At 57.0% G+C, this 56,304-nt stretch carries 55 protein-coding genes (2 of these 55 cut by a window edge); 26 read left to right on the top strand and 29 right to left on the bottom strand.

Annotated features, from left to right (window positions below; translation table 11 throughout):
- On the bottom strand, window positions 1–346 hold the 5' end (the start) of the coding sequence (gene fkpA, locus AC1VYI_RS03355) for an FKBP-type peptidyl-prolyl cis-trans isomerase (RefSeq protein ID WP_023309460.1). Its footprint begins 473 nt before the window's first position; only the first 346 of its 819 coding nucleotides appear in the window; the start codon lies at window positions 344–346; the stop codon falls past the left edge of the window.
- Between the two features lie 238 nt (window positions 347–584).
- On the opposite strand from fkpA, the gene AC1VYI_RS03350 reads away from it, so the two are divergent.
- The gene (locus AC1VYI_RS03350; RefSeq protein ID WP_023309461.1) at window positions 585–803 is read left to right on the top strand and encodes a protein SlyX; all 219 of its coding nucleotides are present in this window, start codon (window positions 585–587) and stop codon (window positions 801–803) included.
- A gap of 197 nt (window positions 804–1,000) precedes the next feature.
- Here AC1VYI_RS03350 and slyD read toward each other — a convergent pair whose 3' ends face one another.
- The 4 genes from slyD to kefG form a co-directional block, all read right to left on the bottom strand.
- Complete coding sequence (slyD, locus tag AC1VYI_RS03345) at window positions 1,001–1,591, bottom strand: peptidylprolyl isomerase (RefSeq protein WP_014833521.1); 591 nt, start codon at window positions 1,589–1,591, stop codon at window positions 1,001–1,003.
- Window positions 1,592–1,685: 94 nt separating this feature from the next.
- Entirely contained in the window at window positions 1,686–1,886 is a 201-nt protein-coding gene (locus AC1VYI_RS03340) for a YheV family putative zinc ribbon protein (RefSeq protein ID WP_033146793.1), read from the bottom strand.
- Between the two features lie 13 nt (window positions 1,887–1,899).
- Window positions 1,900–3,705, bottom strand: coding sequence for a glutathione-regulated potassium-efflux system protein KefB (kefB, locus tag AC1VYI_RS03335; RefSeq protein ID WP_047646847.1), 1,806 nt, complete (start codon window positions 3,703–3,705; stop codon window positions 1,900–1,902).
- Window positions 3,705–4,256: a glutathione-regulated potassium-efflux system ancillary protein KefG gene (kefG, locus tag AC1VYI_RS03330; RefSeq protein WP_014885493.1), complete on the bottom strand. Its 552-nt coding sequence runs from the start codon at window positions 4,254–4,256 to the stop codon at window positions 3,705–3,707. Before kefG ends, kefB begins: the two co-directional genes overlap by 1 nt.
- A 138-nt stretch (window positions 4,257–4,394) precedes the next feature.
- Between kefG and AC1VYI_RS03325 the strand changes: the two genes are divergently transcribed.
- The 4 genes from AC1VYI_RS03325 (at window position 4,395) to AC1VYI_RS03310 (ending at window position 8,549) form a co-directional block, all read left to right on the top strand.
- Window positions 4,395–6,299: an ABC transporter ATP-binding protein gene (locus AC1VYI_RS03325; protein WP_134867074.1), complete on the top strand. Its 1,905-nt coding sequence runs from the start codon at window positions 4,395–4,397 to the stop codon at window positions 6,297–6,299.
- Window positions 6,300–6,411: 112 nt separating this feature from the next.
- Window positions 6,412–7,434 carry a hydrolase gene (locus tag AC1VYI_RS03320; protein ID WP_134867073.1) on the top strand — a complete coding sequence of 341 codons (1,023 nt, stop codon included), beginning with the start codon at window positions 6,412–6,414 and terminating at the stop codon, window positions 7,432–7,434.
- A complete protein-coding gene (locus AC1VYI_RS03315) occupies window positions 7,431–7,649 on the top strand; it encodes a YheU family protein (RefSeq protein ID WP_008503016.1) in 219 nt (72 codons plus the stop codon). The genes AC1VYI_RS03320 and AC1VYI_RS03315 overlap by 4 nt, the downstream gene beginning before the upstream one ends.
- Window positions 7,650–7,679: 30 nt before the next feature.
- Window positions 7,680–8,549 carry a phosphoribulokinase gene (locus AC1VYI_RS03310; RefSeq protein WP_023309465.1) on the top strand — a complete coding sequence of 290 codons (870 nt, stop codon included), beginning with the start codon at window positions 7,680–7,682 and terminating at the stop codon, window positions 8,547–8,549.
- A 66-nt stretch (window positions 8,550–8,615) separates the two neighbouring features.
- Here the strand turns inward: AC1VYI_RS03310 and AC1VYI_RS03305 are convergent, their stop codons facing one another.
- Window positions 8,616–9,020: an OsmC family protein gene (locus tag AC1VYI_RS03305; RefSeq protein ID WP_023309466.1), complete on the bottom strand. Its 405-nt coding sequence runs from the start codon at window positions 9,018–9,020 to the stop codon at window positions 8,616–8,618.
- A gap of 311 nt (window positions 9,021–9,331) precedes the next feature.
- On the opposite strand from AC1VYI_RS03305, the gene crp reads away from it, so the two are divergent.
- Both crp and AC1VYI_RS03295 read left to right on the top strand, forming a co-directional pair.
- A complete protein-coding gene (gene crp, locus AC1VYI_RS03300; protein ID WP_000242758.1) occupies window positions 9,332–9,964 on the top strand; it encodes a cAMP-activated global transcriptional regulator CRP in 633 nt (210 codons plus the stop codon).
- A gap of 57 nt (window positions 9,965–10,021) precedes the next feature.
- Window positions 10,022–12,109: a YccS/YhfK family putative transporter gene (locus AC1VYI_RS03295; protein ID WP_039263093.1), complete on the top strand. Its 2,088-nt coding sequence runs from the start codon at window positions 10,022–10,024 to the stop codon at window positions 12,107–12,109.
- Here AC1VYI_RS03295 and argD read toward each other — a convergent pair.
- The 4 genes from argD to ppiA form a co-directional block, all read right to left on the bottom strand.
- A complete protein-coding gene (gene argD, locus AC1VYI_RS03290; RefSeq protein ID WP_213751857.1) occupies window positions 12,106–13,326 on the bottom strand; it encodes a bifunctional acetylornithine/succinyldiaminopimelate transaminase in 1,221 nt (406 codons plus the stop codon). The genes AC1VYI_RS03295 and argD overlap by 4 nt on opposite strands.
- 87 nt (window positions 13,327–13,413) lie before the next feature.
- Window positions 13,414–13,977 (bottom strand): aminodeoxychorismate synthase component 2, encoded by a 564-nt coding sequence (pabA, locus tag AC1VYI_RS03285; RefSeq protein WP_134867072.1) that lies wholly within the window; start codon window positions 13,975–13,977, stop codon window positions 13,414–13,416.
- Between the two features lie 30 nt (window positions 13,978–14,007).
- On the bottom strand, window positions 14,008–14,592 hold the full coding sequence (locus tag AC1VYI_RS03280) for a putative adenosine monophosphate-protein transferase Fic (RefSeq protein WP_023309470.1): 585 nt from the start codon (window positions 14,590–14,592) through the stop codon (window positions 14,008–14,010).
- Between the two features lie 106 nt (window positions 14,593–14,698).
- Entirely contained in the window at window positions 14,699–15,271 is a 573-nt protein-coding gene (ppiA, locus tag AC1VYI_RS03275) for a peptidylprolyl isomerase A (protein WP_023309471.1), read from the bottom strand.
- 279 nt (window positions 15,272–15,550) lie between these two features.
- Here ppiA and tsgA point away from each other — a divergent pair, with 279 nt between their 5' ends.
- Window positions 15,551–16,735, top strand: a complete 1,185-nt coding sequence (gene tsgA / locus AC1VYI_RS03270; RefSeq protein WP_045357612.1) for an MFS transporter TsgA — start codon at window positions 15,551–15,553, stop codon at window positions 16,733–16,735.
- Between the two features lie 3 nt (window positions 16,736–16,738).
- Here the strand turns inward: tsgA and AC1VYI_RS03265 are convergent, their stop codons facing one another.
- Window positions 16,739–18,055, bottom strand: a complete 1,317-nt coding sequence (locus tag AC1VYI_RS03265) for a cytosine deaminase (protein WP_134867071.1) — start codon at window positions 18,053–18,055, stop codon at window positions 16,739–16,741.
- A gap of 239 nt (window positions 18,056–18,294) precedes the next feature.
- Between AC1VYI_RS03265 and nirB the strand changes: the two genes are divergently transcribed.
- The 4 genes from nirB (at window position 18,295) to AC1VYI_RS03245 (ending at window position 22,984) form a co-directional block, all read left to right on the top strand.
- Entirely contained in the window at window positions 18,295–20,838 is a 2,544-nt protein-coding gene (gene nirB / locus AC1VYI_RS03260) for a nitrite reductase large subunit NirB (RefSeq protein ID WP_134867070.1), read from the top strand.
- A complete protein-coding gene (gene nirD, locus AC1VYI_RS03255; protein WP_023309475.1) occupies window positions 20,835–21,161 on the top strand; it encodes a nitrite reductase small subunit NirD in 327 nt (108 codons plus the stop codon). The genes nirB and nirD overlap by 4 nt, the downstream gene beginning before the upstream one ends.
- 135 nt (window positions 21,162–21,296) lie before the next feature.
- A complete protein-coding gene (gene cysG / locus AC1VYI_RS03250) occupies window positions 21,297–22,670 on the top strand; it encodes a siroheme synthase CysG (RefSeq protein ID WP_045357620.1) in 1,374 nt (457 codons plus the stop codon).
- Window positions 22,671–22,813: 143 nt separating this feature from the next.
- The gene (locus tag AC1VYI_RS03245; protein WP_008503029.1) at window positions 22,814–22,984 is read left to right on the top strand and encodes a YhfL family protein; all 171 of its coding nucleotides are present in this window, start codon (window positions 22,814–22,816) and stop codon (window positions 22,982–22,984) included.
- Between the two features lie 143 nt (window positions 22,985–23,127).
- Here the strand turns inward: AC1VYI_RS03245 and trpS are convergent, their stop codons facing one another.
- The 12 genes from trpS to AC1VYI_RS03185 form a co-directional block, all read right to left on the bottom strand.
- A complete protein-coding gene (gene trpS / locus AC1VYI_RS03240; protein ID WP_023309477.1) occupies window positions 23,128–24,132 on the bottom strand; it encodes a tryptophan--tRNA ligase in 1,005 nt (334 codons plus the stop codon).
- A complete protein-coding gene (gene gph / locus AC1VYI_RS03235; RefSeq protein WP_033146807.1) occupies window positions 24,125–24,886 on the bottom strand; it encodes a phosphoglycolate phosphatase in 762 nt (253 codons plus the stop codon). Before gph ends, trpS begins: the two co-directional genes overlap by 8 nt.
- The gene (gene rpe / locus AC1VYI_RS03230) at window positions 24,879–25,556 is read right to left on the bottom strand and encodes a ribulose-phosphate 3-epimerase (RefSeq protein ID WP_024907923.1); all 678 of its coding nucleotides are present in this window, start codon (window positions 25,554–25,556) and stop codon (window positions 24,879–24,881) included. Before rpe ends, gph begins: the two co-directional genes overlap by 8 nt.
- A 41-nt stretch (window positions 25,557–25,597) precedes the next feature.
- The gene (gene dam, locus AC1VYI_RS03225) at window positions 25,598–26,410 is read right to left on the bottom strand and encodes an adenine-specific DNA-methyltransferase (protein ID WP_023309480.1); all 813 of its coding nucleotides are present in this window, start codon (window positions 26,408–26,410) and stop codon (window positions 25,598–25,600) included.
- 67 nt (window positions 26,411–26,477) lie between these two features.
- On the bottom strand, window positions 26,478–27,776 hold the full coding sequence (gene damX / locus AC1VYI_RS03220) for a cell division protein DamX (RefSeq protein WP_134867069.1): 1,299 nt from the start codon (window positions 27,774–27,776) through the stop codon (window positions 26,478–26,480).
- A 92-nt stretch (window positions 27,777–27,868) separates the two neighbouring features.
- Window positions 27,869–28,957: a 3-dehydroquinate synthase gene (gene aroB, locus AC1VYI_RS03215; RefSeq protein ID WP_023309482.1), complete on the bottom strand. Its 1,089-nt coding sequence runs from the start codon at window positions 28,955–28,957 to the stop codon at window positions 27,869–27,871.
- Window positions 28,958–29,014: 57 nt separating this feature from the next.
- Window positions 29,015–29,536, bottom strand: a complete 522-nt coding sequence (gene aroK / locus AC1VYI_RS03210) for a shikimate kinase AroK (protein ID WP_003861630.1) — start codon at window positions 29,534–29,536, stop codon at window positions 29,015–29,017.
- A gap of 286 nt (window positions 29,537–29,822) precedes the next feature.
- On the bottom strand, window positions 29,823–31,046 hold the full coding sequence (gene hofQ, locus AC1VYI_RS03205; RefSeq protein ID WP_223825985.1) for a DNA uptake porin HofQ: 1,224 nt from the start codon (window positions 31,044–31,046) through the stop codon (window positions 29,823–29,825).
- Window positions 30,973–31,377 carry a HofP DNA utilization family protein gene (locus AC1VYI_RS03200; protein WP_032667964.1) on the bottom strand — a complete coding sequence of 135 codons (405 nt, stop codon included), beginning with the start codon at window positions 31,375–31,377 and terminating at the stop codon, window positions 30,973–30,975. Before AC1VYI_RS03200 ends, hofQ begins: the two co-directional genes overlap by 74 nt.
- Window positions 31,367–31,822, bottom strand: coding sequence for a HofO family protein (locus AC1VYI_RS03195; protein ID WP_134867068.1), 456 nt, complete (start codon window positions 31,820–31,822; stop codon window positions 31,367–31,369). Before AC1VYI_RS03195 ends, AC1VYI_RS03200 begins: the two co-directional genes overlap by 11 nt.
- Window positions 31,823–31,825: 3 nt before the next feature.
- Window positions 31,826–32,320, bottom strand: coding sequence for a PilN domain-containing protein (locus tag AC1VYI_RS03190; RefSeq protein WP_023309485.1), 495 nt, complete (start codon window positions 32,318–32,320; stop codon window positions 31,826–31,828).
- Entirely contained in the window at window positions 32,317–33,093 is a 777-nt protein-coding gene (locus AC1VYI_RS03185) for a type IV pilus biogenesis protein PilM (protein ID WP_023309486.1), read from the bottom strand. Before AC1VYI_RS03185 ends, AC1VYI_RS03190 begins: the two co-directional genes overlap by 4 nt.
- A gap of 120 nt (window positions 33,094–33,213) precedes the next feature.
- Here AC1VYI_RS03185 and mrcA point away from each other — a divergent pair, with 120 nt between their 5' ends.
- The gene (gene mrcA / locus AC1VYI_RS03180; protein WP_226484397.1) at window positions 33,214–35,766 is read left to right on the top strand and encodes a peptidoglycan glycosyltransferase/peptidoglycan DD-transpeptidase MrcA; all 2,553 of its coding nucleotides are present in this window, start codon (window positions 33,214–33,216) and stop codon (window positions 35,764–35,766) included.
- An 88-nt stretch (window positions 35,767–35,854) separates the two neighbouring features.
- Here the strand turns inward: mrcA and nudE are convergent, their stop codons facing one another.
- Window positions 35,855–36,415 carry an ADP compounds hydrolase NudE gene (nudE, locus tag AC1VYI_RS03175; protein ID WP_008503041.1) on the bottom strand — a complete coding sequence of 187 codons (561 nt, stop codon included), beginning with the start codon at window positions 36,413–36,415 and terminating at the stop codon, window positions 35,855–35,857.
- 324 nt (window positions 36,416–36,739) lie between these two features.
- Here nudE and AC1VYI_RS03170 point away from each other — a divergent pair, with 324 nt between their 5' ends.
- The 5 genes from AC1VYI_RS03170 (at window position 36,740) to pckA (ending at window position 42,903) form a co-directional block, all read left to right on the top strand.
- Complete coding sequence (locus AC1VYI_RS03170) at window positions 36,740–38,875, top strand: intracellular growth attenuator family protein (protein ID WP_047173946.1); 2,136 nt, start codon at window positions 36,740–36,742, stop codon at window positions 38,873–38,875.
- A gap of 67 nt (window positions 38,876–38,942) precedes the next feature.
- A complete protein-coding gene (gene yrfG, locus AC1VYI_RS03165; RefSeq protein ID WP_134867066.1) occupies window positions 38,943–39,626 on the top strand; it encodes a GMP/IMP nucleotidase in 684 nt (227 codons plus the stop codon).
- Window positions 39,623–40,024: a ribosome-associated heat shock protein Hsp15 gene (hslR, locus tag AC1VYI_RS03160; protein WP_029740483.1), complete on the top strand. Its 402-nt coding sequence runs from the start codon at window positions 39,623–39,625 to the stop codon at window positions 40,022–40,024. The genes yrfG and hslR overlap by 4 nt, the downstream gene beginning before the upstream one ends.
- A gap of 17 nt (window positions 40,025–40,041) precedes the next feature.
- Window positions 40,042–40,926, top strand: coding sequence for an Hsp33 family molecular chaperone HslO (gene hslO, locus AC1VYI_RS03155; protein ID WP_161495995.1), 885 nt, complete (start codon window positions 40,042–40,044; stop codon window positions 40,924–40,926).
- Window positions 40,927–41,283: 357 nt separating this feature from the next.
- The gene (gene pckA, locus AC1VYI_RS03150) at window positions 41,284–42,903 is read left to right on the top strand and encodes a phosphoenolpyruvate carboxykinase (ATP) (protein ID WP_023309493.1); all 1,620 of its coding nucleotides are present in this window, start codon (window positions 41,284–41,286) and stop codon (window positions 42,901–42,903) included.
- Between the two features lie 164 nt (window positions 42,904–43,067).
- Here the strand turns inward: pckA and envZ are convergent, their stop codons facing one another.
- Both envZ and ompR read right to left on the bottom strand, forming a co-directional pair.
- Window positions 43,068–44,414, bottom strand: a complete 1,347-nt coding sequence (envZ, locus tag AC1VYI_RS03145; protein ID WP_023309494.1) for a two-component system sensor histidine kinase EnvZ — start codon at window positions 44,412–44,414, stop codon at window positions 43,068–43,070.
- On the bottom strand, window positions 44,411–45,130 hold the full coding sequence (gene ompR / locus AC1VYI_RS03140) for an osmolarity response regulator transcription factor OmpR (protein ID WP_001157751.1): 720 nt from the start codon (window positions 45,128–45,130) through the stop codon (window positions 44,411–44,413). Before ompR ends, envZ begins: the two co-directional genes overlap by 4 nt.
- Before the next feature lie 232 nt (window positions 45,131–45,362).
- Between ompR and greB the strand changes: the two genes are divergently transcribed.
- From greB to feoC, 5 genes are all read left to right on the top strand, one after another.
- On the top strand, window positions 45,363–45,836 hold the full coding sequence (greB, locus tag AC1VYI_RS03135) for a transcription elongation factor GreB (RefSeq protein WP_047743476.1): 474 nt from the start codon (window positions 45,363–45,365) through the stop codon (window positions 45,834–45,836).
- Between the two features lie 87 nt (window positions 45,837–45,923).
- On the top strand, window positions 45,924–48,254 hold the full coding sequence (locus AC1VYI_RS03130; RefSeq protein ID WP_045403361.1) for a Tex family protein: 2,331 nt from the start codon (window positions 45,924–45,926) through the stop codon (window positions 48,252–48,254).
- Window positions 48,255–48,590: 336 nt separating this feature from the next.
- Complete coding sequence (feoA, locus tag AC1VYI_RS03125) at window positions 48,591–48,818, top strand: ferrous iron transporter A (protein ID WP_008503050.1); 228 nt, start codon at window positions 48,591–48,593, stop codon at window positions 48,816–48,818.
- Window positions 48,819–48,848: 30 nt separating this feature from the next.
- Window positions 48,849–51,167, top strand: coding sequence for a Fe(2+) transporter permease subunit FeoB (feoB, locus tag AC1VYI_RS03120; RefSeq protein ID WP_023309497.1), 2,319 nt, complete (start codon window positions 48,849–48,851; stop codon window positions 51,165–51,167).
- A 10-nt stretch (window positions 51,168–51,177) separates the two neighbouring features.
- A complete protein-coding gene (gene feoC, locus AC1VYI_RS03115) occupies window positions 51,178–51,414 on the top strand; it encodes a [Fe-S]-dependent transcriptional repressor FeoC (RefSeq protein ID WP_134867065.1) in 237 nt (78 codons plus the stop codon).
- 33 nt (window positions 51,415–51,447) lie between these two features.
- Here the strand turns inward: feoC and AC1VYI_RS03110 are convergent, their stop codons facing one another.
- Together AC1VYI_RS03110 and bioH are read right to left on the bottom strand one after the other, a co-directional pair.
- Entirely contained in the window at window positions 51,448–51,717 is a 270-nt protein-coding gene (locus AC1VYI_RS03110; RefSeq protein WP_023309499.1) for a YdgH/BhsA/McbA-like domain containing protein, read from the bottom strand.
- Window positions 51,718–51,828: 111 nt separating this feature from the next.
- On the bottom strand, window positions 51,829–52,602 hold the full coding sequence (gene bioH, locus AC1VYI_RS03105) for a pimeloyl-ACP methyl ester esterase BioH (RefSeq protein ID WP_134867064.1): 774 nt from the start codon (window positions 52,600–52,602) through the stop codon (window positions 51,829–51,831).
- Between the two features lie 36 nt (window positions 52,603–52,638).
- Here bioH and gntX point away from each other — a divergent pair, with 36 nt between their 5' ends.
- From gntX to gntT, 3 genes are all read left to right on the top strand, one after another.
- Window positions 52,639–53,322, top strand: a complete 684-nt coding sequence (gntX, locus tag AC1VYI_RS03100) for a DNA utilization protein GntX (RefSeq protein WP_047743471.1) — start codon at window positions 52,639–52,641, stop codon at window positions 53,320–53,322.
- Window positions 53,323–53,383: 61 nt separating this feature from the next.
- On the top strand, window positions 53,384–53,959 hold the full coding sequence (gene nfuA, locus AC1VYI_RS03095; protein ID WP_008503055.1) for a Fe-S biogenesis protein NfuA: 576 nt from the start codon (window positions 53,384–53,386) through the stop codon (window positions 53,957–53,959).
- 381 nt (window positions 53,960–54,340) lie between these two features.
- On the top strand, window positions 54,341–55,657 hold the full coding sequence (gene gntT / locus AC1VYI_RS03090; RefSeq protein WP_033146827.1) for a gluconate transporter: 1,317 nt from the start codon (window positions 54,341–54,343) through the stop codon (window positions 55,655–55,657).
- Window positions 55,658–55,767: 110 nt separating this feature from the next.
- Here gntT and malQ read toward each other — a convergent pair whose 3' ends face one another.
- Window positions 55,768–56,304 carry the end of a 4-alpha-glucanotransferase gene (malQ, locus tag AC1VYI_RS03085; RefSeq protein WP_045355955.1) on the bottom strand. 1,542 nt of this gene lie beyond the right edge of the window, so 537 of the gene's 2,079 nt are visible here — the last part of the coding sequence; its start codon lies beyond the right edge, outside the window — the gene reads right to left on this strand; the stop codon is at window positions 55,768–55,770.

Raw genomic sequence — 56,304 nt, 5'->3', positions numbered from 1 at the left:
TCTGCGCGGCACCCTTCACGCGCGCTTCGAACGCCTGCAGAGTCTGTTCAATTTCCTGGTCAGACAGCTTGCTCTTATCTGCAAATGCGTCCTGAACGCCCGCGATCAGCTGAGCTTTATCCAGTTTGATGCCCAGTTTCTCTTGTTCTTTCAGAGAGTTTTCCATGTAGCGACCCAGAGATGCGCCCAGTGCATAGGCGGATTTCTGGTCGTCATTTTTGAACGCCGCTTTGCTGTCTGCAGTGGCAGCAGGCTTCGCAGCAGTATCAGCAGCGAATGACAGCGGCGCGTTCAGCGCAACAGCCATCGTCGTCGCCAGCAGCGTTACTTTAAACAGTGATTTCATCCATATCTCCAGGGCCTGGGGACTCTCACCCCAGCGTTAAACGTAAATGAGTTACGTACTATAAAACGTTGCGGAAGAAATCTACAGACAGACACTTCCAATTCTCGCCACTTTTCAGACTATTTTTGTTTAAATAAGTTTCCTGCCAAAGGGATGCAGACTGTACTTAAGGATAAACTCAGTTAAACTGCGCCGCCGCAGGGCCATTATGGCGAATCTGAAACAAACGAGGTGAATGATGAAGGATACAGCAATAGAAGCGAGAATGGCTGAGCTGGAAAGCCGCCTGGCTTTTCAGGACATCACCATCGAAGAGCTAAACCAGACCGTGACCGCACATGAGCTCGAAATGGCAAAACTGCGGGATCATATGCGCCTGCTGACGGAAAAGCTGAAGGCCACGCAGCCGTCAAACATTGCCTCTCAGTCAGAAGAGACGCCACCTCCTCATTATTGAGGCGTAAAAAAAGCGGGATAATCCCGCTTTTTTTGTGCCCGGTGGCGCGAAGCTTACCGGGCCTACATACCAAATACCCTATGGATTTCGAGTCGCAGGAAGGCGGCAAGCTTGAAAATCCCCGGGAGCATAGATAACTATGTGACAGGGGTTTGAAAGCGCAGCCAACGCACCTGCGGCTTGAAAGACGACGGGTATTAGTGGCAGCCGCAGCCGCCGTTACCGCAACCACCTTTACCGTGGTCGTGACCATGGTCGTGATCGTGGCCGTGACCACCGCAGCAGCCGTCGTGGCCGTGATCGTGGTCATGGTCGTGACCGTGTGCACCGTGAACGTGGCCATGAGCCAGCTCTTCTTCGGTCGCTTCACGGATCGCAACAACTTCTACGTTGAACTTCAGGTTCTGGCCAGCCAGCATGTGGTTACCGTCAACCACGACGTGGTCATCTTCCACTTCGGTGATTTCAACAGGAACCGGACCCTGGTCAGTTTCAGCCAGGAAGCGCATGCCAACCTGCAGTTCGTCAACGCCCATGAACACGTCTTTAGGAACGCGCTGAACCAGATTATCGTCATACTGACCGTAAGCGTCGTTCGCGCCTACAGCAACGTCAAATTTGTCGCCAACTTCATGACCTTCCAGCGCGTTTTCCAGGCCAGAAATCAGGGAACCGTGACCATGCAGGTAGTCAAGCGGCGCACTCACCGGAGACTCATCAACCAACACACCGTCTTCTGTACGTACCTGATAGGCCAGGCTGACCACCAGGTCTTTTGCTACTTTCATGATATCTCCTGAGCGTGGGAAAATTGCTGGCGCAGATTGTAGCGGAAATCTGCACCCGTGTACCCTTTAGCTTAAAAAAACTCAGGGCATATCGCTAGTCCGGATGAAAAATCCCGATAACTTGCTCTTCTTTGCGAACGTGATCGCGGGCCTCTTTATCGGCTTCACGCATCTGGTGACCGCACTTAACACACTCAACAACATCAACATTATTTTCCCGCCACATCGCCAGGGTATCTTGCGCCTGGCAGGTCGGGCATTTTGCACCCGCGATAAAGCGTTTACGTACAGCCATCTTTCGTTACCCTTTATTCAAATTCATCCCAGCCATCAAGCTGGCGTCGTTCCTGTTGCATCTCTCGCTGGAAGATCTCCTCCAGCTCGCGACGCGCTTCCCGCACGCGGGAGATCTGCGCCGTATCGGTATGTACCGGCATCAGCTCGCGCAACATCCGCATATCCAGCCGGCGGAAGTGCATCTGGGCGCGCTGCGCCTGATGCGGATGCATGCCGAGCGAGATCAGCGCCTTACGGCCCAGCTCCAGCGCACTGGAGAACGTCTCACGGGAGAAGTGTTTCACACCCGCCTGCAACAATTCGTGAGCTTCAACACGTCCCCGCGCACGCGCCAGAATATGCAGATGCGGGAAATGCTGCTGGCACAGATCCACCAGCTTCATCGTGTCTTCCGGATCGTTACAGGTAATCACGATGGACTCTGCCGCTTCCGCCCCCGCCGAGCGCAGCAGCTCGAGCTGGGTCGCATCGCCGTAGTAAACCTTATAGCCATATTTGCGCATCAGGTTGACCGCGCTGATATCCCGCTCCAGTACCGTAATGCGCATTTTGTTCGCCATCAGCAAACGCCCGATAACCTGTCCGAATCGGCCAAAGCCCACCACAATCACCTGTGGCTTGTCGTCTTCCACCCACGGCGCTTCGTCTTCATCGTCTGCCGGGTTCAGGCGGCGCGACAGCAGTTTATCCACCAGCTTCATCAGCAGCGGCGTGGTCATCATAGACAGCGTGACCGTCACCAGCAAAAGCGCCATCTGATCGTCTTTAAACAGCTTCTGGGAAGATGCGGTGGAGAACAGCACAAACGCGAACTCGCCTCCCTGGCTCAACACGCTGGCAAACTGCATGCGTTCCGAACTGCGCAGCCCGTAGATACGTGACATCACGTACAGCACCAGCATCTTCACCGCCACCAGGATGGCGACGCTCACGACCACCCACAGCAGATGGGTATAGAGCACACCGAGGTTAAGCGCCATCCCCACCGAAATAAAGAACAGGCCTAACAGCAGCCCTTTGAAGGGATCGATGGCAATTTCCAGCTCGTGACGATACTCGCTCTCCGCCAGCAGCACCCCGGCGATAAAGGTCCCGAGCGCCATCGACAGCCCCAGCGCGTCCATAAACAACGCCGATCCCAGCACCAGCAGCAGCGTCGCGGCGGTAAACACCTCGCGAACGCCCGACGCGGCAATAAAGCGGAACACGGGACGTAACAGGAAACGACCGCCAATCAGCATGCCCGCGAAGGCCAGCACCTTCATGGCGATTTTAGCCCAGTCGAAGTGATCGTCCCCGGACCCCGCCAGCAGCGGCACAAGCGCCAGCGCCGGGATCACCGCCAAATCCTGGAACAGCAGCACCGAAAAGCCCAGCTGACCGGCTTCGTTGCGATTCATCCCCTTATCGCGCATCAGCTGCAGCGCCATCGCCGTCGACGACATCGCAAGGCCTATCCCGCCAATCACCGCCGCCTGCCATGAAAAGTTGGTCAGCATTAACAGGCCACCCAGGATCGCGGCGCTGAACAACACCTGCGCGGCGCCCACGCCAAAGATAGAGCGTCTAAGCTGCCACAATTTCGAAGGATTCAGCTCAAGGCCGATGATGAACATCAGGAACACCACGCCCAGCTCGGAGAAATGGAGAATCTCATCGACATCGCTGATGAATCCCAGCCCCCAGGGGCCAATCGCGATCCCCGCCAGCAGATACCCCAGCACCGCGCCGATACCAATACGGGCTGCAAGCGGCACCGCAACGACGGCCGCAAATAAAAACAGCACCCCGGCGAGGAGTAAATTCGATCCTTCCATTAACGACCTCCTGCCGGAATGGGTGACGCCAGCCATTCACCGTAGGCTCTGGCGTGGCTTGCCAGCTCTTTCGGATCCTGACGCCGCGCCCAGTAGACAATAATCGGGCTCATCCAGTGCATACGGCACATGGCCGCCGTCAGCTCGAATGGCCGCAGGATGTCGCTCATCGGATAACGGTTCAGCCCGTCGTGACGGTAAGCGCTTTCGGGTTCACCGGTCGTAATCACACTACGCCAGTACTTTCCCGCCAGCTGGTTGCCCCCCACCCCGCTGGAGAAGCCCCGGCTCAGCACGCGGTCCAGCCACTCTTTCAGCAGCGCCGGACAGCTATAGGTATAAAGCGGATGCTGGAACACAATCACGTCATGCTGACGCAGCAGTTCCTGCTCGTAAGGGATATCAATAAAGAAATCAGGATAGTGCGCGTAGAGATCGTGCACCGTTACGTTACTAAGCTGTGTGGCCGGCTTAAGCAGCACCCGGTTTGCCACCGAGTCCTGAGATTCCGGATGGGCATACAGCAGCAGCACTTTTGCTGTCTGAGACATCATTCCCCTCCCGGTCTTGTTTCTGTTTTTGTGTATCGTCGCTGTTTTGGGCTACCATGGCGGCCCGGTGCGGAAAATGGCCCACACCTTACATTATCATAATGACAAATTAACATAGTCGGAACATACGGCGCTTCTATGATTGTTTTCTCCTCGTTACAAATTCGTCGCGGCGTGCGCGTCCTGCTGGATAACGCCACTGCTACCATCAACCCGGGCCAAAAAGTGGGTCTGGTCGGCAAAAACGGCTGCGGTAAATCCACCCTGCTGGCGCTGCTGAAAAACGAGATTAGCGCGGATGGCGGTAACTTTACCTTCCCGGGGAACTGGCAGCTCGCCTGGGTAAACCAGGAGACGCCGGCGCTGAGCGAACCGGCACTCGACTATGTTATCGACGGCGACCGTGAATACCGCAAGCTCGAAGCGGAACTTCATGCTGCTAACGAGCGCAACGACGGCCACGCCATCGCCACCGTTCACGGCAAGCTGGACGCCATCGACGCGTGGACCATTCGCTCCCGCGCCTCCAGCCTGCTGCACGGCCTGGGCTTCAGCAACGAACAGCTGGAACGCCCGGTCAGCGACTTCTCCGGCGGCTGGCGTATGCGCCTCAACCTGGCGCAGGCGCTGATCTGCCGCTCTGACCTGCTGTTGCTTGACGAACCGACCAACCACCTCGATCTCGATGCGGTTATTTGGCTGGAGAAGTGGCTCAAGAGCTATCAGGGCACTCTGATTCTGATCTCCCACGACCGCGACTTCCTTGACCCGGTAGTGGATAAAATCATTCATATCGAACAGCAAACGATGTTCGAGTACACCGGCAACTACAGCTCCTTCGAGCGCCAGCGCGCGACGCGTCTCGCCCAGCAGCAGTCCATGTACGAAAGCCAGCAGCAGCGCGTGGCGCACCTGCAGAGCTTCGTGGATCGCTTCAAGGCCAAAGCCTCAAAAGCCAAGCAGGCCCAGAGCCGCATCAAGATGCTGGAACGTATGGAGATGATCGCCCCGGCGCACGTGGATAACCCGTTCCACTTCAGCTTCCGCGAGCCGGAAAGCCTGCCTAACCCACTGCTGAAGATGGAGAAAGTCAGCGCGGGCTATGCCGACCGCATTATTCTCGATTCCATCAAGCTCAACCTGGTGCCGGGTTCACGCATTGGCCTGCTGGGGCGTAACGGCGCCGGTAAATCGACGCTGATCAAACTGCTGGCGGGCGAGCTTAACCCGGTCAGCGGCGAAATCGGCCTCGCGAAGGGCATCAAGCTGGGTTACTTCGCCCAGCATCAGCTGGAATTTTTACGCGCGGATGAATCGCCGATTCAGCACCTCGCGCGTCTGGCGCCGCAGGAGATGGAGCAGAAGCTGCGCGACTATCTCGGCGGCTTTGGCTTCAAGGGCGATAAGGTAACTGAAAACACCGAGCGCTTCTCCGGCGGCGAAAAGGCCCGCCTGGTGCTGGCGCTGATCGTCTGGCAGCGCCCGAACCTGCTGCTGCTCGATGAACCGACCAACCACCTGGATCTCGACATGCGCCAGGCGCTGACCGAAGCGCTGATTGAGTTCGAAGGCGCGCTGGTGGTGGTTTCGCACGATCGTCACCTGATCCGCTCCACCACGGACGATCTCTATTTAGTGCACGGCGGCAAAGTTGAACCGTTCGACGGCGATCTGGAAGACTACCAGCAGTGGCTGACGGACGTGCAGAAGCAGGAAAACCAGCCGGAAGAGTCAGCGAAAGACAACGCCAACAGCGCGCAGGCGCGTAAAGACCAGAAGCGTCGTGAAGCGGAGCTTCGCACCCAGACGCAGCCGCTGCGTAAAGAGATTACCCGTCTCGAAAAAGAGATGGAAAAACTCAACGCCACGCTGGCTATCGTTGAAGAGAAGCTCGGCGATAGCGGCCTGTATGACCAGAGCCGCAAGGCTGAGCTGACCGACTGCCTGCAAACCCAGGCGAAGACCAAATCCAGTCTCGAAGAGTGCGAGATGGCGTGGCTCGACGCGCAGGAACAGCTGGAAGCGATGCTGCAGGCTGACTGACCTGTTTACCCCGTTTGAAGAACAGAATCCGTACCGGGTTCGGAAATCCAGCTTAAACGGGGTACAATTCGGAAAGTATCGTAAATTTCCGACAAGAATCAGCATCGCGCTTATGACCCAAATCATTCCATCAGACTTCGACATTGCGGCCGAAGACAGCACTGAGTTCGTGCCTATGCGCGGCGTGGCCAATCCCCATTTGCAGACCATGCTGCCGCGACTGATCCGCCGCAAGGTTCAGTTCACCCCGCACTGGCAACGGCTTGACCTGCCAGACGGTGACTTTCTGGATCTCGCCTGGAGCGAAGCGCCGGAACAGGCTCGCCATAAGCCGCGTCTGGTGGTTTTCCACGGTCTGGAAGGCAGCCTGCACAGCCCGTATGCGCATGGGCTAATTGAGGCGGCAAAAGCGCGCGGCTGGCTCGGCGTGGTGATGCATTTTCGCGGCTGCAGCGGCGAACCGAATCGTCAGAAACGCATTTATCACTCGGGTGAAACCGAAGACGGGACGTGGTTTTTACACTGGCTGCGGGAAAATTATGGCACCGAGCCAACGGCCGCCGTGGGCTACTCGCTGGGCGGCAACATGCTGGCCTGTCTGCTGGCCAAAGAGGGTGAAAGCGTCCCGCTGGATGCCGCCGTCATTGTCTCCGCGCCGTTTATGCTCGAGCAGTGCAGCTACCACATGGATAAGGGCTTTTCCCGCGTCTATCAGCGCTACCTGCTCAACCTTTTGAAGGCCAACGCGGCGCGTAAGCTGAAGGCCTACCCGGATACCCTGCCGGTCAGCCTGCGCCAGCTGAAAAAGGTGCGCCGCATTCGCGAATTCGACGACCTGATCACCGCGAAAATCCACGGCTTCGCCGATGCGATTGACTATTATCGTCAGTGCAGCGCCATGCCGCTGCTCAGCAAGATCACGCAGCCAACGTTGATTATTCATGCCAAAGATGACCCGTTTATGGATCATCACTCGATCCCCGCTCAGGAATTCCTGCCCGACAACGTTCACTATCAGTTGACCGAGCATGGCGGCCACGTCGGGTTTATCGGCGGCACGCTGCGCCGCCCGAAAATGTGGCTTGAGGCGCGTATTCCTGACTGGCTGACCCCTTATCTGGACGGTGCAAAATGATTATTCCCTGGCAGGATCTGGCTCCCGAAACGCTCGATAATCTGATTGAAAGCTTTGTATTACGCGAAGGCACCGATTATGGTGAACAGGAACGCTCGCTTGAGCAAAAGGTCAACGATGTTAAGCGCCAGCTGAAAAGCGGCGACGTGGTGCTGGTGTGGTCAGAACTGCATGAGACGGTCAATATCATGCCCCGCAACGCGTTTCACGGCTGATCTTCCACCCTTTTCAGTCAGGGAGTTGCTATGTCTGCCAGACATCCGGTTATTGCCGTTACGGGGTCGAGTGGTGCGGGAACCACCACCACCAGCCTCGCATTTCGCAAGATTTTCGCCCAGCTGAATCTCCGTGCGGCGGAGGTCGAAGGCGACAGCTTTCACCGCTACACGCGTCCGGAGATGGACATGGCCATTCGTAAGGCGCGCGATTCGGGTAAACACATCAGCTACTTCGGCCCGGAAGCCAATGACTTCGGCCTGCTGGAACAAACCTTTATAGAGTACGGCAAGAGCGGCAAAGGGCAGTCCCGCAAGTATCTGCACACCTATGATGAAGCCGTACCCTGGAATCAGGTGCCGGGCACCTTTACCCCCTGGCAGCCGCTGCCGGAACCCACCGACGTCCTGTTTTACGAAGGATTGCACGGCGGCGTGGTCACCCCTCAACACGACGTGGCGCGCCACGTGGATCTGCTGGTCGGCGTGGTTCCTATCGTAAACCTGGAGTGGATCCAGAAGCTGACGCGTGACATGAGCGAGCGTGGCCATTCTCGCGAAGCGGTGATGGACTCGGTGGTGCGCTCCATGGAGGATTACATTAACTTCCTGACGCCGCAGTTCTCCCGCACCCATATCAACTTCCAGCGCGTGCCGACGGTGGACACCTCCAACCCGTTCGCGGCCAAAAGCATCCCGTCGCTGGATGAGAGTTTTGTGGTGATCCATTTCCGCAATCTCGAAGGCATTGATTACCCGTGGCTGCTGGCAATGCTGCAGGGCTCGTTTATTTCGCACATGAATACGTTAGTGGTGCCGGGCGGGAAAATGGGGCTGGCGATGGAGCTCATCATGACGCCGCTGGTGGAGCGACTGATGGAAGGGAAGCAGATCGCGTGAGCATGTTCCCTCTCCCAGTGGGAGAGGGTTAGGGTGAGGGCATCAACACGCACGATGCCCCATCAATCACGCCTCGATCACTTCATACGAATGCGTGATTTTTACCGCTTTCTCCAGCATTAACGCCACAGAGCAGTACTTCTCCGCAGACAGGTCCACCGCACGTGAGACCGCCGCGTCTTTCAGTTCTTTACCGGTGACCACAAAGTGCAGGTTAATATGGGTGAACAGGCGTGGCGCCTCATCGCGACGCTCTGATGTGAGTTTAACCTCACAATCCGTCACGTCATGACGACCTTTTTGCAGAATCGACACCACGTCAATGGCGCTGCAACCCCCTGCCGCCATCAGCACCATTTCCATTGGGCTTGGCGCTTTATCGCCGGAGTTACCGTCCATCAAAATCTGGTGTCCTGACGCGGACTCGCCCAGGAACGTTAAACCTTCAACCCATTTCACGCGCGCTTGCATATTCATTAACTCCAACGTTGCATTTTTGGTGACAGATTACGCGTGCGTTACATTTCTCGCAATGGAAGGCGACCTGCATCATGCTGAAGCGAGACACCAGGAGACACGCGGCGAAAGCTATGCTAAAACACTCAGGATGCTACAGTAATACATTGACGTTACACGTGTATGCAGAGGACATCAAACTTTACTGGCTGCGAAACGTTACGGTAGCCGACTTCCCAGGGTATGGGTAAGAATTCGATTGCAACCCCAGAGTCCGGATGCATCTGATGACTCTGGTGACAGCTTATAACAGAGGATAACAGCGCATGGTGCTTGGCAAACCGCAAACAGACCCGACTCTCGAATGGTTCTTGTCTCATTGCCACATTCATAAGTACCCATCGAAGAGCACGCTGATTCACCAGGGTGAAAAAGCGGAAACGTTGTATTACATCGTTAAAGGCTCGGTGGCAGTGCTGATCAAAGATGAAGAAGGGAAAGAGATGATCCTTTCTTATCTGAACCAGGGCGATTTCATCGGTGAACTGGGCCTGTTTGAAGAGGGCCAGGAACGTAGCGCCTGGGTTCGTGCAAAGACAGCATGTGAAGTGGCTGAAATTTCTTACAAGAAGTTCCGTCAGCTGATTCAGGTTAACCCTGACATCCTGATGCGTCTTTCTTCCCAGATGGCGCGCCGTCTGCAGGTCACGTCAGAGAAAGTGGGTAACCTCGCCTTCCTGGACGTTACCGGCCGTATCGCACAAACCCTGTTGAACCTGGCGAAACAGCCAGACGCTATGACCCACCCGGACGGCATGCAAATTAAAATTACCCGTCAGGAAATTGGTCAGATCGTCGGTTGCTCCCGTGAAACAGTGGGCCGTATCCTGAAAATGCTGGAAGATCAAAACCTGATCTCCGCCCACGGTAAAACCATCGTGGTCTACGGAACGCGTTAATTCCGCTCAAACGGCGTGTCACCGCAGGGTGTCACGCCGTTTTTGTCTCTACTCCCCATGTGGCGCAGGCTGATCTATCACCCGGAAGTTAACTACGCACTGCGGCAAACGCTGGTGTTGTGTCTTCCTGTGGCCATAGGCCTGATCCTCGGACATCTTCAGCAAGGCCTGCTGTTTTCCCTCGTGCCCGCCTGCTGCAACATCGCCGGTCTGGACACGCCGCATAAGCGCTTTTTCAAACGCCTGATTATCGGTGGCTGCCTGTTTGCCGGCTGTAGCCTCGCCGTGCAGCTTCTGCTTGCCCGGGATATCCCGCTGCCGCTGATCCTGACCGTGCTGGCGATGACGCTCGGCGTCACGGCGGAAATCAGTTCGCTGCACGCCCGCCTGCTTCCCGCCTCGCTGATTGCGGCCATTTTCACGCTGAGCCTCGCCGGGAACATGCCGGTGTGGGAGCCGCTGCTGATCTACGCCCTGGGGACATTGTGGTACGGGCTGTTTAACTGGTTTTGGTTCTGGCTGTGGCGCGAACAGCCGCTGCGTGAATCCCTGAGCCTGCTCTATGTGCAGCTTGCGGATTACTGCGAAGCCAAATATACCCTGCTCACCCAGCATACCGACCCGGAAAAATCCTTACCGCCGCTGCTGACGCGCCAGCAGAAGGTGGTGGACCTGATAAGCCAGTGCTATCAGCAGCTGCATATGCTCGCCGCCAACAAGAACCACGAATACAAACGGCTGCTGCGCACCTTCCAGGTCGGGCTGGATCTGCAGGAGCACATCTCCGTAAGCCTTCATCACCCGCAGGAGGTGCAAAAGCTGGTCGAGCGCAGCCACGCCGAAGCGGTGATCCGCTGGAACGCACAAACCGTGTCCGCACGTCTGCGCGTGCTGGCCGATGATATTCTCTACCACCGCTACCCGACGCGCTTTAACATGGAAAAACAGCTGGGCGCGCTGGAGAAAATCGCCCGCCAGCATCCCGATAACCCGGTCGGCCAGTTTGCCGCCTGGCACTTCAGCCGCATCGCCCGCGTGTTGCGCACGCAGCGCCCGCTTTATCCCCGCGACCTGATGGCGGATAAGCAAAAACGGCTTCCGTTATTGCCCGCGCTCAAAAGCTATCTTTCTCTTAAATCGTCCGCCCTGCGCAACGCCGCCAGGATTAGCGTGATGCTCAGTACCGCCAGCCTGATGGGCATGGCGCTGCACCTGCCGAAACCGTACTGGATCTTAATGACCGTGCTGTTTGTCACCCAGAACGGCTACGGCGCCACGCGTGTGCGTATTCTGCACCGGGCTGGCGGAACGATGGCCGGGCTGATCATTGCGGGCGTGACGCTGCACTTCCACGTGCCGGAAGGCTATACCCTGGCAGGCATGCTGGCGATCACGCTGGTGAGCTACCTGATTATCCGAAAAAATTACGGCTGGGCGATGGTGGGCTTTACGGTGACGGCGGTATATACCCTGCAGCTGCTCACGCTCAATGGCGAACAGTTTATTGTCGCCAGGCTGATTGATACCCTGATCGGCTGCCTGATTGCCTTTGGCGGAATGGTCTGGCTGTGGCCGCAGTGGCAGAGCGGGCTGCTGAGGCAGAACGCCCACGACGCGCTGGAAGCCGACCAGCAGGCTATTCGCCTGATCCTGAGCGACGACCCGCAGCCCTCCCCGCTGGCCTATCAGCGGATGAAGGTCAACCAGGCGCACAACGCCCTGTTTAACTCGCTCAACCAGGCGATGCAGGAGCCGGGCTTTAACTCGCACTATCTGGCAGACATGAAGCTCTGGGTGACGCACAGCCAGTTTATCGTCGAGCACATTAACGCCATGACCACGCTGGCGCGCGAGCACACGATGCTGACGCCGGATCTGGCGCAGCGCTATTTGCAGTCGTGTGAAATTGCGTTGCAGAGGTGTCAGCAACGTCTGGAGTATGACGCGCCGGGCGAGTCGGGCGACTCAAACATTCTGGAAGCGCCGGAGACGTTAACCCACGGGCCAATGAGCACGCTGGAGCAGCATTTGCAGCGCGTTCTGGGACATCTGAACACCATGCACACCATTTCGTCGGTGGCATGGCGTCAGCGTCCGCATCACGGCATTTGGTTAACGCGTCGGTTAAAGCGAACCGAGTATTAGCCTTTAACGATCTTCGCGACCGCCGAGGCAAAGCGGGTTAACCCCTCTTCGATGTCTTTGTCTTCTACCACCAGCGACGGCGCAAAGCGCATCACGTCCGGCCCGGCATTGAGCACCATCACTCCTTCGTGCGCGGCGGCGTGCAGGAAGTCGCGCGCGCGACCTTTGTACTGCGGCTTCAGCTCGGCGCCAATCAACAGCCCCATCCCGCGGATTTCGCTGAACACATCGTACTGCTCATCAATCTTTTGCAGGTGTTTTACGAACAGCTCGCGCTTCGCGCTCACGGCGTTCAACACCTCCGGCGTGTTGATAATGTCGAATGCAGCGCCCGCCACGGCGGTCGCCAGCGGGTTACCGCCGTAGGTAGAGCCGTGAGAGCCGACGTGGAACGCGGAGGCGATCTCCTGCGTCGTCAGTACCGCACTCACCGGGAAACCACCGCCGAGCGCTTTGGCGCTGGTCAGGATGTCCGGCGTAACGCCGTAGTGCATATACGCGAACAGATCGCCGGTACGCCCCATCCCGCACTGCACTTCATCAAAGACCAGCAGCGCCTTATGTTCGTCGCACAGCTCGCGCAGCCCTTTCAGGAATTCCGGAGTTGCCGCCGTCACGCCGCCTTCACCCTGGATCGGCTCAACGACTACCGCGCAGGTGTGATCGTCCATGACCGCTTTCACGGCATGCAGATCGTTAAACGGCACGTGGACAATATCGGCCGGCTTCGGGCCAAACCCGTCAGAATACTTTGGCTGGCCGCCAACGGAGACGGTAAAGAAGGAGCGTCCATGGAAGGCATTGTGGAAGGCGATGATTTTGGTTTTGTACGGGCTGTGGCGCGTTGTTGCGTAGTAGCGCGCCAGCTTAAAAGCGGTTTCGTTGGCTTCGGTGCCGGAGTTCATAAACAGCACGCGCTCGGCAAAGGTCGCATCAATGATCTTGCGGCCCAGGCGCAGCGCCGGTTCGTTGGTGAACACGTTGCTGGTGTGCCACAGGGTTTCGCCCTGGGTTTTCAGCGCCTCAACCAGCGCGGGATGGCAATGACCCAGCGCCGTGACCGCAATACCGCCCGCGAAATCCACATACTCTTTACCCTGCTGATCCCATATGCGGCTGCCCTTTCCCTTCACCGGGATAAACTCAGCCGGTGCATAAATCGGCAGGATCACTTCATCAAATGTCGCGCGGGTAATTGCTGGTTGTTCAGTTGCCATGTCATGACCATCCATTTTTATGTCACAGTTATTGTGAAAATATAATCACAAAATATGCATAAAAAATCACAGCAAGGCAACAGATATTCAGCGATTGAGGAAATTTGCCAGCAGCGCGTGCCCCTGCTCGCTGAGGATGCTTTCCGGGTGGAACTGCACGCCTTCGAGGTCCCATTCGCGGTGGCGAATCCCCATGATCTCCTGCGTATCGCTCCAGGCGGTCACCTCAAAGCAGTCGGGCAGGGTCGACGGGTCAATCACCAGGGAATGGTAGCGCGTCACGGTTAGCGGATTATTGAGCCCCGTGAATACCCCGGTGCCGGCGTGGGTGACCGGAGAGGTTTTACCGTGCATCACTTTCTCGGCGCGCACGATGGTGGCACCAAACGCCTGGGCAATCGCCTGATGGCCCAGACAGACGCCCAGGATCGGCAGCTTGCCGGCATAGTACTGGATAGCATCCAGAGAAATACCCGATTCCGACGGCGTACACGGCCCAGGAGAAATCACGATTTTCTGCGGAGCCAGCGTCCCGATATCGGCCAGTCCGACCTCGTCGTTACGGCGGACAACCACCTCTGCACCCAGTTCACAAAAATACTGGTAAAGGTTCCAGGTGAAGGAATCGTAGTTATCAATCAGCAGAATCATGGCGGCTCCCGAAAAAAATGCCGCCCTATTCTACTCAGATTCCCGCGCTTCGCTCACTACTTTGGCAAAGATAGCGTTTAGCGCGGTTAAATCTCCCGTTGCGCCGCTTCGGTTAGCCGCCACCCACTGGTCGGGATCGATATCGCGCCAGTCCAGCGAGTAGCCCGCGTGGAGCGCCAGCTGCTCGAAGAAAACGCGTTGGGCAATACCGTTGCCGCGCATAAACGGATGCAGCATGTTGATTTCGCAGTAATAGTGGCTAACCCGGTCAACAAACGCCGCTTTCTCAAGACCCACGAGATACTTTTCGCTTTCCAGCGCCGCCATCAGCTCGTTACCCATCTTCTCGATGTATTCGAAATGGCAGAAAGGAATGTCACCCTTAAAAATATCGTCAGTGCGGAACTCACCTGCCCGCTTCATCTCGCTGCGGTACAAATGACGATGAATAAGGCACAGATGGGGCAACCCGGGCGCGGAAGGCCCAAGCTCCAGCGTCTCAATATGGGGCTCTGAGGGACCATTACCTTTTTCAAGGAGACAACTGGCCTGTAAATTGACGTTACGCTGCTGTTCCCAGAGACGGGATTTTTGCTTGTCGGTGAGCTTTTTCACTTAACGCCTCCCTGAATAGTCCGTTTGCCACAAGTATAAGCAGCAAAACGCGCTTTCGCAGGGAGGGTTACAGAATGCGGGCAGGAGAAGCCCGCGTTCAGAAGAATTACGGCAGAACTTTTGCGGAGAGGATAACCACCGGTTTTGACGGCACATTCTGATACGGACCGACGTCGTGAGTAGGCACCTGAGAAATCTTGTCGGCCACGTCCATTCCTTTCACAATTTTACCGAACACCGCATAGCCGAAGTCGCGCTGGCCGTGGTCGAGGAAGGCGTTATCCGCCACGTTGAGGAAGAACTGGCTGGTCGCGCTGTCTTTGTCTGCGGTACGCGCCATGGAGATGGTACCGCGTTTGTTCAGCAGGCCGTTGTCCGCTTCGTTTTTGATTGGCGGGTTAGGCTGTTTCTGCTGCATCTGCTCGTTGAAGCCGCCGCCCTGCACCATAAAGCCTGGGATCACGCGGTGGAAGGTGGTGTTGTTATAGAAACCACTGTTCACGTAGTCGAGGAAGTTTTTCACAGAAACCGGAGCTTTCTGGCTATTCAGTTCCAGCTCAATGTTCCCGGCGGAGGTGGTCAGCAGAACGTGAGGGTCCCCTTTGGCTGCCAGCGCAGCAGGGGAAACGGCAGAAAGAGCAAACACAGCTGCGACAGCCGCCAGTGTTGATTTGAGCATGAGAATTCCTTAACAAAGCGCAGTATAAAAAGCGAATGGCTTGATTCTAAAGAGCAGTATGAACGGAGACCAGCCTTTTACCTAATTTTACGAAATTGAAACAGTTGTAACCGCGCAAACGGTTGGCTTTGGCGCCATTTTGTGTGATCGAGATCACACAAAAACATGCAATGAAGTTCTAATTTCTCTTAAAAGATATGAATAGATCACTTTAATGTCTAAAATCTGCCCGCTCTCAGCGCCCTCCTGGGCGCTTTTCTTTTTCTGAACAGGCCAGACATGACTAACAGCAATCGCATCAAGCTCACATGGATCAGCTTCTTCTCCTACGCTCTGACCGGCGCGTTGGTGATCGTCACCGGGATGGTGATGGGGAATATCGCAGACTACTTCCAGCTGCCCGTTTCCAGCATGAGTAACACCTTCACCTTCCTCAACGCGGGGATCCTGATCTCTATCTTCCTGAATGCCTGGCTGATGGAAATCGTCCCGCTGAAAACCCAGCTGCGCTTTGGCTTTGTGCTGATGGTCGCCGCCGTGGCGGGCCTGATGCTGAGCCACAGCATCGCCCTGTTCTCCGCCGCCATGTTCGTGCTCGGTCTGGTGAGCGGGATCACCATGTCGATCGGTACGTTCCTCATTACCCACATGTATGAAGGCCGCCAGCGCGGCGCGCGTCTGCTGTTTACCGACTCCTTCTTCAGCATGGCCGGAATGATTTTCCCGATGGTCGCGGCCGTTCTGCTGGCGCGCAGCATCGAGTGGTACTGGGTCTATGCCTGCATCGGCCTGGTCTACGTGGCGATCTTTATTCTGACCTTCGGCTGCGAGTTCCCGGTGCTGGGCAAGAAAGCGCAAACCACCGCCGAGCCCGTTGCGAAAGAAAAATGGGGCATCGGCGTGCTGTTCCTCTCCGTTGCCGCCCTGTGCTACATCCTGGGCCAGCTGGGCTTTATCTCCTGGGTACCGGAGTACGCCAAAGGTCTGGGCATGAGCCTGAACGACGCGGGTAAACTGGTGAGCGATTTCTGGATGTCTTACATGTTCGGCATGTGGGCGTTTAGCTTCATCCTGCGCTTCTTCGACCTGCAGCGCATTCTGACCGTGCTGGCCGGGCTGGCGACCGTGCTGATGTACCTGTTCATCAACGGTTCACCGGAGCATATGCCGTGGTTCATTCTGACCCTGGGCTTCTTCTCCAGCGCCATTTATACCTCGATCATCACCCTGGGCTCTCTGCAGACCAAAGTGGCCTCGCCGAAGCTGGTTAACTTCGTCCTGACCTGCGGCACCATCGGCACCATGCTGACCTTCGTGGTCACTGGCCCGATCGTGGCCCACAGCGGCCCGCTGGCGGCGCTGCACACCGCCAACGGTCTGTATGCCGTGGTGTTCATCATGTGCTTCATCCTGGGCTTCGTGACCCGCCACCGCCAGCACAACGCGGCAGCAGCGTCTCACTAACCCCTACGCCCCTTTGCGCTCGGCAGAGGGGCTGTTTCTGGCAAAGCTTACCTCTTCTCCCCCGACGTCCGTCTGGATCCACGTCTGCGCCAGCTGCGTCGTGGCGATCACCCGTCCCTGACGAATCGACCAGCGCACCGGCACCTGACAGCGCACAGCTTCAAACCCGCTCTCGGCAGGCAGAATAATCAGGTTCGCCGGGTTACCTGTCTTAATGCCGTAATCGCTCAGGCCGAAGGTCCGGGCGCTGTTATGGGTGATGAGATTCAGGCCGCTGTCGATTTGCGGATAGCCCATCATCTGACAGACGTGCAGCCCCATATGCAGCACCTGCAGCATGTTGCCGATGCCGAGCGGGTACCACGGGTCGAAGACGTCGTCATGACCGAAGCAGACGTTAATGCCCGCTTCCTGTAGCTCTTTCACCCGGGTGATGCCGCGGCGCTTCGGATAGTCATCAAAGCGCCCCTGCAGGTGAATATTGACCAGCGGGTTAGCGACGAAGTTAATTCCCGACATTTTCAGCAGACGGAACAGCCGCGAGGTGTAAGCGCCGTTGTAGGAGTGCATGGCGGTGGTGTGGCTGGCCGTCACGCGCGGGCCGATACCGGCCTCATAGGCCAGCGCTGCCACCGTCTCGACAAACCGCGACTGCTCGTCGTCGATTTCATCGCAGTGGATATCCAGCGGACGGTCATACTTCTTCGCCAGTTCAAAAGCGATATGCAGCGACTGCACGCCATACTCGCGGGTGAACTCGAAGTGTGGGATCGCCCCCACCACGTCGGCGCCCAGCTTTAACGCCTCTTCCAGCAGCGCCGCGCCGTTCGGGTAAGAGAGGATACCTTCCTGCGGGAACGCGACGATTTGCAGCGTTACCCACGGGGCAACCTCCTGCTTCACCTCCAGCATCGCCTTCAGGGCGGTGAGCGTCGGGTCAGAGACATCCACATGGGTGCGGACAAACTGGATGCCGTTGGCAATTTGCCACTTCAGCGTTTTCCAGGCGCGCGCTTTAACATCCTCATGGCTGAGTAACGCCTTGCGCTCCGCCCAGCGCTCAATGCCCTCAAACAGCGTGCCGGACTGGTTCCAGTTCGGCTCACCCGCGGTCTGGGTCGTATCAAGATGGATATGCGGCTCAATGAACGGCGGGATCGCAAGCCCGCCGCGCGCGTTCAATACTTCATAACTTTCGGCGTGGGTGTCGTCCATCGGGGTGATGTCACCAAATCGCCCGTTCTCAATGGCGAGCTGCCACAGCCCTTCCTGACCCGGTAAACGAACATTCTGAACAAGCCATAACGGTGCTGTAGACATACCCTTCCCCTAAAAAATGCCGCTGATATTCAGGCGTATCGATTTTGGCAAAACTGCCCCTGATTTGTACACAAATTCAACGAGCGCGAAAAGCCTGCGATTTCCGCTACTTATAAAAATCCTGACAAATCAGTCATATACCACCTAAGGAGTAGGCGAAGACGTATTTGATTTGCATCAATAAGCGCCCCTGCTGAATCGTTAAGGTAGGCAATAATAGAAAAGAAATCGAGGCAATAATGAGCAAAGTCAGACTCGCTATCATCGGTAACGGCATGGTCGGCCACCGCTTTATTGAGGATCTTCTCGATAAGGCCGATGCTGAGCAGTTCGATATTACCGTGTTCTGTGAAGAACCCCGCAAGGCGTACGACCGTGTGCACCTGTCTTCCTACTTCTCCCATCATACCGCCGAAGAGCTCTCTCTGGTGCGCGAAGGTTTCTACGAGAAGCATGGCGTAAAAGTGCTGGTGGGCGAACGCGCTATCACCATCAATCGTCAGGAAAAAGTGATCCACTCCAGCGCCGGGCGTACGGTTTTTTACGACAAGCTGATCATGGCGACGGGCTCCTATCCGTGGATCCCGCCGATCAAAGGCTCGGAAACTCAGGATTGCTTCGTCTACCGTACCATTGAAGACCTCAACGCCATCGAATCCTGCGCCCGTCGCAGCCGTCGCGGCGCAGTAGTCGGCGGCGGTCTGCTGGGTCTGGAAGCGGCAGGCGCGCTGAAGAACCTCGGCGTTGAAACCCACGTCATCGAATTTGCCCCGATGCTGATGGCCGAACAGCTCGACCACATGGGCGGTGACCAGCTGCGTCGTAAAATCGAAAGCATGGGCGTGAAGGTTCACACCAGCAAGAACACCAAAGAGATCGTTCAGGAAGGGACTGAAGCGCGTAAAACCATGCGCTTTGCCGACGGCAGCGAGCTGGAAGTGGACTTCATCGTCTTCTCCACCGGTATTCGTCCGCGCGACAAGCTGGCGACCCAGTGCGGTCTGGCCGTGGCGCAGCGCGGCGGGATCATGATCAACGACACCTGCCAGACCTCCGATCCGGATATCTACGCGATTGGCGAATGCGCCAGCTGGAATAACCGCGTCTACGGTCTGGTGGCGCCGGGCTACAAAATGGCGCAGGTCGCCGTGGACCATATCCTCGGCAGCGAAAACGCGTTTACCGGTGCAGACATGAGCGCCAAGCTGAAGCTGCTGGGCGTGGACGTGGGAGGCATTGGCGATGCGCATGGCCGCACCCCGAATTCCCGCAGCTATGTCTATCTCGACGAAAGCAAAGAAGTCTACAAACGCCTCATCGTTAGCCAGGACAACAAAACTCTGCTCGGTGCAGTGCTGGTGGGCGACACCAGCGACTTCGGCAACCTGCTGCAGCTGGTGCTGAACGCCATAGAGCTGCCGGAAAACCCGGACGCGCTGATCCTCCCGGCGCACGCGTCCAGCGGCAAGCCGTCTATCGGCGTGGATAAACTGCCGGACAGCGCGCAAATTTGCTCCTGCTTCGACGTCACCAAAGGCATGCTGATCTCCGCCATCAACAAAGGTTGCCACACCGTGGCGGCGCTGAAAGCGGAAACCAAAGCCGGTACCGGCTGCGGCGGCTGTATTCCGCTGGTCACTCAGGTGCTGAACGCCGAGCTGGCAAAACAGGGCATCGAAGTGAACAACAACCTGTGCGAGCACTTCGCATATTCTCGCCAGGAGCTGTACCACCTGATCCGCGTGGAGGGCATTAAGTCCTTTGACGAGCTGCTGGCGAAGCACGGTCAGGGCTACGGCTGCGAAGTGTGTAAACCGACCGTCGGCTCCCTGCTGGCCTCCTGCTGGAACGAGTACGTGCTCAAGCCCGAGCATACGCCGCTGCAGGACACCAACGATAACTTCCTGGCGAACATCCAGAAAGACGGTACCTACTCCGTGATCCCGCGTTCCGCTGGGGGCGAAATCACGCCGGAAGGGCTGGTGGCCGTGGGCCGTATTGCGCGTGAATTTAACCTGTACACAAAAATCACCGGCTCCCAGCGTATCGGCCTGTTTGGCGCGCAGAAAGACGATCTGCCGGAAATCTGGCGTCAGCTGATTGAAGCCGGCTTCGAAACCGGTCACGCGTATGCCAAAGCGCTGCGCATGGCGAAAACCTGCGTGGGCAGCACCTGGTGCCGCTACGGCGTGGGCGACAGCGTGGGCTTCGGCGTGGAGCTGGAAAACCGCTACAAAGGCATCCGCACCCCGCACAAAATGAAGTTTGGCGTCTCCGGCTGTACCCGCGAATGTGCGGAAGCGCAGGGTAAAGACGTGGGTATCATCGCCACCGAGAAAGGCTGGAACCTGTACGTCTGCGGCAACGGCGGGATGAAGCCACGCCATGCGGACCTGCTGGCGGCGGATCTCGATCGCGACACGCTGATTCAGTATCTCGACCGCTTCATGATGTTCTATATCCGCACCGCCGATAAGCTGACCCGTACCGCTTCCTGGCTCGATAATCTGGAAGGCGGCATCGATTACCTGAAATCGGTGATCATCGACGACAAGCTGGGTCTGAACGAACATCTGGAAGCGGAGATGGCGCGCCTGCGCGAGGCGGTGATCTGCGAGTGGACTGAAACCGTCAACACCCCGGCGGCGCAGACGCGCTTCAAACACTTCATCAACAGCGCCCAGCGCGACCCGAACGTACAGGTTGTGCCGGAGCGTGAACAGCATCGTCCGGCGACACCGTATGAACGAATTCCGGTCACGCTGGTGGAGGAAAACGCATGAGCCAGTGGATAAACATTTGCGATATTAACGACATCATCCCGGCCACCGGCGTATGCGCGCTGCTGGGAAGCGAGCAGGTTGCGATTTTCCGCCCTCGCCACGATGAACAGGTTTTTGCCATCAGCAATATCGACCCGTTCTTCGAGGCCAGCGTGCTCTCCCGCGGACTGATTGCCGAGCATCAGGGCGAACTGTGGGTCGCCAGCCCGCTGAAAAAGCAGCGTTTCCGCTTAAGCGACGGATACTGCATGGAAGATGAGAGTCATTCAGTGAAGCACTATGATGTCCGCGTGAAGGACGGCAAGGTGCAGCTGAAAGGCTAATCCTCCGCCTTTTCAATACGAAAAGCTTATGACCCCTTATGGGTAACGGCAGGAAAAACCGTATGTTTTGTACGATTCCTGCTGTTATCCTGACGTCAATTCTTACCCCCTCCATGAAAGCTGCGAGGTAACGTCGTGGATCACCTGCCGATTTTCTGTCAATTACGCAACCGCGACTGCCTGCTCGTGGGCGGCGGCGACGTGGCTGAACGCAAAGCGCGCCTGCTGTTAGAGGCTGGCGCCCGGCTCACCGTCAACGCCCTCACCTTCGCCCCACAGTTTGAGGTCTGGGCCCAGGAAGGGATGCTCACGCTGGAACAGGGTGAGTTTAATGAATCTCTGCTCGATACCTGCTGGCTGACGATTGCCGCGACGGATGATGATGAAGTGAACCAGCGCGTCAGCGACGCCTGCGAAGTGCGCCGAATCTTCTGCAACGTGGTGGATGCGCCGAAAGAGGCCAGCTTTATCATGCCGTCGATTATCGACCGCTCGCCGCTGATGATTGCGGTATCGTCCGGCGGACGCTCGCCGGTTCTCGCCCGCCTGCTGCGGGAAAAGCTGGAGGCCGTGCTGCCGCAGCACCTTGGTCAGATTGCCCATTACGCCGGGCAGCTCCGCTCCCGCGTGAAGCAAACCTTCTCGACCGTTGGCGAGCGCCGTCGCTTCTGGGAAAAATTCTTTGTGAACGACAGGCTGGCGCAGTCGCTGGCGAATCAGGACACCAAAGCCGTTGAAGAGACGACCGAACAGCTGCTGAGCGAGCCGCTGGACCATCGCGGCGAAGTGGTGCTGGTGGGCGCAGGCCCCGGCGATGCAGGCTTGCTGACGCTGAAAGGGCTACAGCAGATCCAGCAGGCCGATACCGTGGTTTACGATCGCCTGGTCTCCGATGACATCATGAACCTGGTACGCCGCGATGCCGACCGCGTCTTCGTGGGCAAACGGGCGGGCTATCACTGCGTGCCGCAGGAGGAGATTAACCAGATCCTGCTGCGCGAGGCGCAGAAAGGTAAGCGCGTGGTGCGCCTTAAGGGTGGCGATCCTTTTATCTTTGGTCGCGGCGGCGAGGAGCTGGAAACCCTGTGTGACGCGGGCATTCCGTTCTCCGTGGTGCCGGGCATTACGGCGGCATCCGGCTGCTCAGCTTACTCTGGCATTCCGCTGACCCACCGCGACTATGCCCAGAGCGTGCGTCTGGTAACGGGCCATCTGAAAACCGGCTGCGAGCTGGACTGGCATAACCTGGCCGCGGAAAAGCAGACGCTGGTCTTCTACATGGGGCTAAACCAGGCCGCTACGATTCAGGCGAAGCTGCTGGAGCACGGCATGGAGGCTGATATGCCGGTTGCGCTGGTGGAAAACGGTACGTCCATCAAGCAACGCGTGGTGGATGGCGTACTGACGCAGCTCGGTGAACTGGCGCAGCAGGTCGAAAGCCCGGCGCTGATTGTGGTGGGTCGCGTGGTTGAGCTGCGCGAGAAGCTGAACTGGTTCTCAAATCACTAACGCATATTCTTCCTTTGCGGAGTAGTCCTTATGCGGACTACTCCCCTCTTACCGCTGTCGATAACATACCGCCCTGAAGTGGAATTTCTCCTTTTATTCCCTTGAGTTACATCCAACTTTCGTTTTTAAGACAAGGAATGCGTATGTTCAAACTGGCAAAAGCCGCCGTTCTGGTTGGCCTGTTATCGACTCTGACTGCCTGCACCGGTCATGTACAGAACACCAAAAATAACTGCAGCTACGATTACCTGCTGCACCCGGCGATCTCCATTTCGAAGATCATCGGCGGTTGCGGCCCGGCGGCGCAGCAGTAAGCGATTTTCAGGCGTAAAAAAACCGGGATTTCCCGGTTTTTTAGTTTAGGGAAGTGCGGTCTGATGCCTTCACCCTGACCCTCTCCCACAGGCAGAGGGAACAAACCCTAAAAACGGTAACGTGGTTACCGTTTTGCTTTTACCTACGGTTTACCCACAAACCCAATCGCTTCGTACACCGCTTTCAGGGTTTCGGACGCACGCGCGCTGGCTTTTTCCGCGCCGTCTTTCATCACCTTCTGCAGGAAAGCTTCGTCGTTACGGTAGCGGTGATAACGCTCCTGCAGCTCGGTCAGCATACCGGAAACGGCGTCTGCCACTTCACCTTTCAGGTGGCCGTACATCTTGCCTTCGAAGTGTTTTTCCAGTTCAGGAATGCTCTGGCCAGTCACGCCGGAGAGGATATCCAGCAGGTTGGAAACACCCGCTTTGTTCTGCACGTCGTAGCGCACCACAGGCGGCTCGTCAGAGTCGGTGACCGCGCGCTTGAGCTTTTTGACGACGGATTTCGGATCTTCCAGCAGGCCGATAACGTTGTTGCGGTTATCGTCAGACTTGGACATCTTCTTGGTCGGCTCCAGCAGCGACATCACGCGCGCGCCGGACTTCGGAATAAACGGCTCTGGCACTTTGAACACATCGCCGTAAATCGCGTTAAAGCGCTGGGCGATATCGCGGCTCAGCTCCAGATGCTGCTTCTGGTCTTCACCCACCGGTACCTGGTTGGTTTGATACAGCAGGATGTCTGCCGCCATCAGCACCGGATAGTCGAACAGACCGGCGTTGATGTTTTCAGAGTAGCGTGCGGATTTATCCTTGAACTGCGTCATGCGGCTCAGCTCGCCGAAATAGGTGTAGCAGTTCAGCGCCCAGCCCAGCTGCGCGTGCTCCGGCACGTGAGACTGAACGAAAATGGTGCTCTTCTCAGGATCGATGCCGCAGGCCAGGTACAGCGCCAGCGTATCCAGGGTGGCTTTACGCAGCTTCTCAGGATCCTGACGCGCGGTAATCGCGTGGAGATCGACGATGCAGTAAATGCAATGGTACTCATCCTGCATGCTGACCCACTGACGTAACGCACCCATGTAGTTACCAATGGTCAATTCACCTGAAGGCTGTGCGCCACTAAAAACGATGGGCTTAGTCATTATTCAATTCCTGATGTTCACTGTGCGAAAGCCCGAGTGCGGGCAACAAATCTTTGAAGTGGTCGAAGACCACATCCGGCTCACTTAGCGTGATGGCTTCACCGTAGTTGTAGCCATAGGTTAATCCGACGGAAGGACACCCTGCCGCTCGGGCAGCCAGAATATCATTGCGCGAATCCCCAACAAAGAGCAGCTCCGCAGGGGTTAAGGATAATTTTCCTGCCACCAGCAACAGCGGTTCCGGATGCGGCTTTTTGTTCTGCACGTCGTCGCCGCCCACAATCACGGAGAAATACTTAGCGATATCCAGCGCTTCCAGCAGAGGCGCAACAAACGGCGTCGGTTTGTTGGTCACCAGCCCCAGCGGAATGCCCTTCGCGTGCAGCGCGCTCAGCGTTTCCTGAACGTCCGGGAACAGGAAGCTGCCCTCCTCGACGGTCTCTTCGTAGAAACGATCGAACAGTTTGCGCAGAATCCGCAGCTGCTCATCCTTAGGGATGTCAGCGTGGTCAACGCTCGGTTTACCCTGCGCGGAACGCTGCGACGCGCGCTCCTGACGCGCCCACGTCAACGCGCGCTCCATCAGAACATCGGCACCGTTGCCAATCCACGTTACCACGCGCTCTTCCCCCGCAACGGGGAGTTCAAGGGCGTACAGCGCCTGGTCTACGGCGCTCGTTAAGCCCGGCGCGCTGTCGACCAGCGTGCCGTCGAGGTCAAATGCGATACCCCGAATTGCCTGCAATTTATCCATGACTTACCTTCGCCAGCTCGCGGCGCATTTCATCAATGACTTTTTTGTAATCCGGTTGGTCGAAAATGGCTGAACCGGCAACAAACATATCCGCACCGGCTGCCGCAATTTCACCAATGTTATTCACTTTCACACCGCCGTCCACTTCCAGACGAATATCGTAGCCTGACTCGTCAATACGACGGCGCACCTCACGCAGCTTATCCAGCGTGTGGGGGATAAACGACTGACCGCCAAAGCCCGGGTTAACGGACATCAGCAGAATCACATCCAGCTTGTCCATGACATAGTCGAGATAGCTCAGCGGCGTGGCCGGATTAAACACCAGGCCCGCCTTGCAGCCGTTCTCTTTGATCAGCTGCAGCGTGCGGTCCACGTGTTCAGAGGCTTCCGGATGGAAAGTGATGATGCTGGCACCCGCTGCGGCGAAATCAGGCACGATGCGATCGACAGGCTTCACCATCAGGTGGACGTCGATCGGGGCGGTAATGCCGTAGTTACGCAGCGCCTTGAGCACCATTGGGCCAATGGTCAGGTTAGGGACATAGTGGTTATCCATCACGTCGAAATGGACCACATCTGCGCCAGCCGCGAGAGCTTTGGCGGTGTCTTCACCCAGGCGGGCAAAATCGGCCGACAGAATTGAGGGAGCAATCAAAAACTGTTTCATCCGCTTCTCCTTGAAATGTGTTTACCGGCGGGCAAAACGGCTCAGGGGCGATAAAGAGCCAGAAGTTCGTCCACCTTTTTACGTGTGCCGCCGTTGCTGCTAATGCTACGCCGCACTTTGACCTGAAAATGCTTCGCGGCTTTGTACCATTCGCGCGTATCAGGCGTGTCGTGATTCGAAATTAACACCGGAATTCTTTTGCTGACCAGCTTTTCCGCCATCTCCGCCAGACGGGCCTGTTCGGCCGGGCTGAAGCTGTTGGTGTGATAAGCGGTGAAATTCGCCGTTGCAGACAGTGGTGCGTAAGGCGGGTCACAGTAAACCACCGAGTTTACGCCTGCCAGTTCCATACACTCTTCATATGAGAGGCAATGAAACTCTGCGTTCTGCGCTTTTTCGGCAAAGTGATACAGCTCGTCCTGCGGGAAATACGGACGCTTATAGCGACCAAACGGCACGTTAAATTCCCCGCGCAGGTTATAGCGGCACAGGCCGTTGTAACCATGACGGTTGAGATAGAGGAACAGCAACGCTCTGCGGAACGGATCCTGGCTCTGATTAAACTCGGTGCGGAACTGGTAGTAAACGTCCGGGTGATTATTCTCCGGCGTAAACAGTTTGCGCGCCTCTGCGACATACTCTTCGGTACGCAGCTTAACAATGTTATAGAGGCTGATAAGGTCGTTGTTGATATCCGCCAGGATATAACGAGAAAAATCGGTGTTGAGGAACACCGATCCCGCACCTACGAAAGGCTCGATTAGACACTCGCCTTTTGGCAGGTGCTTTTTAATATCATCGAGCAGGGGGTATTTCCCCCCTGCCCATTTCAGAAAAGCGCGATTTTTTTTCATGCTGACTAACTGATTACACCTTCTCCGGCTGTGGAGAAAGCTCCGACAGCATCCTGCGCTTTAAACATTACTTCAGATCGGCCTGAACCTGATGAATCGGCTTCGCCCATGGGTTTTTCGCCTGAACATCAGCTGGCAGTGCCGCTACGGCACGTTTCGCTTCATCTTTGGACGAATAAACGCCGCTGACCAGCACATACCACGGCTGACCGTTGCGGGTCGTCTGATAAACAACGTAGTTTTTCAGATTTGATTTCTTCGCCCAACCGTTGAGGTTGTCATAGTTAGACGAACTGCTCAGCTGCAGCGTGTAGTTGCTGGATGGCGCAGACTTCAGCGAGCCAACGTTACCTGCCGTTTTGCCTGCTGCGGCGCTGGAGGCTGCTGCCGTGGCTGCCGGAGCTGTTGCTGCAGGTGCAGCTGTGGTCGCCGTTGCTTTCGGCGCGGTCTGCGTGACTGGCGCTTTAGCAGGCTCGCTCACCGCAGCCGTTTCGGTGTGTTTCGGCTGTGCCGGTGCAGCTTTCACTTCAGGCGCTTTCACGACTGCCTGAGGTTTGGTTTCACGCTTAGGCTCAATCACCGCCTGCTTACGTTCAGGACGCGTCGCAGCTTGCGTCTGGCGCGGTTTGGTTTCCGTCGCAGCCGTTTGTGGCTGAGCGTTACCACCGCGAATCGGGGCAACGGTTGCCGGCTCAGTTGGCAGCGTAGAGTTAACCACGACGTTATCAACCTGCTGCTGGTTCTGCGGCTGCGTCAGCGCATTGTTCAGATCTCCCTGAACTTCTACGCGCTGCTGGCCTTCAGGCGTAGCAGGTGCCTGACCCTGAGCAGGGGTTGAAGAAACGGGCGGTAGAGAGACATCCTGCGGCGCGGTGGTGTTACCTGCGGTCTGCTCGGCGGAAGTGGCACCCGGCGCTGGCTGTGCACCATTCGCCTGGTTGGACGCATCGTTACCGGAAAGGTTGATGCTCTTCTCAGCGGAAGCAGTTTGCTCGGTTGAGTTCGTTGACGGTGCTTTAAGCGCGGAGCCAATGCCGACAATCAGCAGCACAAGCACCAGAATGCCAAGGCCCATCATAATGTACTGGCGGGAAGCCGGTTTCGGCGCAGCGGCTTTTTTACGTTTACGCGGGCGACGCTCTACAGGCTGTTCGTCCATTGAATCTTCTTCGGACTCATAATCCTCTTCTGCTCGCTCTTCGTGCGCGTTGCGGCTGCGCGAAGGGCGACGATCGTCTGCATCCAGATCAACATCGTCAAAGTTGATCTGCGGCTCGTTATCACGTTCTGAAGATTGACGAGAACGACCAGTACGACGATCGCTGGGATCGGGTTTCAGCTCGTCTTCTGGTTTGAATTCATCCATTTAACACCCCACTCAAAGGCTTATGCTAACGACTTTGCATTTCACCTGAAGCTAAACGACCACCTGCGACAGTGGCCTGACCTTTCTAGTTGTTACGCCTGCTGACAATCAGCGATAGCGCCAAGAACGACATCGTGCGGCACTCCGCCGCGCACTTCACTCTTCCCTATTGCAAGCGGGAGTACAAGACGCATCTCACCTGCCAATACTTTTTTATCGCGCATCATGTGGGGTAAATACGCTTGCGCCGACATCTCCTGCGGCCCGGTTACCGGCAAACCTGCACGTTCAAGCAGCGCAATGATGCGCGCCGTCTCTTCAGGTTTAAACTGCCCCAGACGTTCAGAGGTGCGGGCTGCCATGACCATACCGGCCGCGACGGCTTCACCGTGCAGCCAGTTGCCATAACCCATCTCGGCTTCAATGGCATGGCCAAACGTATGCCCAAGATTCAGTAAAGCACGTAAGCCCGTTTCACGCTCGTCTGCTGCAACAACTTCTGCTTTCAGTTCACAACAACGACGAATGCAGTATGCCAGTTTAGCCTCATCCAGGCACAGCAGCGCATCCATATTCTCTTCAAGCCAGCTAAAGAACTCGCCATCAAGAATAATGCCGTATTTGATCACTTCCGCCAGACCCGAAGCCAGCTCGCGCTTCGGCAGCGTTTTCAGACAGTCGAGATCGACCACCACCGATGCGGGCTGGTAGAACGCGCCAATCATGTTTTTGCCGAGCGGATGGTTGACTGCCGTTTTGCCACCCACAGAGGAGTCGACCTGGGACAGCAACGTGGTCGGGATTTGAATAAAACGGACGCCACGTTGATAGCTTGCGGCCGCAAAGCCGGTCAGATCGCCCACAACACCGCCACCCAGAGCAAGCAGTGTTGTATCGCGACCGTGCGGTTTTTGCAGCAATGCGGTAAAGACGGTATCCAGCACCGTCAGGCTTTTATACTGCTCGCCATCGGGGAGAATCACACTGTCGACTTTTACGCCCGCCTGCTCAAGCAGGTGGCGTACGCGGTCGAGATAAAGCGGAGCCAGCGTCTCATTGGTGACCAGCATCGCCTGATCACCCGCTTTCAGTGGTAAAAAGGAAGCTGGGTCGTTAAACAAACCAGCCGCGATGGTGATAGGGTAACTACGTTCCCCGAGAGTAACTGTAATCCTCTCCATGACGCGACATCCACCTTTAATGCTTTTACCCGCAGGCGAGTGTATATAAAGCCAGAATCAGTTGCTTTCCAGCATATGAATAATCTGGTTTGCAACCACTTTAGCGCTCTGGTCGTCAGTACGAATGGTCACGTCGGCAATCTCTTCATACAGCGGATTGCGTTCATCGGCCAACGCTTCCAGAACTTCGCGTGGTGGCGTTTCAACCTGCAGCAGCGGGCGCTTTTTATCGCGCTGCGTACGTGCCAGCTGTTTCTCGATGGTCGTCTCAAGATAGACCACTACGCCACGGGCGGAGAGACGGTTACGGGTTTCGCGAGATTTCACAGAACCGCCGCCTGTTGCCAGAACGATGCCCTGTTTTTCCGTGAGTTCGTTGATCACTTTTTCTTCTCGGTCACGGAAACCTTCTTCGCCTTCTACATCGAAAACCCAGCCCACATCAGCTCCGGTTCGTTTCTCAATCTCTTGATCAGAATCGTAAAATTCCATATTGAGTTGTTGAGCTAACTGACGCCCAATAGTGCTTTTGCCGGCACCCATAGGCCCAACCAGAAAGATATTGCGTTTCTCTGCCATTTTATCGGTACTACTAAGACTATTCGTTAATGGTAATCCCCGCTTCGCAGACACCCAGCGTAGCAGGACATGAACTGAAACCTCATATGCAATAGAGCGAGAGTCAGACTAAAAATTATCTCAATACTCCGGCTTGTTTGGCAACTGATTAAATCACCGCGTCGGGCGCATAAGGTAATAAGACGTAAGTCCAACTCAAATCGGTACTCCTTGTATGCTAATTCATGCCCCACGTCAAACATCTGCAACAAACTGAATGCAAAATCATTGCGGGGATCGTTACCCGTCAGCGAATACCGACCAGACGTGGTGTAATAAACACCACTAGCTCGCGCCGTTCATTATCCTTACCATCGTGGCGAAAAAGCTGTCCAAGCCAGGGGATTTTCCCCAGCCCAGGCACGCTGTCGCTGCCGGTTTTGTTCTTCTGCGAAAAAATGCCTCCCAACGCCAGCGTTTCTCCACTTTTTACCTCCACCTGGGTTTCTATCTCCTGTTTGTCGATCGCCAGCGTTTCGCCGTCAGCCTGCTGCAGAACCTGTCCCGGCATATTTTCGCTGATGTGCAATTTCAGGCGCACGCGCCCACCCGGTAAGACCACCGGTGTGACCTCCATTCCTAATACCGCCTCTTTAAACTCAACGGAGGTTGCCCCGCTTTCACCGCTTGAGACCTGATACGGGATTTCACTCCCCTGCTTGATGCTGGCCGGCTGCATATGCGAGGCCAGCAGCCGCGGGCTGGCGATGATATCGACCTGCTGTTTTTGCTCCAGCGCAGAGAGCTCCAGATCCAGCAGCCGACCATTGATCCGTCCGATGTTAAAACCCACGTGGCTGGTGGCGCTGGCGACGGATAGATCGCTGCCAAGCGTGGTGAGCTGGCCAACCTTGCCCGCGTCGGCGGCGTCGGCGAGATTCCACTTCACCCCCAGCTCACGCAGGCTTTTTTCATTAATGGTCACAATATGCGCCGCCAGCTCGACCTGTTCGACGGGAATATCCATCTGAGCGGCCCAGCGCTGCAGCGTCTCCACCACCGTCTGGTTATCCCGAATCAGCAGCCGGTTGGTGCGTTTGTCGAGAGACAAACTTCCCTTTGGGCTCAGGAGCTTTTCCGCGTCTTTTTGCAGCTCTCCGGCATCGGCATAGGACAAAGCGATGCTGTGAGACACCAGCGGCGCATCAAGCTGTCGACGCGTTCGCTCCTGTTCTGAACGTTCCTGCTGCTCACGCTGCCAGGCCGCGGTATGCACATAAAAAATGCCGCCCTCCTCTCGCAAAACAAGGCCAGCGCTGGTGGCAACCGTCTGTAACGCTTGACGCCAGGGGACGCGCGTCAGGTTGAGCGAAAGCGTGCCGCCGACGTCAGGCGATATCACCAGATTTCGGTTCTCCTGTGCAACCAGGCTCTGCAGCACCTGGACTACAGGCACGTCATCCACCACCAGCGTGACCGGTTTTGGCGCGGCGGCCCACAGCGGATGGCTGAACGCCAGCAGCCACAGCATTATCCGTAAATTCATTCTTATTCGTTCCTTCTCGTTGCCACGTCCATGTTCCTGGTTCACATGTGTCACCCACATCAACAACCAGTTCCGTTTCATTGATGGCTGTTATCGTCCAGCCTGCCGGGAAGCGCTCATGCATTTTCAGGCGGTACCAGCGCTTTTGCCCATCCTGTAAAATGCCGATAGCCTGCTGTCCTCCCACCATGCCGCGGTAGCGCCACTGCGCCAGCTCGCCTATGGCGCAGGGATCGTCCGGCGGGCGAAACGGATCGCGCATGCCGGTCAATAGCAGCGCTGAGCAAACCAGCAAATATCGCGCGCTATTTCGCATGTTCCAGCTCCAGCCGCAGGCGCAACGCTGTACCTTGTGGTGCAATCGCGAAAGCGGCGATCTGCACATCCCGCTGCGCCAGCCGGGAAAAAAGCGCCGGGAGAGCCTGCCACTTCACCTCCAGCATCAGTTCCCCTCCGTTCTGCAGCGGCTTCCAGTGAACCAGCGTCGCGTTATCGCCCTGAAAATCGAGCGAGGAAAACGCCGTCAGCGCCAGTGTGTCCGTTGTTTCCGGACGAAACGGCACCTTTCTGACGGCAGGCCATAACGCCGCGTTCGTCCTTGCGTCCTGAATCATCTGTCGCTGTCGTTCAGCACACTGTCTGTCTAGCGGTCTGAGCAAGGTGCCCCACGCGGCCAGTCCTGCCAGGAGACTCCCCAGACACCAAAAAAGCACCCGATACCAGGGACGGCTTTCGCACCAGCGTTCTAACAGGGTATCCATGCATTACCCCTCGCTTTTAAGATGGAGGGTGAACATCCACCGCCCCTGGCTGTCCTGCCGAAGCTCACCCGCCGTTCCGGGCGTAAAACCCGCTATTTGGCCCAGCGCATCGCGCAGAACAGACAGGGCTGGCAGGGTTATGGCATACCCGCTCAGCGTCAGAGCAGGAGGCTGATAGCGAAGCTCTGTCAGCCAGACCTGTGAAGGAGTGGCGCGGGAAAGGGACTCCAGCACCGGTTGCCATGCGCGTTGTTGAAGGGTCTGCGCTGGCTTCTGCGCCTGTGAGGCGAGTTTCTGCCGGGAGGCAAGCGCGTGCTGCACGGTCTGCGTTCCCGTCAGCTCCGTTTGCAGCGCGTGCAGCCTCATAAGAGGGTTTATCCGCAGGCAGAAAATGATCGCGAACATTAACAGCATGGTGCCGACACACATTCCGCCCCATAAGCGCAGGCATCGCGCGCGCCGCTGTTGTCGCCAGGGCAGAAAGTTCATGATGCTCATCCGGGCACCTCGCTCATTGCCAACGCCAGCGCAACGGTATAATCAGCGCCGCAGTCCGGTAGCGGGGCATGGCAGCGTTCCAGGATTTCCCACGGATCACGTCGGCTATCAAACAGCGCGATGTCATCCGAACCAAGCCCCAGCAGCGCTGAAAGCTCAGACACGTTTTCGGCTTCTGTGGTAATGCGGCGTCCCCACTGGTGGCGCATCGCCCACAGCCACTGCCGATCGTCCCGCCAGGCGACGCACGTCGCTGGCGCCACCGCGGGAAGAAGATTCGCCAGCGCGCTGGCATCCGGCGTAATGGCCACCAGCCGCAAACGCAGCGTTTTCGCCAGCGCCAGTAGGGTGTCGATCTCGTTGTTTTGCGCGGCGGTCACGTGAAAGGTATTGCTGAAGGTATCCTGCGCGTAATCGAAACAGAGCGTATCAGCAGACATCTCCAGTTCGCGCGCGAGCGCCGCACCAAGCCATGAGAGCTGCTCGCTGTCGCGCAGCGCAACGGTCGGGCGGGGGAGCGCCCGTTGCAGAGTGCGTGCTGCCGGGAAAGAGAGGAATGCCCGATGGTAGTGCGGCAGCGTTTTGCGCCAGTCGCGTAACGCATCAACCAGCTGTTCTGGCTGACAAATTTTGCCGTCACGAATGATGCCCTCGTCCAGAGGAATCGCCCACCAGCGGCGCATGCACCAGCCCAACTTCTCCCGGGCCAGGGCGACGATCAGCACCCTATCCTGTTGAATATGAACGCCCGTTTGCCATATTTTGAAAGCCATGCTTCACGATCTCCTTATCGCCCGTCGGGTTGACGGCTATATCAATGAATCAGGCTTGCCTTTATACTACCGCGCGATTGTTTAGAAACTGCCCAAGTGAAACCAAATGGGAAATCTCCGGTGAAGTTCGTAAAGTATTTATTCATCCTTGCAGTCTGTTGCATTCTGCTGGGAGCAGGCTCGATTTACGGTTTGTACAAATATATTGAGCCACAGCTACCTGATGTCGCCACGCTTCGCGATGTGCGCCTCCAGATCCCGATGCAAGTCTATAGCGCCGATGGCGAGCTGATGGCGCAGTATGGCGAGAAGCGTCGTATTCCGCTGACCTTAAACCAAATTCCACCCGTGATGGTGAAAGCCTTTATCGCCACGGAGGACAGCCGTTTTTACGAGCACCACGGTGTCGATCCGGTGGGGATTTTCCGTGCCGCGAGCATTGCGTTATTCTCTGGTCACGCCTCTCAGGGGGCGAGTACCATTACGCAGCAGCTGGCGCGTAACTTCTTCCTCAGCCCTGAAAAGACGCTGATACGTAAGATCAAAGAGGTGTTCCTCGCGATCCGTATTGAGCAGCTGCTGAGCAAAGACGAAATCCTTGAGCTGTACCTCAACAAAATCTACCTGGGTTACCGAGCCTATGGCGTGGGGGCTGCCGCACAGGTGTACTTCGGTAAGCCCGTTGAGCAACTCACCTTAAGCGAAATGGCAACCATTGCTGGTCTGCCGAAAGCGCCGTCCACGTTTAACCCGCTCTACTCGCTCGATCGCGCCACCGCGCGCCGTAACGTCGTTCTGTCACGTATGCTGAGCGAAGGCTACATCAGCCAGAGCGAGTACGACCAGGCGCGTAACGATGTGATTGACGCTAACTACCACGCCCCTGAAATCGCCTTCGCATCCCCTTACCTGACCGAAATGGTTCGTCAGGAGATGGTGAATCGCTATGGTGACAAGGCCTATGAAGATGGCTATCGCGTGTACACCACCGTCACCCGTAAGGTCCAGCAGGCGGCTCAGGAAGCGGTGCGGAACAACGTGATGGACTACGATATGCGTCACGGCTATCGCGGCCCGTCAAACGTGCTCTGGAAAGTGGGCGAAAGCGCGTGGGACAGTAAAAAAATCACCAGTACGCTGAAGGCGCTGCCAACCTATGGTCCGCTCCTTCCTGCCGTGGTGACGCAGGCCGATCCTCAGGAAGCCGTTGCGACGCTCGCGGACGGTACTTCCGTCTCGCTGCGTATGGACGGTATCCGCTGGGCGCGTCCTTACCGCTCGGATACCCTGCAGGGCGCAACGCCGCGTAAAGTGACCGATGCCGTGCAGACCGGGCAGCAAATCTGGGTGCGTAAGGTAGGCGAATCCTGGTGGCTGGCACAGGTGCCGGACGTTAACTCGGCCCTGGTCTCTATCAATCCACAGAACGGTGCCATCCTGGCCCTGGTCGGCGGGTTTGATTTCAACCAGAGCAAATTTAACCGCGCCACCCAGGCGCTGCGTCAGGTCGGTTCCAATATCAAACCGTTCCTCTACACGGCAGCGATGGATAAAGGCTTGACCCTCGCCAGCATCCTTAACGACGTGCCAATCTCCCGCTGGGATGCCGGTGCCGGTTCCGACTGGCAGCCGAAGAACTCCCCTGCGGAGTATGCCGGCCCAATTCGTCTCCGTCAGGGCCTGGGACAGTCGAAAAACGTGGTGATGGTGCGCGCCATGCGCGCGATGGGCGTCGACTATGCCGCAGAGTATCTGCAGCGCTTCGGTTTCCCGGCGCAGAACATCGTTCGCACCGAGTCGCTGGCGTTAGGCTCCGCCTCGTTTACGCCGCTTCAGGTCGCACGCGGGTACTCGGTGATGGCCAACGGCGGCTTCCTGATTGATCCGTACTTCATCAGCAAGATTGAAAACGATCAGGGCGGCGTACTGTTCGAAGCGAAGCCGAAGATTGCCTGCCCTGACTGCGATATTCCGGTCATTTATGGCAATACGCCGAAATCCGACGTGCTTGAAAACAAGGACATGGAAGACCCTGCCGTGTCTCAGGAGCAGCAGAACGGCGTCGTGCCGCAGCCGCAGCTCGAGCAGGCTAACCAGTCTCTGGTGGCACAGACCGGCGCGCCGGAGTATGCCCCGCATGTGATCAACACGCCGCTGTCCTTCCTGATCAAAAGCGCGCTGAACACCAACATCTTCGGTGAACCGGGCTGGCAGGGCACAGGCTGGCGCGCAGGGCGTGATTTGCAGCGCCATGATATCGGCGGTAAAACGGGGACAACCAACAGCTCGAAAGACGCGTGGTTCTCCGGCTACGGCCCGGGCGTGGTGACATCGGTTTGGATCGGTTTCGACGATCACCGCCGTGACTTAGGTCGTACAACGGCCTCCGGCGCGATTAAGGATCAGATCTCCGGCTACGAAGGCGGTGCGAAGAGCGCGCAGCCGGCCTGGGACGCCTACATGAAGTCCGTTCTTGAAGGCGTGCCGGAGCAGCCGTTAACGCCACCGCCAGGCGTGGTGACGTTTAATATCGACCGCAGCACCGGTCAGCTCGCCAACGGCGGTAATAGTCGCGAAGAGTATTTCATCGAGGGCACGCAGCCAACCACGCAGGCGGTGCACGAGGTGGGGACAGAGATTATTGATAACGGCGAGACGCACGAGCTGTTCTGACAACAAAGCAAAACGGCAACCTCTGGTTGCCGTTTTTGTGTTTGCTCCCTCTCCCGTGGGAGAGGGTTGGGGTGAGGGCATCAGGCCACTACAGTCGCCCCTGCCCCTTCAACCATTCCCGTACCAGGAACAGCGCGCTCACGTTGCGAGCCTCATTAAAGTCAGGGTCTTCCAGCAGATCCATCAGGTGCGCTAGGGGCCAGCGAACCTGCGGCAGCGGCTCCGGCTCATCCCCTTCCAGCGATTCAGGATAGAGGTCTTCAGCCACCACAATATTCATTTTGCTGGAAAAATAGGACGGCGCCATGCTCAGCTTTTTCAGGAATGAAAGCTCATTCGCACCAAAGCCCACCTCTTCTTTTAGCTCGCGGTTTGCCGCTTCAAAGACAGTTTCACCCGGGTCGATAAGCCCTTTCGAGAACCCAAGCTCGTAAGATTCCGTTCCCACAGCGTATTCGCGGATCAAAATCAGATGATCGTCGACAATGGGAACAATCATCACCGCTTCGCGCGAAGAGGGGCGCATACGTTCATAAACGCGACGCACACCGTTGCTGAACTCCAGGTCCACACTTTCGACATTAAACAGGCGCGATTTGGCGACAGTTTCTACATTCAGAATGGTGGGTTTTTGTAGTGGTTTGCTCATCTTGATGGGTCTTAGCAGTGAGAACTGGCGTTATTGTGCGATATGCCGCACGGTTTCGGCAATGTCAATCGCTCTTTATTTACATTTATGCAACGTAACTGGGATCAATCCTCAATTCAAAACAAATGTCAAGAGGTTGAAATGTTTCCAGGAATTTGCTGATATCGCGCCATAACAGGCTTTGCTATCATCACCGGTCACTGGGATGCGCTTCAGAATGCTCAAGTTCGACTCCATACTTGCCGATAGCCAGCCACAGACTCTCATTCAATGTAAAGGTGCTACTGACTACACCTGTAAGAAGATAAGTAAGATGGGGAAAGCATGAGCACCATTTTGATTGTTCTCGCTGCTATGCTGGCCGGCGCGTTTGTTGCAGGATGGTTGTACAGGCGCCGCGTACAGCGCCGTTATCGTCTGCCCTTTTTAAATGCATTTGCGGGTGCGAGCACGCGTAAACTCACGCAGGACGAGCGCGATGCGGTTGAAAACTATCTCGAAATCCTGAACCGTACCCAGTTAACGCCTGGCCCAACGGGAGCCACTGCTGCGCCCGTCGCGCTAAAGCTTAATGCGCAAAGTGATACCGTGCTCTGCGTGACGCGCTCCATCACGCGCTATGGCATCACGACTGATGACCCCAACAAATGGCGCTATTACCTTGATTCCGTCGAAGTGCATCTGCCCCCGTCCTGGGAGCAATACATTAATGACGAAAACAGCGTTGAGCTGATTCACACCGATTCATTGCCTCTGGTTATCACGCTTAACGGCCATACGCTGAATGAATACCTTCAGGAAGCCCCGCGTTTTGCGCTGGAACGCGCGAGTTCAACACAGGCGTCCATTCGTGGCGAAGAGACAGAGCAGATCGAACTGCTGAACATTCGCCAGGAGACGCATGAAGAGTATGCCCTGAGCCGCCCGGACGGCATCCGTGAAGCCATTCTGATCGTTGCTGCCTTCCTGCTCTTTTTTATCTGCCTGCTCACGCCGGATGTGTTTGTCCCCTGGCTGGCTGGCGGCGCGGTGCTGCTGCTGGCCGGCGGGCTTTGGGGTCTCTTTGCCCCGCCGGCCAAAACCTCGTTGCGCGAGATCCACTGCCTGCGCGGGACGCCAAAGCGCTGGGGCCTGTTCGGTGAAAACGATCAGGAGCATCTCAACAATATCTCGCTCGGTATTATCGACCTGATCTATCCGCGCCACTGGCAGCCATGGATCGCGCAGGACTTAGGGCAGAAAACCGATATTGATATCTACCTTGACCGCCACGTTGTGCGCCAGGGGCGCTTCTTATCCCTGCATGATGAAGTTAAAAATTTCCCGCTTCAGCACTGGCTACGCAGTACGGTCATTGCCGGCGGCGCCGCGCTGGTCTTAGCCATGCTGCTGCTTTTCGTGCCGCTGGATATGCCCATTAAATTCACCCTGTCGTGGATCAAAGGGGCGCAAACCATTGAAGCGAGCAGCGTCAATAAACTGGATGAAGCCGGTGTACGCGTGGGGGACACGCTGCGCCTGAAGGGGACCGGGATGTGTAATATTCACACGCCGGGGGCGTGGAACACGCGTCAGAACTCGCCGTTCATGCCGTTCGACTGTTCGCAAATTATCTGGAACGACGCGCCGCCGCTGCCGCTGCCGGAATCCGAAGTGGTGAACAAGGCCACGGCGCTCACCCAGACGGTTAACCGCCAGCTGCACCCGAAACCGGACGATGATTCGCGCGTCAGCCCCGCGCTGCGCTCGGCCATTCAGAAATCAGGCATGGTTCTGCTGGATGATTTTGGTGACATCGTCCTGAAAACGCAGGATTTATGCTCCTCTCAGGATGAGTGCATACGCCTTAAAAACGCCCTGGTAAACCTGGGGAACAGCAAAGACTGGGACTCGCTGGTGAAACGCGCCGAAGCGGGACGACTGGATGGCGTTAATGTCCTGCTGCGTCCGGTGAGCGCTGAATCGCTGGATAACCTGGTCGCCACCTCGACGTCGCCGTTCATGATGCGCGAGACCACCCGTGCGGCTCAGGCGCTGAACAGCCCGGCGCCGGGCGGCTTTGTAATAGCAAGCGATGAAGGCAGCGACCTGGTCGATCAGCCCTACCCGCAGGTTGCGCTTTATGACTACCCGGCTCAGGAGCAGTGGAGCCAGTTCCAGCGCCTGGCGCAGATGCTGATGCAAACGCCGTTCAGCGCCGAAGGGATTGTCACGAGTATTTATACCGACGCCAACGGCACTCGCCATATCGGCCTGCATCGGATGCCGGATAGCGCAGGCTTGTGGCGTTACATCGGCACCTCTCTGCTGATGACCGCGATGCTGATCGCCATTTTCTGGAACGGCTTTATGGCCCTGCGCCGCTACCAGCGCTCGCGCACCCGGCTTGCCGACATCCAGCAGTATTATGAAAACTGCCTCAATCCTAAGCTGATCCCCTCGTCTGAGAGCCTGATCTGATAACGTCGTTGCGCGGCAAGATGTGCTACCCTGTCGCGCACGTTTCTTCTGGCTGGAGTTCCCCCTTATGCATCTTGATATCGCCTGGCAGGAGGTAGATACCGTTCTGCTGGATATGGACGGTACGCTGCTCGATCTCGCCTTTGATAACTATTTCTGGCAAACGCTGGTTCCAGAAACCTATGGCGAGCAGCAGGGGATCTCCCCGGCAGAAGCGCAGGCATTCATTCGTTCGCAATATAGCGCGGTGCAACATACGCTAAACTGGTACTGTCTTGACTACTGGAGCGAGCGCCTCGGTTTGGATATTTGTGCCATGACCACCGCCCAGGGCCCGCGCGCCGTTCTGCGCGAGGACACCGTGCCCTTTCTGGATGCGCTGAAAGCCAGCGGCAAGCGCCGTATTTTGCTGACCAACGCGCATCCACATAATCTGGCGGTGAAGCTGGAGCATACGGGTCTGGCGTCGCACCTTGATTTATTACTTTCCACCCACACATTTGGTTATCCGAAAGAGGATCAGCGGTTGTGGCATGCGGTGAGGGAAGAGACGGGTTTGCAGCCAGAACGTACGCTGTTCATTGATGACAGCGAGCCCATTCTGGATTCTGCGGCAAGGTTTGGCATTCGCTACTGTCTGGGCGTGACCAATCCTGACACTGGCCTGGCTGAAAAAAGCTATCTGCGCCACCCTGGGCTGAACGACTATCGCCAGATGATCCCCTCACTGACCGTGAAGGAGACGCCATGAAAGAAAAACCCTCTGACGGGGTAAGACTGGATAAATGGCTGTGGGCAGCGCGTTTTTACAAAACACGCGCCCTTGCCCGCGAGATGGTTGACGGCGGAAAAGTGCATTACAACGGCCAGCGCAGCAAACCGAGCAAGCTGGTTGAGCTGAATGCCACCTTAACGCTGCGTCAGGGCAACGATGAACGTACTGTGGTGATTAAAGCCATTACCGAACAGCGTCGACCCGCAGCGGAAGCCGTACTGCTTTATGAAGAAACGGCGGAGAGCATTGAAAAGCGCGAGAAGACCGCGCTGGCGCGCAAAATGAACGCGCTGACGATGCCCCACCCGGACCGGCGACCGGATAAAAAAGAGCGCCGCGATCTGATGAAATTTAAACACGGTGAGACTGATTAACCTCACCCGCACGAGAGATGAAAATGGCCCAACACGACCAATTACACCGCTATCTGTTTGAACAATTCGCCGTGCGCGGCGAGCTGGTCACCGTATCCGAAACCTGGAAACAGATTCTGGAAAACCACAACTACCCGCTGCCGGTGAAGACCCTGTTGGGCGAACTGCTGGTTGCCACCAGCCTGCTGACGGCGACGCTGAAGTTTGCCGGTGATATCACCGTGCAGCTGCAGGGTGACGGCCCGATGACGCTGGCGGTGATCAACGGCAATAACCAGCAGCAGATGCGCGGCGTGGCGCGCGTTCAGGGCGACGTGCCTGAAAATGCAGACCTCAAAACGCTGGTGGGTAATGGCTACCTGGTGATCACCATCTCCCCTGAGGAAGGCGAGCGCTATCAGGGCGTGGTGGGTCTGGAAGGCGATACCCTGGCAGCCTGCCTGGAAGATTACTTCATGCGTTCTGAACAGCTGCCGACGCGTCTCTTCATTCGTACCGGTGAAGTGGACGGTCAGCCTGCTGCGGGCGGCATGCTGCTGCAGGTTCTGCCTGCGCAGGACGCGCAGACCAATGACTTTGAGCACCTGGCAACGCTGACCGAAACCATCAAAGCGGAAGAGCTGTTCAACCTGTCGGCGACCGACGTGCTGTGGCGTCTGTACCACGAAGAAGAAGTGACGGTTTACGATCCGCAGTCCGTGGAATTTAAGTGCACCTGCTCCCGCGAGCGCTGCGCTGGCGCGCTGAAAACCCTGCCGGATGAAGAGATCGACAGCATCATGGCGGAAGACGGCGAAATTGATATGCACTGTGACTACTGCGGTACGCACTACGTGTTCAATTCGATGGATATCGCTGAGATCCGCAATAACGCCTCCCCGGCGGATCCGCAGGTTCACTAAACCCCTTTCCCCTCACCCTAACCCTCTCCCCTTTGGGAGAGGCTGGTGTGAGGGGCAAAAACCCCCGCTTAAGCTGAATCGTTTTCCTTATGTAACTCTTACGTAATTTTCTTACGTGTATGCGATTACATTCACATTCTTTCCGATAAAATCACCACTCTTTAACCTTTTCGGAACATTTTCCCCAACCAAAAAGCGATTCCTGCGATAATCCGCCTGCGCTGTGACTGGAGTCGCAGCGTTTTCCGTTAGTAAGGGTTTTGTCCAGATGCGTAAATCTATGAGCCCCGTCGCGGTTAACAACCTCAGAAAAACCCTACAATTTCAGGCAGTACATATTGGCTAAGGAGCAGTGATATGCGTGTTACTGGTTTAACCCCGCAAGATCTCAAGGCTTATGGTATTCACGACGTCCAGGAAATCGTCTACAACCCCGACTACGATACGCTGTATCAGGAAGAGCTCAATCCAGCACTGGAAGGATACGAGCGTGGTGTGTTGACGAATCTTGGTGCTATCGCCGTCGATACTGGTATCTTTACCGGTCGTTCGCCGAAAGATAAGTATATCGTCCGAGACGAAACCACCCGCGATACGCTGTGGTGGGCTGACAAGGGCAAAGGGAAGAACGACAACAAACCGCTCTCCCCGGAAACCTGGCAGCACCTGAAAGGGCTCGTCACCCATCAACTTTCCGGCAAGCGTCTGTTCATTGTCGACGCTTTCTGCGGCGCTAACGCCGATACCCGTCTCTCCGTGCGTTTTATCACTGAAGTGGCCTGGCAGGCGCATTTCGTGAAAAACATGTTTATTCGTCCAACCGACGAAGAGCTGCAGGATTTCACCCCGGATTTCATCGTGATGAACGGTGCGAAATGCACTAACCCACAGTGGAAAGAGCAGGGTCTGAACTCCGAAAACTTTGTGGCCTTCAACCTGACCGAACGTATCCAGCTGATCGGCGGTACCTGGTACGGCGGCGAAATGAAGAAAGGGATGTTCTCGGTCATGAACTACCTGCTGCCGCTGCGCGGTATCGCCTCCATGCACTGCTCGGCTAACGTCGGTGAAAAAGGCGACGTGGCGGTATTCTTCGGCCTGTCCGGCACCGGGAAAACTACCCTGTCCACCGATCCAAAACGTCGCCTGATTGGCGATGACGAACACGGCTGGGATGACGACGGCGTATTCAACTTTGAAGGCGGCTGCTACGCGAAGACCATTCGCCTGTCTGAAGAGGCCGAGCCGGATATCTTCCACGCGATCCGTCGCGATGCGCTGCTGGAAAACGTCACCGTGCGTGCCGACGGCTCCATCGACTTCGACGATGCGTCGAAAACGGAAAACACCCGCGTCTCTTACCCGATCTACCACATCGACAATATCGTGAAGCCTGTGTCAAAAGCGGGTCATGCCACGAAGGTCATTTTCCTGACGGCGGATGCGTTCGGCGTGCTGCCTCCGGTGTCTCGCCTGACGGCCAGCCAGACGCAGTACCACTTCCTCTCCGGCTTCACCGCCAAGCTGGCGGGTACCGAGCGTGGCGTGACGGAGCCAACCCCAACCTTCTCCGCCTGCTTCGGCGCGGCTTTCCTGTCGCTGCACCCGACGCAGTACGCTGAAGTGCTGGTGAAACGCATGCAGGCATCCGGCGCGCAGGCCTACCTGGTGAACACCGGCTGGAACGGTACCGGCAAACGTATCTCTATCAAAGATACCCGCGCGATTATCGACGCCATTCTGGATGGTTCTCTGGACGACGCCGAAACCTTTACGCTGCCGATGTTTGACCTGGCGATCCCAACGTCGCTGCCGGGTGTGGATACGCATATCCTCGACCCACGCAACACGTACGGTTCTCCGGAGCAGTGGCGCGAGAAAGCGGAATCGCTGGCGAAGCTGTTTATCGAGAACTTCGAGAAGTATACCGATACCCCGGCGGGTGCTGCGCTGGTGAGCGCAGGACCGAAGCTGTAGGTAAAAACAAAAAGGCAACGAAAGTTGCCTTTTTTAATGTTTTCTCCCTCTCCCCGTGGGAGAGGGGCGGGGTGAGGGCATCAGACCGCAGAGACCGCATTTTGTCGGGTGGCGGCTTCACTTTACCCGACCTATAAAAAAGGGTGGCAATTGCCACCCTTTTTTTAACTCTCTTTCACCTGCCCCCGCGTCACCGGTACCGGCAGCCAGGCGCGAATGCTCAGCCCACCCCGCTCGCTGGTGCCAATCTCCAGCAGTCCGTTGTGGTTATCGATGATACGCTGAACAATTGCCAGACCTAAGCCCGTGCCGCTGGTGCTGCGCGCGCTGTCGCCGCGCACAAACGGCTGAAACAGATGCTTACGCTGCTCGGGCTTGATGCCCGGACCGTCGTCTTCCACCTGGAACCAGGCGCGGTTGAGTTCAGACCCGCTGCTGACTTTAATCCAGCCATTGCCGTAGCGCGCCGCGTTGACCACCATGTTCGCCACCGCGCGCTTAATGGAGAGCGGGTGCATGCGTACCTGAATTTCACCGGCCTGCAGGTCGGTATCAATCTCCCGCTCGTAGCCGCTTTCCGCCGCCACCACCTCGCCCAGCACCGCGTTCAGATCCGCCATCTCCATCGGCATCTCCTGCCCGGTGCGCAGGTAGTCGATGAACTGCTCGATGATGGCATTACACTCTTCGATGTCTTTGTTGATGGACTCTGCGAGATAACCGTCCTCTTCCCCCATCATCTCCGTCGCCAGACGAATACGCGTCAGCGGCGTGCGCAGGTCATGGCTTACGCCCGCCATCAGCAGCGTACGATCGTCCGCCAGCTGCTTCACGCCTGCCGCCATATGGTTAAACGCGCGCGTCACCGAACGGACTTCCGAGGCGCCATATTCGCGCAGCGGAGGTGGAATAATCCCTTTACCGACCTGCAGCGCGGCGTGCTCCAGGTCGACCAGCGGTCGGTTCTGTATACGGATAAATAACCACGCGCCGCCTATCGCCAGCAGCATAATCGCCAGGGTGTAGCGGAACAGCGGCGAGAAGTCGCCCTGATGGATTTCGGTCAGCGGAACGCGCACCCAGATATTGGGTGACAGCCAGGTTTTCAGCCAGACGACGGGCGAGCTTTTGTTGACCTCAACGCGCACTTCCGTCGGGCCGCCCAGCTGCTGCGCCATCTGCTGGCTGAGAAATTCGTAGTGCTGCGCCCAGCGCAGGCCAGCGTCTTCCGCCGCTTCGTTGGAGTAGAGCGAAATGCCCAGCTCACGGTAGATTTCACGGCGAAACGCCGGGGGAACGACGAGCTGCGTGCCGTCCTCCAGCTGCAGTTTATCGGTCATCAGCATACGGACTTCGTAGGCCAGGACCTTATTAAACTGCTGGAGGCTCGGCAGGATCGCAAAGTTCAGCACCACCAGATAGGTCGTCACCAGGCTGACGAACAGCAGGGTGACGATCAGTAACAGGGTGCGGGCAAACGAGCTACGCGGCGAGAAGCGCATTCGCCTCATGCTTTAGAGCCGTCCGGGACGAACACGTAGCCCAGACCCCATACGGTCTGAATATAACGAGGATGAGCAGGATCTTCTTCCACCATGCGGCGCAGGCGGGAGATCTGCACGTCAATGGAGCGTTCCATTGCGGAGTATTCGCGACCGCGCGCCAGGTTCATCAGCTTGTCACGGGAAAGCGGTTCACGCGGGTGGCTGACCAGCGCTTTCAGTACCGCAAACTCGCCGCTGGTGAGCGGCATTGGCTCATCTTCACGGAACATCTCGCGCGTGCCGAGGTTCAGCTTGAACTTGCCGAAGGCGATGACGGCTTCTTCCTGCGACGGTGCACCAGGCAGTTCGTTCGCCTGACGGCGGAGAACAGCGCGAATACGCGCCAGCAGTTCACGCGGGTTAAACGGTTTTGGAATATAGTCGTCCGCGCCGATTTCGAGGCCCACGATACGGTCAACTTCCTCGCCCTTCGCCGTCACCATGATGATCGGCATCGGGTTGCTCTGGCTGCGCAGACGGCGGCAAATAGAAAGCCCGTCTTCGCCAGGCAGCATCAGGTCGAGAACCATCAGGTGGAAAGATTCACGGGTCAGCAGACGGTCCATCTGCTCAGCGTTCGCGACGCTACGAACCTGGAAGCCCTGCTCGGTCAGATAACGTTCCAGCAGCGCGCGCAGGCGCATGTCGTCATCCACGACCAGAATTTTGTAGTTCTCTTGCATTGTGTGTACTCCCAAAGGTTCGGATAGTCTTTGTAACAGCGTATTCTAAAAAAGTGCACGTATTCGACCAGTTAATTCTGGTATAAATTCTAGTCGAAATTGTTACAAAGCATATTTAACAGCAGCTTATCTGCTCATTTCATCACATAAATCATTATTAATCCTGTCTGTTACACTGTGTGGTACGTATTGTGCGCAAGACAGTTAACCGGCAGGCAGCAAAGGCTTTACCATGAAAACGCCCCTGATCACCCGCGAAGGGTACGAAAAGCTTAAAAAAGAGATGGATTACCTCTGGCGCGAAGAGCGTCCTGAAGTCACCAAAAAGGTAACCTGGGCGGCAAGCCTGGGCGATCGCAGCGAAAACGCTGACTACCAGTACAACAAAAAGCGGCTGCGCGAAATTGACCGCCGGGTTCGCTATCTGACGAAGTGCCTCGAGAATCTCAAAATTGTCGATTACTCCCCGCAGCAGGAGGGCAAAGTGTTCTTCGGCGCGTGGGTGGTGATTGAAAACGACGATGGCGACACCCTGCGTTTTCGCATTGTCGGCTACGATGAAATTTTTGGTCGTAAGGATTACATCTCCATCGACTCCCCGATGGCCCGCGCGCTGCTGAAAAAGGAAGTGGGCGATCTGGCCGTCGTTCAGACCCCTGGTGGTGAAGCCAGCTGGTACGTCAATGAGATCGTCTACGTAAAATAGTCCGAGAGCGCCCTCCCCGGCTGGCATTTTGCCGTGTCAGCCCGTATAACTATCCCCTGATTTTTCGACTCAACAGATGATAAAGCCATGATGAAAGATTCGCTCTGCCGCATTATTGCGGGTGATATTCAGGCCAGAGCCGAACAGGTAGAAGCTGCCGTTCGCCTGCTTGATGAAGGGAACACCGTGCCGTTTATTGCACGCTATCGTAAGGAAGTCACCGGCGGTCTGGATGACACGCAGCTGCGTAACCTGGAGACCCGTCTGGGCTATCTGCGCGAGCTGGAAGAACGTCGTCAGGCGATCCTCAAATCCATCGGCGAACAGGGCAAGCTGACCAGCGAGCTGGAAAGCGCCATCAACGGCACCCTGAGCAAAACCGAACTCGAAGATCTCTATCTGCCGTACAAACCGAAGCGCCGCACGCGCGGGCAGATTGCGATTGAAGCGGGTCTTGAGCCGCTGGCCGACCTGCTGTGGAACGAGCCGTCCCACGACCCGGAAACCGAAGCGGCGAAATTCATCGACGCCGACAAAGGCGTAGCGGACACCAAGGCCGCCCTCGACGGCGCGCGCTACATTCTGATGGAGCGCTTCGCCGAAGACGCCGCCCTGCTCGCTAAAGTGCGTGATTACCTGTGGAAGAATGCCCACATCGTCTCTACCGTCGTCGCGGGTAAAGAGGAAGAAGGCGCGAAATTCCGCGACTACTTCGATCACCACGAACCGATCTCTACCGCCCCTTCACACCGCGCGCTGGCGATGTTCCGCGGCCGCAACGAAGGCGTGCTCCAGCTCTCCCTGAACGCCGACCCGCAGTTTGACGAGCCGCCGAAAGAGAGCCACTGCGAGCAGATCATTATCGACCATCTCGGCCTGCGCCTGAACAACGCCCCGGCGGACAGCTGGCGCAAAGGCGTGGTGAGCTGGACCTGGCGCATCAAGGTGTTGATGCACCTCGAAACCGAGCTGATGGGCACCGTGCGCGAGCGCGCCGAAGATGAAGCAATCAACGTCTTCGCCCGTAACCTGCACGACCTGCTGATGGCCGCCCCTGCCGGCCTGCGCGCGACCATGGGTCTCGATCCGGGCCTGCGTACCGGCGTGAAGGTCGCTGTGGTGGACGGCACCGGCAAGCTGGTGGCGACCGATACCATCTATCCGCACACTGGCCAGGCAGCGAAAGCGGCCGTCGTGGTGGCGGCGCTGTGCGAAAAATACAACGTGGAGCTGGTTGCCATCGGCAACGGTACGGCCTCACGCGAAACCGAGCGTTTCTACCTCGACGTGCAGAAGCAGTTCCCGAAAGTGACGGCGCAGAAAGTGATCGTCAGCGAAGCGGGGGCATCCGTCTATTCCGCGTCCGAGCTGGCGGCCCAGGAGTTCCCGGACCTGGACGTTTCCCTGCGCGGTGCGGTCTCTATCGCTCGCCGCCTGCAGGATCCGCTGGCGGAGCTGGTGAAGATCGATCCGAAATCCATCGGCGTGGGCCAGTATCAGCACGACGTGAGCCAGACTCAGCTGGCGCGCAAGCTGGATGCGGTGGTGGAAGACTGCGTAAACGCCGTCGGCGTTGACCTGAACACCGCCTCCGTTCCCCTGCTGACCCGCGTGGCGGGCTTAACCCGCATGATGGCGCAGAACATCGTCGCCTGGCGTGATGAGAACGGCCAGTTCCAGAACCGTCAGCAGCTGCTGAAGGTGAGCCGTCTGGGGCCAAAAGCCTTTGAGCAGTGTGCAGGCTTCCTGCGAATCAACCACGGCGATAACCCGCTGGATGCCTCTACCGTTCACCCGGAAGCGTACCCTGTGGTGGAACGCATTCTGGCCGCCACCCAGCAGGCGCTGAAAGATCTCATGGGTGACAGCAGCGCCCTGCGCAACCTGAAAGCCGTTGATTTCACCGACGACAAGTTTGGTGTCCCAACCGTCACCGACATCATCAAAGAGCTGGAAAAGCCGGGCCGCGATCCGCGTCCTGAGTTCAAAACGGCGACCTTTGCTGACGGCGTGGAAACCATGAACGACCTCCTGCCGGGCATGGTGCTGGAGGGCGCGGTGACCAACGTCACCAACTTTGGCGCGTTTGTGGATATCGGCGTGCATCAGGACGGCCTGGTGCATATCTCATCCCTCGCCGACAAGTTCGTTGAAGACCCGCACACCGTGGTTAAAGCGGGTGACATCGTGAAGGTCAAAGTGCTGGAAGTGGATCTGCAGCGCAAGCGTATCGCGCTGACCATGCGTCTGGACGAACAGCCGGGCGACACCAGCGCGCGCCGCGGCGGCAATGGCGGTGGCCGCGAGCAGCAGCGCCCGGCCGCGAAAGCGGCAAAACCGCGCGGACGTGATGCTCAGCCTGCAGGCAACAGCGCGATGATGGATGCGCTGGCGGCAGCGATGGGTAAGAAACGCTAAGGCTGTCAATGCCCCTCACCCTAACCCTCTCCCCAAGGGGAGAGGGGATCGCACGGTGCGGTCTTTTCCCCTCGTCCTCATGGGTGGGGGGAATAAATTCATATCGAAATATATGAAACCGATTGCATAGCCATATTTAAACCACGAATTATCACCCCGTTAACAAATACTCCCCTTTTCGTTTTCCAGGCAATTCAGCAAATATTGAGCCAGGTCAAACAGGCCGTAAATTAATACCGCAAACAACATTCCGTCACAGTTTTAATATTGCTGATAAAAACTATTCTCATTATCATCCCATAGTAGATAATTTAACCTTTCGTGGAATCAGGCGTTATGCAATTCACTCCAGACAGTGCATGGAAAATTACCGGTTTTACCCGCGAAATTAGCCCGGCCTATCGGCAAAAGCTGCTGTCGCTGGGCATGCTGCCCGGCTCGTCATTCCAGGTCGTGCGCGTGGCGCCGCTGGGCGATCCGGTTCACATCGAAACCCGCCGCGTAAATCTGGTGCTGCGTAAGAAAGACCTCGCGTTAATAGAAGTCGAAGCCTTATCCCGATAACAAGCCAGCGGTTTCAGTGAGTCTAAAAAAATGAAAAAGTTAACTATTGGCTTAATTGGCAATCCTAATTCCGGCAAGACCACCCTTTTTAACCAGCTGACCGGCGCACGCCAGCGCGTGGGCAACTGGGCGGGCGTGACGGTTGAGCGTAAAGAGGGCCAGTTCACGACAACGGACAACCAGGTGACGCTGGTTGACCTTCCCGGCACCTATTCGTTAACCACCATTTCGTCGCAAACTTCGCTCGATGAGCAGATTGCCTGCCACTATATTCTTGGCGGCGACGCGGACCTGCTGATCAACGTGGTCGACGCCTCCAATCTCGAGCGTAACCTTTATCTGACGCTGCAGCTGCTGGAGCTGGGGATCCCCTGCATTGTGGCGCTCAACATGCTCGACATTGCGGAGAAACAAAAGCTGCGTATCGACGTCGATGCCCTCTCCGCGCGCCTGGGTTGCCCGGTCGTTCCGCTGGTCTCGACGCGCGCTCGCGGTATTGATGCGCTGAAGCTGGCCATTGACCGTCACCAGGGCAATCATGACATTGAGCTGGTGCATTACGCGCAGCCTCTCCTGCGCGAAGCCAACGTGCTGGCGCAGGAAATGGACACCGGTATGCCAGCAAAACAGCGCCTGTGGCTTGGCCTGCAGATGCTGGAAGGGGATATCTACAGCCGCGCTTACGCCGGGCATGCGGCCGATAAGCTGGACGCCACGGTGGCCCGTCTTAGCGACGAGCTGGACGACCCGGCGCTGCACATCGCCGATGCACGTTACCAGGCCATCGCCTCGATTTGCGACGTTGTCAGCAACGCCCTGACGGCAGAGCCCAGCCGCTTTACGGCGGCGGTGGACAAGGTTGTGCTTAACCGCTTCCTCGGTTTGCCCATCTTCCTGCTGGTCATGTACGTGATGTTCCTGCTCGCCATTAACATCGGCGGCGCCCTCCAGCCCATTTTCGACGCCGGTTCCGTCGCGGTCTTCGTCCACGGGATTCAGTGGGTAGGTTACACCCTGCACTTCCCGGAATGGCTAACCATCTTCCTCGCGCAGGGGATCGGCGGCGGTATCAACACCGTTCTGCCTCTGGTGCCGCAGATCGGCATGATGTATCTGTTCCTCTCGTTCCTGGAAGATTCCGGCTACATGGCGCGCGCCGCGTTCGTGATGGATCGTCTGATGCAGGCGCTGGGTCTGCCGGGTAAATCCTTCGTCCCGCTGATTGTCGGCTTCGGCTGTAACGTGCCGTCGGTGATGGGCGCACGCACCCTGGATGCGCCGCGTGAACGTCTGATGACCATCATGATGGCGCCGTTTATGTCCTGCGGTGCCCGTCTGGCCATTTTTGCGGTCTTTGCCGCAGCCTTCTTTGGTCAGCAGGGCGCGCTGGCGGTCTTCTCGCTCTACGTGCTGGGAATCGTGATGGCGATCCTCACCGGTTTAATGCTGAAGCACACCATCATGCGCGGTGAAGCGTCACCGTTTGTGATGGAATTGCCGGTGTACCACGTCCCCCATCTGAAAAGCCTGGCGATCCAGACCTGGCAGCGCCTGAAAGGCTTCGTCCTGCGCGCCGGTAAGGTGATTGTCATCGTCAGTATTTTCCTGAGCGCGCTGAACAGCTTCACCCTGAGTGGACAGGCAGCGGATAACATTAACGACTCTGCCCTCGCCTCCGTCAGCCGCGTCATCACGCCGGTCTTCAAACCGATTGGCGTGCATGAGGATAACTGGCAGGCAACCGTCGGCCTGTTCACCGGCGCGATGGCAAAAGAGGTGGTTGTCGGTACCCTGAACACGCTCTACACCGCTGAGAACATTCAGGAACAGGACTTTAATCCGGCAGAGTTTCATCTCGGTCATGAACTGCTGGGTGCCGTAGAGGAAACCTGGCAGAGCCTGAAGGACACCTTTAGCCTGAGCGTGCTGGCGAACCCGATTGAGGCCAGCAAAGGTGACGGCGAAATGGCGACGGGTGCCATGGGCGTGATGGGCGAGAAGTTTGGCAGCGCGTCCGCGGCCTACAGCTACCTCATCTTTGTTCTGCTCTACATTCCGTGCATCTCCGTGATGGGGGCGATTGCCCGCGAGTCCAGCCGCGGCTGGATGGGCTTCTCTATCCTGTGGGGATTAAACATTGCCTACTCGCTGTCGACGCTCTTCTATCAAACCGTTAACTTCAGCCAGCATCCGCGCTACAGCCTGGTCTGCATTCTCGCGGTTGTGCTGTTTAACGTGTTAGTGCTCGGCCTGCTGCGGCGTGCGCGCAGCCGCGTCGACATCGACCTGCTGGCAAACCGTAAAACCGCCGCAACCTGCTGCAGCAGCCCGGCGGGCGACTGTCACTAAGGAGCAACCTATGGCATCGTTGATTCAGGTTCGTGACCTGCTGGCACTGCAAGGGCGAATGCAGGCGAAACAGCTGAGCCTCAGCCTGCATACGCCGCAGCCGATGATCGATGCCATGCTGGAAAGACTGGAAGCCATGGGGAAAGCGGTGCGGATTCAGGAAGAGCCGGACGGCTGTCTTTCCGGCAGCTGTAAAAGCTGTCCGGAAGGAAAGGCCTGCCTCAGGGAGTGGTGGGCGCTGCGTTAATAAAGCCGGGCATCGCTGCCCGGCTTTATTATATTACTTGTAGACGTCCGCCGTTGCGCGCACGTTTTTGGTCTGCTTTTCAGCGCTGGTGACGACGTAGTACGTTCCGCCCAGCTCATCCGCTTTCTTCGACAGCTCTTTTCTCGCGTCCATCGGCGCGGTGGTGTCAGACGTAGAAATCTCACCAATTTTCGTCAAATTCATGCCGGCAACTTTATCTTTTTCCAGCTCTTTTGCCGCAAAGACGCCAAATGACAGTGACCCAATAACCAGAGAAGTGACAATACCTGTAACAAGTTTCATAGCCTGACTCTCCATAGGATTGTTGTTTTGATTATCGTAGGCAGAACAACCGCAACGACATCTGGAGTATGGTTGCGGTGTGTTATTTTTTCCAGGATGGATAGAAAATAATCAGTCGAAACGTTGACTTAACGCAATGAGCGCTGAACAAAATTCCGTCGGATGAGAGATAAACGGGGCATGTGCGGCTTTGGCAACGATCTGCGATTCGCTGTCCGGCCAGAGCGAATCCAGCAGCGGAACCACTTTGCGCGGCACAATCCCGTCGAGATAACCGTAGATACGCAGGTGCGGCACCGTCAGAGCTGCCAGCGGTTCGCGCAGGTCAACCGTTTTCAGGAGCTCAAGACCGCCGTTAAGCACCTCAACCTCCGGCATCGGCAGCGAAAGCACGGTCTGCTTCAGCGTTCGGGCATCCTTACGCGCGGTGTCAGTGCCCATTGTCTGCAATGCCAGGAACCGCTCTACGGTCCGCTGGAAATCTTCGCTCAGCTGCTGCTGGAAGCCCGCCAGCACGTCAGGCTTGATCCCCGGCCACTCTTCCTGCGCGCTAAAACAGGGCGATGACGCCACCGTCACCAGCGCTTTTACGCGGTCAGGCCGCGACAGCGCAATCTGGCTCGCCACCAGCCCGCCCAGGCTCCAGCCCAGCCAAACCGCGTTTTGCGGCGCAGCGTCCAGAACCTGCTGCGCCATCTCATCAAGCGACAACGCGCCATACCCGCGGCTGCGGCCAAAGCCGGGTAAGTCCACCAGATGCAGCGTGAAATGCGAGGCAAGTTCCTCTCGTATGCAATGCCATATCTCCGCGTTCAGGCCCCATCCGTGCAGCAGCACAAGATGGCAATTTCCTGTCCCTACGGTCTGCCACCACAGCGTCTTCATCAGTTACTGTTCTCTTTTTTCACATGGAGGTTGCACATGCTAACAGTACCCGGCTTGTGCTGGCTATGCCAAATGCCGCTGGCGCTCAGCGGGTGGGGCGTCTGCTCCGTCTGCACGCGAGCGCTGGAATGGCGTATCGGGATCTGTCCACAATGTGGTTTACCGGCCACAAACCCCTCGTTGCCCTGTGGCCGCTGCCTGAAAAAATCCCCGCCGTGGAGCGCGCTGGTGGCCGTGGATGATTATGTCCCCCCGCTGAGCAGACTGGTTCATGCGCTGAAGTTTTCCGGGCAGAGCTCGCTGGCACAGCCCCTTGCCCGACTGCTGTTGCTGGCGGTTCTGCAAGCGCGACGTCACCGGGCATTGCCGAAAATTGACATGGTGGTGAATGTTCCCTTATACCGGCGTCGGCACTGGCGGCGCGGCTATAACCAGAGTGACCTGATCTGCCGTCCCCTCGCGCGGTGGCTCGGCTGCCGGTATGAGGCCCACGCGCTGACACGCGTTCATGCCACCGCCATCCAGCATCAGCTCAGCGCCCGGCTTCGCAAAAGAAACCTCAAAAATGCCTTTCGCCTTGAATTGCCGGTCGACGGTCTCCATATCGCGATTGTGGATGATGTCGTCACCACGGGCAGTACCGTTGCTGAACTTTCCCGACTGCTTTTGCGAAGCGGCGCCGCGTCGGTTCAGGTATGGTGTCTGTGCCGTACCTTGTAGCCCTTCTTCAATGGGCGTATGATTATACCCAGGTAATTTAGTCAACTATTAGGCCAAAGCTATGATCCGTATTTCCGATTCTGCACAAGCGCACTTTGCCAAACTGCTGGCAAATCAGGAAGAAGGGACGCAGATCCGCGTGTTTGTGATTAATCCAGGCACTCCGAATGCAGAATGTGGTGTTTCTTATTGTCCTCCGGACGCTGTGGAAGCCACCGACACTGCCCTTAAATTTGAGCAGCTCACCGCCTACGTTGATGAGCTGAGCGCACCGTATCTTGAAGATGCGGAGATCGACTTCGTCACCGACCAGCTGGGTTCTCAGCTGACCCTGAAAGCACCGAACGCGAAAATGCGTAAAGTGTCTGACGATGCCCCGCTGATGGAGCGCGTTGAGTATCTGCTGCAATCCCAGATTAACCCACAGCTGGCGGGCCACGGCGGTCGTGTTTCCCTGATGGAAATCACCGACGAAGGTTTTGCCATTCTGCAGTTTGGCGGCGGCTGTAACGGCTGTTCCATGGTCGATGTGACGCTGAAAGAAGGGATCGAGAAGCAGCTGCTGAACGAGTTCCCGGAACTGAAAGGCGTGCGTGACCTGACCGAGCACCAGCGCGGCGAGCACTCTTACTACTAATTCAGTATCCGTCTGTATCGCCCGGTGGCGCTGTGCTTGCCGGGCCTACAGAAACAGTGCGGTCTGATGCCCTCTTCCTCGTGCGAGGGTGAAACATTAAAAACGGTAACCTCATGGTTACCGTTTTGCGTTTACCTCTCCCTCTATATGTTGACCTGCGTCTCATAATTCACATTTTGCCTGCCAGGGTGATTCTCAATCACGTCATGTTACCCGTATCATTCTCATGGGCACTAAGCACACCCATAACAGCCGACTAAACTTAATCGTTTAAAAGGCATCAGTATTAGTGCCGTTACTTCTCTGTTCCCAGTTGGGACAATCGGAATTTGTCGTTGAAACAATGACGTTACCCATAACAATTCAAAGGCCAGGTAAATCATGCCATTAGTCATCGTTGCTATCGGTGTTGTGTTATTACTGCTCTTGATGATCCGCTTCAAAATGAACGGATTTATCGCTCTGGTTCTGGTGGCACTTGCAGTCGGTCTGATGCAGGGTATGCCGCTGGTTAAAGTTATAAGTTCCATCAAAGCCGGCGTCGGCGGCACGCTCGGCAGCCTGGCGCTGATCATGGGCTTCGGCGCCATGCTCGGCAAAATGCTGGCAGACTGCGGGGGCGCGCAGCGTATCGCCACCACGCTGATTGCCAAATTTGGCAAGAAGAACATCCAGTGGGCGGTGGTATTAACCGGTTTTACCGTCGGCTTCGCGCTGTTCTATGAAGTGGGCTTCGTGCTGATGCTGCCGCTGGTGTTCACCATCGCGGCTGCGGCAAACATCCCGCTGCTGTATGTCGGTGTGCCAATGGCTGCGGCGCTGTCCGTGACTCACGGCTTCCTGCCGCCGCACCCGGGTCCAACCGCTATCGCAACCATCTTCCACGCGGATATGGGTAAAACCCTGCTGTTCGGTACGATTCTGGCGATCCCAACCGTGATTCTGGCGGGCCCGGTTTATGCCCGCTTCCTGAAAGGCATTGATAAGCCGATTCCGGAAGGTCTGTACAGCGCCAAAACCTTCACGGAAGAAGAGATGCCTGGCTTTGGCGTCAGCGTCTGGACCTCTCTGGTACCGGTGATCCTGATGGCGATGCGCGCCGTGGCAGAGATGATCCTGCCGAAAGGTCATGCGTTCCTGTCCGTGGCGGAATTCCTGGGTGACCCGGTGATGGCAACGCTGATTGCCGTGCTGATCGCGATGTTCACCTTCGGTCTGAACCGTGGTCGCTCGATGGATCAGATCAACGACACGCTGACCTCTTCCATCAAAATCATTGCCATGATGCTCCTGATCATCGGCGGCGGCGGTGCATTCAAGCAGGTTCTGGTCGACAGCGGCGTGGACAAATACATCGCTGCCATGATGCATGAAACCAACGTATCGCCGCTCCTGATGGCCTGGTCTATTGCCGCGGTTCTGCGTATTGCGCTGGGTTCTGCGACCGTTGCGGCGATCACCGCGGGCGGTATCGTTGCCCCGCTGATTGCGACCACGGGCGTAAGCCCTGAGCTGATGGTTATTGCCGTCGGTTCCGGTAGCGTGATTTTCTCTCACGTTAACGACCCTGGCTTCTGGCTGTTCAAGGAGTACTTCAACCTGACGATCGGTGAAACCATCAAGTCCTGGTCCGCGCTGGAAACCATTATTTCGGTGTGTGGTCTGGTCGGGGTGCTGCTGTTGAATATGGTGGTTTGATGTAAAAAAGCCGGGTGGCGCTGACGCTTACCCGGCCTACTCGATCCATGCAGGCCCGGTAAGCGTAGCGCCACCGGGCAATAAAAAACCCGCCACTGGCGGGTTTTTTATCACTTCTTCGCGGCTGCTTTTCGCCGCTTGTCCAAATCCTTAATCAGCTTGTTCACCCCGTCATCGGCAAACATCTTCTCAAGCGTTGTGGACAGCTTGCGACGCCAGTTCTTGTACTGATAGCTAGTGCCCGGAATGTTCACCGGCTCCGCCATATCAATCCAGTCTTCCGGCTGCAGGCCCAGCAGGGCGCTATTGCTGTCGGCAATATAGCGCTGCAAACCACGGTTGAGGGTCGCGGTCATCGACATCAATGACGCCTTATGTCCGGCACGTTTCGGCAGACAGCCCTGCTTGTGCAGCGCATCCAGCAGCCCCTGCTTAGAGAGCTCGCGATCCTGATACAGGCCGCGCAAAACCTCTTCATCAGGATACAGACCCAGCGTTTTACCGAGCGTCAGATCGCCGCTTTCCCAATAGCCACGAAGCGTAGGAAGGTCATGCGTCGTCGCGACTGCCATTGACTGTTCAGGGTACGCTTTCGGCGCGCGGAAGGTTTTCTCATGGTCGTTTTCAAAATAGAGCACTTTATAGGA

This window comes from Enterobacter sp. QK-SA4 (assembly GCF_056856775.1).
This window is presented reverse-complemented; position numbering and strand designations above follow the sequence as displayed.

What these genes read in the sequence shown, in the direction of transcription:
- AC1VYI_RS03350 (WP_023309461.1), top strand. Translation starts at nt 585, where the DNA reads ATGAAGGATACAGCAATAGAAGCGAGAATGGCTGAGCTGGAAAGCCGC.
- slyD (WP_014833521.1), bottom strand. Translation starts at nt 1,591, where the DNA reads ATGAAAGTAGCAAAAGACCTGGTGGTCAGCCTGGCCTATCAGGTACGT.
- AC1VYI_RS03340 (WP_033146793.1), bottom strand. Translation starts at nt 1,886, where the DNA reads ATGGCTGTACGTAAACGCTTTATCGCGGGTGCAAAATGCCCGACCTGC.
- kefB (WP_047646847.1), bottom strand. Translation starts at nt 3,705, where the DNA reads ATGGAAGGATCGAATTTACTCCTCGCCGGGGTGCTGTTTTTATTTGCG.
- kefG (WP_014885493.1), bottom strand. Translation starts at nt 4,256, where the DNA reads ATGTCTCAGACAGCAAAAGTGCTGCTGCTGTATGCCCATCCGGAATCT.
- AC1VYI_RS03325 (WP_134867074.1), top strand. Translation starts at nt 4,395, where the DNA reads ATGATTGTTTTCTCCTCGTTACAAATTCGTCGCGGCGTGCGCGTCCTG.
- AC1VYI_RS03320 (WP_134867073.1), top strand. Translation starts at nt 6,412, where the DNA reads ATGACCCAAATCATTCCATCAGACTTCGACATTGCGGCCGAAGACAGC.
- AC1VYI_RS03315 (WP_008503016.1), top strand. Translation starts at nt 7,431, where the DNA reads ATGATTATTCCCTGGCAGGATCTGGCTCCCGAAACGCTCGATAATCTG.
- AC1VYI_RS03310 (WP_023309465.1), top strand. Translation starts at nt 7,680, where the DNA reads ATGTCTGCCAGACATCCGGTTATTGCCGTTACGGGGTCGAGTGGTGCG.
- AC1VYI_RS03305 (WP_023309466.1), bottom strand. Translation starts at nt 9,020, where the DNA reads ATGCAAGCGCGCGTGAAATGGGTTGAAGGTTTAACGTTCCTGGGCGAG.
- crp (WP_000242758.1), top strand. Translation starts at nt 9,332, where the DNA reads ATGGTGCTTGGCAAACCGCAAACAGACCCGACTCTCGAATGGTTCTTG.
- AC1VYI_RS03295 (WP_039263093.1), top strand. Translation starts at nt 10,022, where the DNA reads ATGTGGCGCAGGCTGATCTATCACCCGGAAGTTAACTACGCACTGCGG.
- argD (WP_213751857.1), bottom strand. Translation starts at nt 13,326, where the DNA reads ATGGCAACTGAACAACCAGCAATTACCCGCGCGACATTTGATGAAGTG.
- pabA (WP_134867072.1), bottom strand. Translation starts at nt 13,977, where the DNA reads ATGATTCTGCTGATTGATAACTACGATTCCTTCACCTGGAACCTTTAC.
- ppiA (WP_023309471.1), bottom strand. Translation starts at nt 15,271, where the DNA reads ATGCTCAAATCAACACTGGCGGCTGTCGCAGCTGTGTTTGCTCTTTCT.
- tsgA (WP_045357612.1), top strand. Translation starts at nt 15,551, where the DNA reads ATGACTAACAGCAATCGCATCAAGCTCACATGGATCAGCTTCTTCTCC.
- AC1VYI_RS03265 (WP_134867071.1), bottom strand. Translation starts at nt 18,055, where the DNA reads ATGTCTACAGCACCGTTATGGCTTGTTCAGAATGTTCGTTTACCGGGT.
- nirB (WP_134867070.1), top strand. Translation starts at nt 18,295, where the DNA reads ATGAGCAAAGTCAGACTCGCTATCATCGGTAACGGCATGGTCGGCCAC.
- nirD (WP_023309475.1), top strand. Translation starts at nt 20,835, where the DNA reads ATGAGCCAGTGGATAAACATTTGCGATATTAACGACATCATCCCGGCC.
- AC1VYI_RS03245 (WP_008503029.1), top strand. Translation starts at nt 22,814, where the DNA reads ATGTTCAAACTGGCAAAAGCCGCCGTTCTGGTTGGCCTGTTATCGACT.
- trpS (WP_023309477.1), bottom strand. Translation starts at nt 24,132, where the DNA reads ATGACTAAGCCCATCGTTTTTAGTGGCGCACAGCCTTCAGGTGAATTG.
- gph (WP_033146807.1), bottom strand. Translation starts at nt 24,886, where the DNA reads ATGGATAAATTGCAGGCAATTCGGGGTATCGCATTTGACCTCGACGGC.
- rpe (WP_024907923.1), bottom strand. Translation starts at nt 25,556, where the DNA reads ATGAAACAGTTTTTGATTGCTCCCTCAATTCTGTCGGCCGATTTTGCC.
- dam (WP_023309480.1), bottom strand. Translation starts at nt 26,410, where the DNA reads ATGAAAAAAAATCGCGCTTTTCTGAAATGGGCAGGGGGGAAATACCCC.
- damX (WP_134867069.1), bottom strand. Translation starts at nt 27,776, where the DNA reads ATGGATGAATTCAAACCAGAAGACGAGCTGAAACCCGATCCCAGCGAT.
- aroB (WP_023309482.1), bottom strand. Translation starts at nt 28,957, where the DNA reads ATGGAGAGGATTACAGTTACTCTCGGGGAACGTAGTTACCCTATCACC.
- aroK (WP_003861630.1), bottom strand. Translation starts at nt 29,536, where the DNA reads ATGGCAGAGAAACGCAATATCTTTCTGGTTGGGCCTATGGGTGCCGGC.
- hofQ (WP_223825985.1), bottom strand. Translation starts at nt 31,046, where the DNA reads ATGCTGTGGCTGCTGGCGTTCAGCCATCCGCTGTGGGCCGCCGCGCCA.
- AC1VYI_RS03200 (WP_032667964.1), bottom strand. Translation starts at nt 31,377, where the DNA reads ATGCGAAATAGCGCGCGATATTTGCTGGTTTGCTCAGCGCTGCTATTG.
- AC1VYI_RS03195 (WP_134867068.1), bottom strand. Translation starts at nt 31,822, where the DNA reads ATGGATACCCTGTTAGAACGCTGGTGCGAAAGCCGTCCCTGGTATCGG.
- AC1VYI_RS03190 (WP_023309485.1), bottom strand. Translation starts at nt 32,320, where the DNA reads ATGAGCATCATGAACTTTCTGCCCTGGCGACAACAGCGGCGCGCGCGA.
- AC1VYI_RS03185 (WP_023309486.1), bottom strand. Translation starts at nt 33,093, where the DNA reads ATGGCTTTCAAAATATGGCAAACGGGCGTTCATATTCAACAGGATAGG.
- nudE (WP_008503041.1), bottom strand. Translation starts at nt 36,415, where the DNA reads ATGAGCAAACCACTACAAAAACCCACCATTCTGAATGTAGAAACTGTC.
- AC1VYI_RS03170 (WP_047173946.1), top strand. Translation starts at nt 36,740, where the DNA reads ATGAGCACCATTTTGATTGTTCTCGCTGCTATGCTGGCCGGCGCGTTT.
- yrfG (WP_134867066.1), top strand. Translation starts at nt 38,943, where the DNA reads ATGCATCTTGATATCGCCTGGCAGGAGGTAGATACCGTTCTGCTGGAT.
- hslR (WP_029740483.1), top strand. Translation starts at nt 39,623, where the DNA reads ATGAAAGAAAAACCCTCTGACGGGGTAAGACTGGATAAATGGCTGTGG.
- hslO (WP_161495995.1), top strand. Translation starts at nt 40,042, where the DNA reads ATGAAAATGGCCCAACACGACCAATTACACCGCTATCTGTTTGAACAA.
- pckA (WP_023309493.1), top strand. Translation starts at nt 41,284, where the DNA reads ATGCGTGTTACTGGTTTAACCCCGCAAGATCTCAAGGCTTATGGTATT.
- envZ (WP_023309494.1), bottom strand. Translation starts at nt 44,414, where the DNA reads ATGAGGCGAATGCGCTTCTCGCCGCGTAGCTCGTTTGCCCGCACCCTG.
- ompR (WP_001157751.1), bottom strand. Translation starts at nt 45,130, where the DNA reads ATGCAAGAGAACTACAAAATTCTGGTCGTGGATGACGACATGCGCCTG.
- greB (WP_047743476.1), top strand. Translation starts at nt 45,363, where the DNA reads ATGAAAACGCCCCTGATCACCCGCGAAGGGTACGAAAAGCTTAAAAAA.
- AC1VYI_RS03130 (WP_045403361.1), top strand. Translation starts at nt 45,924, where the DNA reads ATGATGAAAGATTCGCTCTGCCGCATTATTGCGGGTGATATTCAGGCC.
- feoA (WP_008503050.1), top strand. Translation starts at nt 48,591, where the DNA reads ATGCAATTCACTCCAGACAGTGCATGGAAAATTACCGGTTTTACCCGC.
- feoB (WP_023309497.1), top strand. Translation starts at nt 48,849, where the DNA reads ATGAAAAAGTTAACTATTGGCTTAATTGGCAATCCTAATTCCGGCAAG.
- feoC (WP_134867065.1), top strand. Translation starts at nt 51,178, where the DNA reads ATGGCATCGTTGATTCAGGTTCGTGACCTGCTGGCACTGCAAGGGCGA.
- AC1VYI_RS03110 (WP_023309499.1), bottom strand. Translation starts at nt 51,717, where the DNA reads ATGAAACTTGTTACAGGTATTGTCACTTCTCTGGTTATTGGGTCACTG.
- bioH (WP_134867064.1), bottom strand. Translation starts at nt 52,602, where the DNA reads ATGAAGACGCTGTGGTGGCAGACCGTAGGGACAGGAAATTGCCATCTT.
- gntX (WP_047743471.1), top strand. Translation starts at nt 52,639, where the DNA reads ATGCTAACAGTACCCGGCTTGTGCTGGCTATGCCAAATGCCGCTGGCG.
- nfuA (WP_008503055.1), top strand. Translation starts at nt 53,384, where the DNA reads ATGATCCGTATTTCCGATTCTGCACAAGCGCACTTTGCCAAACTGCTG.
- gntT (WP_033146827.1), top strand. Translation starts at nt 54,341, where the DNA reads ATGCCATTAGTCATCGTTGCTATCGGTGTTGTGTTATTACTGCTCTTG.